Source organism: Vibrio sp. St2 (genome assembly GCF_947311885.1).
Taxonomy (GTDB): domain Bacteria; phylum Pseudomonadota; class Gammaproteobacteria; order Enterobacterales; family Vibrionaceae; genus Vibrio; species Vibrio coralliilyticus.
Genome location: NZ_CAMZNA010000006.1, coordinates 230,686 through 285,031, shown reverse-complemented (window position 1 = coordinate 285,031; position 54,346 = coordinate 230,686). Strand labels below are relative to the sequence as shown.

Sequence of the window (54,346 nt, the reverse complement as noted above, 5' to 3'; positions counted from 1 at the left end):
AAGTAATGTTTGAATTGACTGTGCTGAATCCGAAGATTCAATGGTCACTTCGTTTCATTGAAACCTAATTTGAAACCGAAGTTTCTAATTGGATTATCATCAACGAGTGCCCACACAGATTGATAGGTTTATATTGTTAAAGAGCGTTCTTCTTTGTGACTCACATCACTTCGGAAGAGGCGGCCATTCTAGCGAGATAAACTGAAGTGTCAAACACTTTTTTAAAATTTATTTCATTTTCTTTTTGGCCTATCGATTTGGCTTAGAACCTTTGTGAACCCTTGCCCTGTCGACAAGGAGGCATTATAGAGATCGGCATCACATTGGCAAGCGATATTTTGAAAAAACTGCAAAAACAACGCTTAACCGTCCAATATTCATCCAAAGCTTTATTTATCCCTATTTACTCATAATATGCTCATAGCTTCACCACAGAGTTATCCACATAACATAATCTAAGGCGCATAAAAAAGACCGCCAAAGCGGTCTTTCTGCACTAATGCTTCAAAATGAAGCTAAATACCTGAGCCATCTTGCTCGCTGTCATCCTCATGGAGCCCACATTCTCGTTTAAGACCAAAGAACCGAGTTTCTTCTTCACTCATTCCAGGTTCCCATTTCTTGGTTGTATGAGTGTCACCAATCGACAAGTATCCTTCATCACGCAATGGATGGTAAGGCAAACCATGTTGCTCTAGGTAATAGTGTACGTCTTTGTTTGTCCAATCGATGATAGGTAAAAACTTAAACACGCCATTTTGAATCGTCAGGATTGGCAGGTTTGCTCGAGACTTAGATTGCTCACGGCGCAGCCCTGAAAACCAAGTACCTACTCTAAGTTCATCCAAAGCACGGCGCATAGGTTCCACTTTGTTTAAGCGATTGTACTTTTCAATTCCCTCTATACCTTTATCCCACAGCTTTCCAAAACTGGCTTCCTGCCATGCTGCACTCTGTTTCGCACGATAGACTTGCAGGTTAAGGTTAAGCTTTTCCGTGAGGTCATCAATAAACTGGTAAGTTTCAGGGAAAAGATAGCCGGTATCTGTCAATATAATCGGGATATCAGACTTAACCTGCGTGACTAAATGCAACATTACCGCAGCCTGAATGCCAAAGCTTGAGGAAACAGCGTGTGTTCCTTCCAGATTTTCTATCGCCCAGGAGACTCTTTCCTGAGCCGTTAGCTTTTCGAGCTCTATGTTAATTTCCGCAAGACGGAGAATTTGCTCCGTCTTCGTTGCCGTTAAGAGCTCTGCTAACTTCGGTTTTGAAGCCACAGAGTTAAGCATAAAAGTCCCTCTTGGAAACAAACACTTCATCGATAATGCCAGCTCTGATCGTGAAGTCACCAAAGCACTCACCGTCGTTACGCTCTTTGGCCCATCGACCGACTAGCTGATCAATCTCTTCTAGAATCTGTTTATCTGTGATGTTTTCTTTATACATCTTAGGTACGCGTGTACCGCCACGGTTACCACCTAGGTGCAAGTTGTAACGGCCAGGCGCTTTACCTACCAAACCAATTTCCGCCAACATCGCACGACCACAGCCATTCGGACAGCCTGTCACACGTAAGATAATGTTGTCTTCTTCTGGCAAGCCGTGTTTTTTGAGTATGCCTTCAACGTCTGTAACAAACTCTGGCAAGAATCGTTCGGCTTCAGCCATTGCCAACGGACAGGTTGGGAACGCAACACACGCCATTGAATTCTTACGCTGCTCACTAACGGTTTCATCCATCAAACCATGTTCAACAGCGATTTTCTCAATCTTCGCTTTGTTGCTCTTGGAGACTCCAGCAACAATCAGGTTCTGGTTCGCCGTCATGCGGAAATCCCCTTTGTGGATTTTCGCTATCTCAGCCACACCTGTTTTAAGAGGCTTACCCGGATAATCCAGCAAGCGACCGTTTTCAATGAATAGAGTCAGGTGATGCTTTCCGTCGATCCCTTCAACCCAGCCGACTCGATCGCCACGTTCAGTAAATTCATACGGACGGCTTTCTTCAAATGCCACTCCAGCACGTTTTTCCACTTCCGCTTTAAAAACATCGCTGCCCACTCGATCGAGCGTGTATTTGGTTTTGGCATTTTTACGATTTGAGCGGTTCCCCCAATCACGCTGGGTAGTGACGACTGCTGCTGCAACATCTAGCGTTTTCTCCAGAGGGATAAATCCGAAATCATCGGCACGTCTTGGGTAAGTAGATGTATCACCATGAGTCATGGCTAAACCACCGCCGACCAATACGTTAAAGCCCACCAACTTGCCATCTTCAGCAATCGCAACAAAGTTAAGGTCATTCGCGTGTACATCGACATCATTTTGTGGCGGTATCACAACGGTAGTTTTGAACTTACGTGGTAAGTAGTTACTGCCCAGAATTGGTTCGTCATCCTGAGTCGTCTCTACCTTATCGCCATCCAACCAGATTTCTGCGTACGCTTTGGTCTTAGGTAAAAGATGCTCACTGATCTTCTTCGCCCACTCGTAAGCCTCTTGGTGTAGCTCCGATTCAACCGGATTTGTAGTACACAATACATTACGGTTCACGTCACCCGCTGTTGCGATGGAGTCGATACCAATGCTATTAAGCGTTTGATGCATCAATTTGATATTTGGCTTTAACACACCGTGGAACTGAAACGTCTGACGCGTCGTTAGACGAATACTTCCATACAGAGAATGCTCTGTTGCGAACTTATCAATCGCTAACCACTGTTCCGGTTTAATAATACCGCCCGGCATACGTGCACGTAGCATTACGTTATGCAGTGGTTCCAGCTTCTGCTTGGTACGCTCATTGCGGATATCACGATCGTCCTGCTGATACATGCCATGGAAACGAATCAGCTGGAAGTTATCTGCAGTAAAGCCACCGGTGATACGATCTTGCAGGTCTTGCTCAATCGTGCCACGTAGGAAATTACTTTCTCTTTTCAGGCGCTCGTTATCCGCAAGGGGCCCTAACTCTTCGCCCAAGACAACCTGTTTATTATTTTCGGTAGAAGCACTCATTAGTAAACATCCCTTTGATAACGTTTCGCTTTGCGGAGTTCGTTGATAAATTCTTCGGCATCATCACGTGATAGTTTGCCGTGCTGCTCTACGACATGAATCAGCGCTTCATGGACATCTTTCGCCATGCGTGTCGCATCACCACAGACATAGATGTACGCTCCTTCCTGAATCCATTGCCATACTTGTTCAGCGTTTTCCAGAATACGATGTTGCACGTAAACTTTTTCTGCTTGGTCGCGGCTGAAGGCCACATCAAGACGATTGAGCAAGCCTGACTTTAGGTGCTTCTGCCATTCAACCTGATAGAGGAAATCTTGGGTAAAGGTGCGATCACCGAAGAATAGCCAGTTCTTACCATCTGCTCCTCGATCATCACGCTCTTGAATAAAGCTTCTGAACGGGGCAATACCAGTACCTGGGCCAATCATGATGACAGGGGTATTGTCATCTTGCGGTAGTTTGAAGTTATTGTTGTGCTCAACGAACACTTTCACTTCTCCGCCTTCTTCTAAACGATGAGAAAGGAAGCTAGACGCGCCACCAAAACGCTTTTCATCTCCCTTGTCATACTCAACAAGGCCAACCGTTAGATGGACTTCTTCGTCCACTTCACTCTGACTAGAAGCAATAGAATAGAGGCGAGGAGTCAATCGGCGCAGCAGACCAACCAGTTCTTCAGCGGATAGTTTGGTTTTCTTCTCTGCCAGAACATCGACCACTTGGGTGTTGGTCGCGTATTCGCGTAGCTTGTCTTTGTCTTCCACCAACTTGAGGAGTTTCTTACTACCCGATAGTTCTGCAAATTTGCTGACAAGCTGAGGGTTTGCTGACGTTATCTCGAACTTACTTACCAGTGCACTGTGGATGGAAATGCTCTCACCATCAACATCAATACTTTCCACACCTGACAACCCTGCTTTGGCTAAGATCGCATTCGCAAGGTCTGAGCTGTTCTCGAACCACACACCAAGTGCATCACCCGGCTGATATGTCAGACCTGAGCCATCCAAATCGATCTCGACATGGCGGACATCTTTACCTGAATCCCGACCAGTAATCTTCTGGCTCGTGAGCAAGGTTGCTGTGTAAGGGTTTTGCTTATTGTATGGCGAATGGCCCGGTGCCGCTTGACCGACTGGTAGTTGAACAACTTCAGCTTCATTACCTGACGCTAACGCTTCTTTGACTTTATCCAGTGCGTTTTGACGCCACTCACTCGCTGGCGCTTCGTAATCAACATCACAGTCAATACGTTCAATAAATGAGGTCGCGCCAAGTTTAGATAGGTAAGAATCGAAATCTTTACCTGTCTGACAGAAGAATTCATAACTCGAGTCACCCAGACCAATCACACCGTATTTCAGGTTTGGTAATTTAGGCGCCTTCTTAGACTGAAGGAATTCATGCAGCTCAATCGCATTATCTGGTGCTTCACCTTCACCGTTGGTAGAGGCAACAATAATGACGTGCGTTTCCTTGGCGAGGTTCTTTCCTTTGTAATCGCTGGCATCAAACAGCTCAACAGCGATTCCTTGGGCCTTGGCTTCTTGCTCCAGAGCTTCAGCAACGCCTTTCGCGTTACCCGTCTGAGAAGCAAAGATAATAGAAAGCTTGCCTGCCGGTTTTGCGGCAACAGCCGCAGCTGCCTGACTAATAGGTGCAGCAGCACCAGTCGTTTGAGGCTGAGCTTGAGATAGCCCCCAAAAATAACCGCTGACCCACGCTAACTGTTGAGATGACAGTTCTGAGACTGTTTGTTGTAGCGTATTCAGTTGTTGATCATTTAAAGGAGCTGCGATTGACGGTAGTTCTTGTGGTGTGTTTCCTTGAGAGGACACGTTCTTGTTCAAAGACATGGTCTCGACATCCCTATTCATTGCGTGATGATAGATTAACCACTCCCTTTAATAACAAGAAAGAATAGAAATGAATGTTTTATAACTTTTGGAATTAAAGAAAGCCGAAAGTTTAAGCAAGTTTGGCTACTTAGCCTCGACACGTACCTGCCTGAAGCCAACAGCCATCGCGGACTTTGAGGCCAAATCCAGATCCAGATAGTGGCACTCTTCCCCATGAGAATCAGTTAATAGCACAAAACCACCACGAGCATGGCGAAACTCAACAATCCAACTCCCTTCCTGAGCAGAAGGTTCAATGATGGCTTCAACTAACTGATTTTCTCTATAAAGATTTCTAAGTTCATTGATAGTCATGAGAATCCTTTCTCTGAAGTTATTGATAAGAACCCTTAATAAGCATGGTCGAAAGACAAAAAACTGCTAAAAGAAAAATGAAGATATAACGAATAGGCATAAAAAAACGCCGCGATATTACGCAGCGTTTTTTGGAAAGACTCTTGCAGTTTAGAAACTGTATTCAGCACCAAGGAAGAAACCGTTCGCCATAATAAAAGGCTTGCCTAGCGTGCTGTCTTCAAGGGTTGGCTTAAATTCATCAGACTCAAGATCAATCACTCGGTAGCCCCCGCGGAAAGTGATTGTGGAATTATTCAGTGGCATTCTATATTGCATACCTGCCATCAGGTCGGTGCTCTTAATACCACTGCTATCACCAAAGTTCATTTCACCGATGATATCAAAGTTCGTGTCTGGCACTGTGATTTCAGCGTAACCATAGAATGCCCACAGCAGCTCGTTAAAATCTTTAGTTTGGCCAGTTTCTGCATTCTTGTACTTTGTATTACTCATATCGCTAAAGGTAATACCCGCATCAAAGTGCAATAGATCGTGTTCCATCACTTGGTAGTAGAGCGTCAGATCCAGCTTATCAAATGCCATGAACTCGTTATCAACGCTGGCTGTTCTGATACGTGCATTCGGCACATACTTAATATCGTGCTCGATCGCCGCATAAATACTTGGAGTAACTTCTTTATCACGGCGGATTTCATTAACTTCTGTGTCCACCCACCATGCTTCAGCACCTACTTTTGCAACTACAGAATCTTCTGCCATTGCTGCTGAACTTGCCATCGACATCGCAGCTGCAGTCATAACCGCCAGTGCTGATTTGTTCATCTAATTTAGCTCCTGAGCTCATTGAGGTTCGAGATGTTGGAGCGATAGTATCACATTCTGCACAGCGGTTAATGTCAAATTCCTGCTCGGATTAACGGTGGCTATACACGTAGTTTTTGAAAAACCAAATACCCACAGCAATAACAATCAACCACGGGATAAGTTTAATCACCGCCCCGACCATACCGAGTAAAACCATCACCATCAAAGCAAAACCCGCCGCAGCAAACACCGTGAACATAGTAAGACCCGTCACCAGCAGCGTTGCAATAAAGACCAATACAAAGATGAGTTCAAACATATCTTTCTCCTTAGTTACCTTTCGCTTTGCAGAAAGTAAGCCAAGTTAAAGAAAAAATATAAGCATCTGATTTTAATAAAATAAAAAAGAGACACTTTATAAAGCGTCTCTTTTATTGATTATCTTAGTTGGTTAAATTCACCAACCAAATACTATTAGGTGGTGAAATTTACACATTCAGCTCTTTAGGAATTTTACTCAGCGCCGTCTCTACCACTTCTATACCAGAACCAGGCTTGTGAGCATTCTCACTAATGTAACGACGCCATTGACGCGCCCCCGGCATATTCTGGAACAAGCCCAACATATGACGAGTAATGTGACCGAGATACGCCCCTTTCTCCAGCTGGCTTTCAATGTACGGATACATCTCTTCCACAACTTGAGTACGCTTCTTAACAGGCTTATCTAATCCAAAGATCTGTTGATCAACCTCCGCCAGAATATAAGGATTCTGATAGGCTTCACGGCCAACCATAACGCCATCAAGGTGCGTCAAATGTTCTTTGGTGTCATCAAGTGTCTTAACGCCACCATTAATAGCAATATTAAGGTGCGCAAAATCTTTCTTCAGCTGGTATGCACGCGGGTAATCGAGAGGTGGAATCTCACGGTTCTCTTTCGGGCTTAAACCCGAAAGCCAAGCTTTGCGCGCGTGAATAGTAAATTGGTCACAGCCGCCCTTCTCGGAAACAATCGATACAAAGTCGGTCAGAAACTCATAAGAGTCTTGGTCATCAATACCGATACGGGTCTTCACCGTAACTGGCACATCCACCACGTCGCGCATTGCAGCGACACATTCTGCCACCAGCTGTGGTTCAGCCATCAGACATGCACCAAAGCGACCGTTTTGCACACGGTCAGATGGGCAACCAACGTTTAGGTTGATTTCATCGTAGCCACGCTCTTGCGCCAATTTCGCACACGTCGCCAAATCCTGAGGGTTTGAGCCACCTAACTGAAGTGCCACCGGGTGCTCTTCTTGGTTATACGCAAGAAAATCACCTTTACCGTGAATAATCGCACCCGTCGTCACCATTTCGGTATAGAGCAAAGTTTCGCTCGTCAGCAGTCGATGGAAGTAACGACAATGTCTGTCAGTCCAGTCGAGCATGGGTGCTATGGAAAAGCGGTTGGCCGCATATTTACTAGTATTGTCAGGTTTCATAAGGTGTTACTCGAAATCTTACTACCACAGCTATATATGAATATTCACGCCCACAGATCATAGTAATCTTGCGCTAATGCGATACTCAGCATGGAGTGGTCAAAAATAATCCGGCGATTATACACAGAGAATCAAAAACATTCAGGAAAAAAGAACTCGCTAGAACCTACGGAAATAGAAGGGTTAGAGAGTTCGTACACCCGAACTCACACCAAAACAATCCGCAGCAAGATACTTACTTCTCGATAGATTTATTGGAGAGACTGATCTTTGGGAAAAAACAATCAGCACATCGTTAGACTGTTTTTGGCTGCGGCGCTGCCAAAGTCGAAAGTTACCATCTAAGAACGAGTAACCTAGTCAAACACTGTTAGACAAAAAAAAGCTGGCCCAAAAGTGAGTTGGAGGCCAGCACCGTTCCATGAAGCAAATGAAATGATTGACAAATTACCCATAGGGACTTTTATCGTAGATGAATAAAATATGAAATCAATTTCATATTTTATTTTTCCTGTACACATCGCAAGCTTTTGCGTGCCGCCCCTAGGTTTAGAGTAATTAGCCCACACTCACCACTTTCGATATGTGATCTGGTTCAATCCAAACTATGTTTAAAATTCACGCAAAAAAAAGCTGGCCCTTGGAGTTGGCAGCCAGCGTAAATGTTTGAATTGAAAATGAAAGATACATGAATGTTACAGTTTCATATCGTCCCGGTTAAGGACAGATGCAACCATACGGTAAGGAAAATACTAACTCAAGCGCATATAGGGGTATATATGGCTCAGAAACGATGTTTTTGCCGTTTTCACTACTCACCACACAATTAGATAGCATTTAACTGATTGAAAACATTAGACTAATAAAAACAAACTTATCTATTAAGGTTTTGAGAAACAACCACTTTTGAGCTGTTCTCTACGCATTTCGTAAGATCGAAAATGGAGAGTGTACTGATAGGGTAATTTTCCAAATTCTGAGCAAGAGTTTATCGGCAAACTTGTACGTACATCACTGTTCAATCATTAGACTCATCTGATTAGCTGATTAACGCTGCAACTATTTATAAATATTCACTATTCTATCTGTTGAAGCATATTAAGAGCGCATAGTAGAAGGATTTACTCGTATGGCCTCTGATCCATTAGACAAACCAAGCATACTGGTGGTCGATGATATCCCAGACAATATCCATACTTTGTCTGGCATTCTTTCCGATGAATTTAAAATCAAAGCAGCCACTAGCGGTGCGAAAGCTCTCAAGATTGCCAACAGCTCTCCTCGGCCTCATTTGATCTTGCTCGATATCATGATGCCGGAAATGGACGGCTACGAAGTGTGCTCGATTCTAAAGTCCAACCCTTTAACTTCCGATATTCCCGTGATCTTTGTAACAGCCAAGGCAGAAGTGGTCGATGAGCAGAAAGGCTTCGAGATGGGAGCAGTCGACTACATTACCAAACCTGTCAGCCCACCAATCGTTAAGGCTCGGGTGAAAACACACATCGCACTGTACGATCAAAATTTGGCGTTATCAGTTCAAGTAAAACAAAGAACCGAACAATTGGAGCGCAGCCGCCTCGAAATCATTCAACGCTTAGGCCGAGCTGCTGAATATAAAGACAATGAGACAGGCATGCACGTTGTTCGCATGAGTCATTATTCACGTATTCTTGCTGAGCAGTTGGATGTCAGTAAACGCTGGGTCGAACTTGTCTTCCAAGCATCTCCCATGCATGACATCGGAAAAATCGGTATCCCCGATAACATTTTAGGCAAGCCCGGTAAGCTAGATGGTGATGAATGGACGGTGATGCAAAAACACGTCAACTTCGGCGCAGACATTATCGGAGAAAGTGATTCACTCCTGTTGCAAATGGCGAAAGAGATTGCTCTTTATCACCATGAAAAGTGGGATGGCAGTGGCTACCCTCATGGTACTCAAGGAGAAGCGATCCCTTTAAGTGCTCGCATTGTAGCCATAGCGGACGTGTTCGATGCCCTAACCAGTGAACGCCCATACAAAAAAGCGTGGCCAGTTGAAGATGCCGTGGCACTGCTTAAAGAAGGTGCAGGCGCGCATTTTGACCCCAACTTAGTTCCTATTTTCATCAGTCAGCTAGATGAAATCCTCAAAATCAAAGAATCCTTTAAAGACGAATTTTAAGTGCTTCGGCTAAGGTAGAGAATGAATCAAGTACAGAACTATGCGCTCGACTCTAAGCGCATTCTTACCGGCTTTGTTATTGCTTCTGTGATGTTACTGATTGCCGGTAGCATTGGCTGGATGAGCCTTAACCAGCGCTTTAATACAGTCGATCAGTACGCGAGTAATGCCCAGCTATTATCGACCTTAGACAGCGTTAAGATGCTCGAGCAAAGCTATATTCGTCTGCCTCAGGATGAGGTCTCTGATGACATTTATCGCCAGATAGATATAGCTCAGACGTTATCAGACGTTGTTATCGCCAATGGTATTGATGCACAGATTACCGACTTGCTTGCGGATTATCGTCAGGACTTTACCCAGTACATAGCGCTCAGTCAGAGTGAAACCACGACGCGTGAAGAAATGACCATCATTGCCGAGGAGGCTGCCGATACCATTGATGTCATTCAGCAGTTGCATGAAGACTTCGTTGAAAACGGTATCATGAGTATTGAGGAGCTTAGAGAGCAAGTAGATGAAGATTCTGATAACGCGATTCGTGCTCACTGGCTTGTGGGATTAATTGCAAACTCACAAAACCACCAGAAATCATACGTGCTTAGTAAAGACCAACAGGAGCTTAACCAAGCACAGTTTGAACTGAAGAAAATCGACCAACTCATCACCTTACTCGATGGCAAGCTGACCGAGCAAACCAGTGTGAATAAACTGATTCTGGTCAACAATGCTAAAAATCGTTATCTCACCTCACTCGTCCAGCTAAGAAGCTGGTCTAATATTGGTGAAAAGCTCCAGCAAAGCATTCTCAATCAAGTAAACCGTTCTGGGGACGAGCTGGCACGCTCAGCCACCGACTTACGTAACCATCTTCAGGATATTCTCCGAGCATCGCAGCAAGCCGTTTCCAGTACTCAAATCGCTATTAGTGAGCGTCTGGCTGTCAGCTCTAATCTACTTGTTCTTCAATCTTCGATCAGTGAAGCACAACAACTCGATCGCGACTATTCACTGTCACTTTCACCAACGCGCCAGCAGGCGATTGCTGACCAAGTAAATGATTATCTAGAATATTCACTGCGTCTTCTCGATAGCCTGTCAGCTCAAGTACCAACCGATGAAGAAAAGATCAATGTCGACAAAATACAAACACTGACTAACAGCTACTACACGCTGTTCAATCAATTAACTTCAGCACGCAGTATTACCTCACAGCAGATCGCCCAGTTGGAAACAACATACGAGCAGCTACAGTCGTTCATTCAGCCCGTTTACCAAGAACAGCTCAATACGGTAGAAAATTCCGGTGCGATTGCCAGCTATCTGGCGATTGGTGGCGGTATCTTTGTGGTGACTTTACTGCTGCTGGGTTTACTCGCAAATAAATCTCACGCAGCACTAGAGCGTTTTGCAGATAAGCTGGCATTAGCAAGAGATGACGCAGATGCAGCAAACAAAGCAAAGTCAGACTTCTTGGCTAACATGAGCCACGAGATCCGCACACCAATGAATGCCATTATCGGCATGAGCTATCTTGCACTCAAAACGGACCTTTCCAAGGCTCAACGTAATTACATTCAGAAAGTGAAGCTTTCCGCCGATTCCCTGCTCGGTTTGATCAACGATATCTTAGACTTCTCAAAGATCGAAGCGGGCAAACTGGATATCGAAAACGTCGACTTCCACCTAGAGAATGTTCTCGACAATATTTCCAATCTCGTTGGTTTACGCGCATCTGAACGCGGGCTGGAATTATTGATCCATATTGATCGCGACGTACCAACTGCGCTAGTTGGCGATCCTCTCCGCCTGGGGCAGATCCTAATTAACCTAGCCAACAACGCGGTGAAATTTACTGAACAAGGTGAGATCAAAGTTAGCATTGCTCTGGAAAAGAAAGACGGTAACGATATCACCCTCAAATTCTCGGTGACTGATAGCGGTATTGGCATGACACCAGAGCAGTGTAATAAGCTATTCAACAAGTTTACTCAGGCCGATAGTTCAACCACACGCAAATATGGCGGTACCGGACTTGGGTTGGCGATCAGCAAAGAGCTTTGTCAGTTGATGGGCGGTGACATTGGTGTCACAAGCGAACAAGGTAAAGGATCGACGTTCAGCTTCACCGTTCAATTAGGTGTCAGCCATGCCTTGAAACAAGAACAATTGTTGGTCCCGAAAGAACTCGGTCAACTGAAAATTCTGGTGGTCGATGATAATGCCAGCGCAAGGCTGATTGTGGAAGATATTCTCGAATCCCTACAGTTTGAAACCATCAGCGTTACCAATGTTGATAGTGCGCTTGATGAGTTAGAAGAAGCCATCACCAACAAACAACCTTATGATTTGGTGATTTCTGACTGGCAGATGCCGGTCAAAGACGGCATCGATTTAGCAGAAATCATGTGGGACAGGCTGGCTGAGCGTGAGCAACCAAAACTCTTAATGCTGACGGCTTATGGTCGTGAAGAACTGACCGATGCATTTATCAATCGCCAGTTAACGCCACCATCAATCTTAGATAAGCCAGTCACCTCTTCACATCTGTTCGATGCCATAGTGACACTTTATGGCGTTGAGGGCAGTCGCGTAAGCCGGAGCGATGTCGAAGAGCAGACACAACTTGCCAATGCCCAACAACTGGCTGGCGCTCAGTTGCTGCTGGTCGAAGACAATGAGATTAACCAAGAGCTAGCCACTGAGCTACTTGAGGGCCAACAAGTACATGTCACGATTGCTGAAAATGGTCAGGTAGCGATCGACCTGTATAAGAGCCATGACTTCGATGGCATTTTAATGGACTGTCAGATGCCAGTCATGGATGGCTATGAAGCCACGGAATTTATACGTCAAAAACTGGATGATAAACAAATTCCAATCATCGCTATGACGGCTAACGTCATGGAACGCGATAAAGAAAAAGCGAAGAATGCGGGTATGAATGACATCATCGCTAAACCGATTGATGTCGGTGCGATGTTCAGTACTTTGGCGAAATGGATTACACCTAAACATCCACAACAACTGGTGGCAGGAGCGGAACACTCTACTGAGCAAGTCCCCAACATTGCCGGTCTTGATATTACTTCAGGCCTAACCCGTGCGAGTGGTAATGCCGATTTGTACACCAAACTCATTCTGCGCTTTGCCAGCACTTATGCCGATACCAACGCTGTGGAAACCGCTGTAACCGATGAAGACAGTGCTACACGCAAACGCAATATTCACTCTCTCAAAGGGGTTGCGGGCAATATAGGGGCGACTTCGCTGCACGAGCTTTGCCAAGAGCTGGAACACGACAGCACAAATCAAGACTTACGCCAAAGAATGCTTAAATCACTCACCGCACTGGTCGAGAATATCCACGCCAGCGAACTCCACAGTGAAAAACCTGCGGTATCTTCTGCAAATGGTATTTTCAATCAGGATTTGTTTGATCAGCTCAAACAAGCCATAGATGAAAACGACACTCAGGCACTGTCTATTATGGAAGATATTGCATCAAGCTCTTCGGTTGGGTTGTCTGAATCTGACTTCGCCCAGCTAAATAATGCGTTGGAAGAGTTTGATTTTGACTTAGGGCAGGAGATTTTATCCAACAGAGCGCACAAAGTGAGTAATACCAATGCGCCGTAGCAGTATCGTTTTATTAACAGATAAGGTAACTTATAACACTCAAAGCAGATCCAGTTACCGTAACCGCGATTCGATAGGTTAACTCACTGACTGTATTATCAGAAAATGCCTCTTGATAAACGAAATCCATCAAGAAATGGTATATTATTACTAAAGTCCAATGGTTATGGTGAAAAATTTGGACCACAAGCTAATAAAGCAGATTGAAGAAATGTGTGCAGCGCGGGGAGTAAGACTAACTCCTCAAAGAAAGAGGGTTTTTGAGCTAATTTGTTCCAGCCCTAAAGCATCAAGTGCATACGAATTACTGGAAGAGCTAAAGAAAAGTGAACCGCAAGCGAAGCCACCAACAGTGTATCGCGCACTCGACTTTCTCTTAGAGCAAGGGTTTATCCATCGTGTTGAATCCACCAACAGTTTTATTCAATGCAGCTCTTGCAATGCTCATAAGCACTACTCACATTTACTGATTTGCGACAAGTGCAGCAATGTTATTGAACTTCAAGATGATAGTTTGGTAGCCTTACTGAAGAATAACGCTGAAAAACATGGCTTTACGATCACAAACCACGTGATTGAATCTCATGGAGTTTGTCAGTCATGTTCAAATGAACAGACGGAATAAGAATAGAAGAAGATTATGCGCGCTGAATTTGTAAACCCGTTTTTAGCTTCTCTGATGAACGTTCTAAAAACGATGGCTTCTCTGGAATTGAAGCCACAGAAACCTCGAGTGAAAAAAGATGAGATTGCTCGCGGTGATGTTTCAGGTTTAATTGGGATGGTAGGTCAGCAGACACGCGGTTCTATGTCTATCACATTTGATGAAAATCTGGCTCTGGAAATCATGCAGAACATGTTAGGTGAACGCCCTAACGGTCTAAATGACGAAATTACCGACATGGTGGGTGAAATCACTAACATGGTCGCTGGTGGCGCAAAACGTATCCTTTCTGAAAGCGGCTTCGATTTCGATATGGCAACACCAATCGTAGTATCAGGCAAGGGCCACACTATCCGCCACAAATGTGAAGGCGCGATCATCATCATGCCATTCACATCTCAATGGGGTAACGCGTTTATCGAAATTTGTTTCGAATAAGTCGTACCTTGCAAATAAAGAAAAAGCTTCCCTTGGGAAGCTTTTTTGATTTATGCAATGACGTTTCTCTGCTTAAGCGCGGTTAAGCAATCTTCCACCAGCGCATCAATGGATTTCTCACCCGCAAGTAAGTCAATCTCAGGAGCTAGTGGCGCTTCGTACTCAGAATCAATGCCAGTGAAATTAGCAATCTCTCCCGCGCGAGCTTTTTTGTATAGCCCTTTAGGATCCCGCTGCTCGCACACTTCCAATGATGTATTGACGAAGACTTCGAGAAACTCCCCCTCTGGCAGTAAATCTCTTACCAGTTGACGCTCAGCACGATGCGGTGAAATGAAAGCCGACAAAACAATTAAGCCTGCATCAGCCATCAGTTTGGCTAACTCACCAATACGGCGGATATTCTCACGGCGATCCTGCTCGGAGAAGCCTAGATCACTGCACAAACCATGGCGCACATTGTCACCATCGAGTAGGTAAGTGTGGTAGCCCTGCTCTGCCAGTTTGTTTTCTAAGGCTCCTGCGACCGTCGATTTCCCTGCGCCAGATAAACCTGTGAACCAAAGCACAACCGGTTTTTGTTGCTTTAGTTCGGCTCTGAAAGCCTTATCAATATTATGCTGATGCCAAACAATGTTTTCATCTTTGGTCGGCGTTTCCGTGGTCATAATTCTGTCCTTAAAACGGGAAAAATTGAGGAATCAAAGCCAATACCAGCACCGAGTAAACGATGGAAACTGGAATACCAACTCTGATGTAATCTGCAAGCTTATAGTTACCTACGCTGTAAACGAGTAAGTTGGTTTGATAACCATAAGGTGAAATAAAGCTGGCACTGGCACCAAACAGCACCGCCATAATGAATGGCATTGGGTCGACGCCATACCCCATTGCCATACTGTAGCCAAGCGGAAAGGCCAGTGCTGCAGCAGCATTATTGGTCACCAGCTCGGTCAGTATTAGGGTAAAGAGGTAAGTCGCTACCAAAGCTCCAAATGCCCCCCAACCATTGAATGTTTCCATAAACATCGCACCCAATGTGGCGGACAAGCCAGAGGACATCATCAGTTGGGCGATGGATAAGGCAGAGCCGACAATCACAACGATATCGACAGGAAAACGACGTCTAAGCTCTCCCATCTGGATGACACCAAAAAATAGTGCTGCAAGAAGGAATACCGACAAGCCTTTAATCAGCGGGAAGACATTCAGCAACGCAGCAGCAATTACGCCTGCAAACCCGAGCAGCACTAGACTAGATTTATTCGCATCAAGGCGAGCGCTCGAATCCAAGTCATTCACCAAAACAAACTCTTTGCGGTGCGCCTTGCGCTCCTGCTCAAAGCGTTTACCTGGCACCAAGACTAAGGTATCACCGGCATTGAGTTCTATGTTACCCAATCCACCCTGCAGCCTTTCGTGGCCACGACGAATTGCGACCACAACCGCATCAAAGCGATCACGAAAATGACTGGACTTGAGGGTCTTGTTACAGAAGCTAGCTGAAGAGCTCACCACCACTTCAACAAAGCTCTGACCGTTAAGGTGGTGCTGACCAAACAGCGTTAGTCCCTGAATTTCCTGCAGTGTGGCTACGCTTTCAATATCACCACAGAACAATAAGCGATCTTTGGCCTGCAAAACAAAATCTGGTTCCACCGATGCCATGGTTTTGCCACCACGTATCACTTCAGCTAGAAACAGTTTTCTCAATGCACGCAGGTTGTTTTCGCTGATACTTCGCCCCACCAAAGGTGAGCCTGGCTCCACAATCGCTTCAAGAAAATAAGGCAACTCTTCCTGATTTTGATCTTCATAGTTCGGAAGTAAATAGCTCAGAGGGATCAAGATCAACAGACCTGCTACCAGTACAGACAATCCGATCATAGTTGGAGTAAAAAAGCCAAGACCTGGGAGTCCTGCATCTTCTACAAAGCTATTGATGATCAAGTTGGTTGACGTACCGATCAAGGTCAATGTACCGCCAAGAATCGCCGCATAAGAGAGTGGGATAAGCAGCTTAGAAGGAGCATGGGACTGGTTACGCTTGATGGCGCCGATCAAAGAGACAACCACAGCGGTATTGTTGGTGAACGACGACAGAAATGCCGTCGACAAACCAAGCTTCGCAACAACTGTACCAAGCTTGCCCGTCGATAAAGAACGACTGACCCAGCTGATCAGTCTGGTTTTTTCCAACGCGCTGGAGGCAAGAATCAGCAGCACCAGCGTTAACAGAGAGGAATTAGTAAAGTTAGTGGCAACATCGCCAAGTTCAATCATGCCAGCGAGAAACGCTATGAACGCCGCGCCTGCAAATATAAAACTTGGCTTAATTCGTGTTGTGATCAGGCACGTAACGATACCCAACAACACTGCCAACACGAATCCTTGCTGCCACATCATACTCTACCTGCTCCGCTCGGTTAGATTTTCGCATCCCACTCAGGGAAGTGTTTAAGAATCAGAGCTTTTAACTCAGTTTCAAAAGCACCCATACGCTCCTGAGGAGAACGTTGACGCTCAGCCAGAGCATCACGCACCAAACCCGCACCTACGGTCACGTTAGTCAGGCGATCGATGATAATGAAACCACCGGTATCCTGCACGGCATCGTAGTTGTCGATGGCGACCGACTCATTCAATGTCCACTCACACAAACCAATACCATTCAGTGGTAGCTCTTCCGCCTTGTGCATAGACAGGTTGTTGATGTCGTACTGATGACGAATAGCTTCAACGCGGCCTACAGTCTTCTTGCCCGCAATTTTCACATCGTAATCACGGCCGGCCTGCAATGGCTGTTCTGTCATCCACACCACATCAGCAAGTAGCCGGTTACTTGACTCAACTTGAGCATGTTCAAGTACGATCAAATCACCACGACTGATATCGATCTCATCTTCCAATGTCAGCGTCACCGCAAGGCCTGCTTGAGCTTGTTCTAGGTCGCCATCAAAAGTCACAATACGCGCCACTTTCGAACTCTTACCTGAAGGCAGAGCTTTAATGCGGTCACCCACTTTGACATTGCCTGAGGCAATCGTGCCCGCAAAACCACGGAAGTCGAGGTTTGGACGATTGACATATTGGACAGGGAAACGGAAGTCCCCCTCTTCTTTAATCTGGTCAACATCGACGTTTTCTAGAAGATCGAGTAAAGACGGCCCTTCAAACCAACTCAGGTTATCACTCGCCTCCACCACATTGTCGCCCTCTAGCGCAGACAGTGGAATAATCTGAATATCGGTTTCACCTTGGAGGTTTTCTGAAAACGACAGGTACTCGTCACGGATCTCTTCAAAGCGTTGTTGCGAATACTCCACCAGATCCATCTTGTTCACTGCCACTACAAAGTGCTTAAGGCCAAGCAAGTTTGAGATGAAAGAGTGACGACGAGTTTGATCCAATACTCCTTTACGCGCATCAATCAAAATGACCGCAAGATCACAGGTCGAAGCGCCTGTCGCCATGTTACGCGTGTACTGCTCATGCCCCGGCGTGTCGGCAATGATGAACTTACGCTTCTGGGTAGAGAAATAGCGATACGCAACATCAATCGTAATCCCCTGCTCACGTTCGGCCTGCAAACCATCAACCAACAACGCTAGGTCTGGACGTTCGCCGGTGGTGCCGACGCGCTGACTATCCGAATGAACGGCGGCCAACTGATCTTCATAAATTTGCTTTGAGTCGTGGAGTAGACGACCAATCAATGTACTTTTACCATCATCTACTGAACCACATGTGAGGAATCTAAGTAGCGATTTGTGTTGATGCTGAGTCAGGTAACCTTCGATACCAAGTTCAGCTAATTGAGCTTCAACTGCACTGTTCATAATCTTTCCTTAGATCCTTTAGAAATAACCTTGTCGTTTCTTCAATTCCATCGATCCCGACTGATCGTGGTCGATCGCACGGCCTTGTCGTTCGCTCGATGTCGCAACCAGCATTTCTTCAATAATGCCCGTTAGTGTATTGGCGTCTGATTCAATCGCACCGGTCAGCGGGTAGCACCCTAAAGTACGGAAACGGACGTTTTTCTCTTCAATCACTTCGCCTGGTTGTAGCTTCATTCGCTCATCGTCCACCATGATCAGCATGCCATCACGCTCAACGACTGGGCGCTTATCAGCTAGGTAAAGTGGAACAATTTCGATGTTCTCTAGATAGATGTATTGCCAGATATCCAGCTCAGTCCAGTTGGATAGTGGGAACACACGAATGCTTTCACCTTTGTTGATCTGGCCGTTGTAGGTACGCCATAACTCAGGACGCTGATTCTTCGGATCCCATGTATGATTCTTGTCACGGAAAGAATAGACACGCTCTTTCGCACGAGATTTCTCTTCATCGCGGCGCGCACCACCAAACGCTGCATCAAAACCATACTTATTCAACGCTTGTTTAAGACCTTGAGTTTTCATGATGTCAGTATGCTTGGACGAGCCATGTTCGAATGGGCTGCATCCCATCGCAAGACCTTCTGGGTTCTTATGAACCAAAAGCTCAAAGCCGTATTTTTCTGCAGTTTTGTCGCGGAATTTGATCATCTCCTTAAACTTCCAGTCGGTATCAACGTGAAGTAGAGGAAACGGGATCTTACCTGGGTAAAAAGCCTTACGAGCAAGATGCAGCATGACTGAGGAGTCTTTACCGATGGAGTACATCATCACCGGATTATCAAACTCTGCGGCAACTTCGCGGATAATATGAATACTTTCCGCTTCTAGCTGCTTGAGATGGGTTAAACGTTCTTGGTCCATGTTAGTGCTTCCTTTGCGGCTCACTGGGAGCGTCTGACAAATTCTAAATAAATGGGCATTACGCGAATTGGCGCTGTTGTAATGGTTCTTGCTGTGTTCCAAACCACGTTAATTTTTCTGACAAAGACACCACTTCCCCAATCACAATCAGTGACGGTGATTCAGCATCTTGAGCAAGGGTTGCCAGCTGTGATAACTGACCTTTAAAAACTTTCTGACAGGATTGTGTTCCACGTTCGATGATCGCAATCGGAGTGTCTGGAGAGCGGCCATGTTCAATCAACTGACCTTGAATGTATTCAGACTTCATCAACCCCATATAAATCACCAAAGTCTGATTACCGCGAGCCAGCGTTGACCAATCCATTTGATCACTTTCCGCTTTAAGATGGCCAGTAATAAACATCGCCGTCTGCGCGTAATCGCGATGCGTCAATGGGATACCTGCATAAGCAGTAGCACCAGCTGCGGCGGTAATACCTGGCACAACGTGAAACGAAACGCCCGCATCAGCCAAGACTTCCAGTTCTTCACCACCACGGCCAAAGATAAATGGATCGCCACCTTTGATGCGTACAACACGATGTCCTTGCTGAGCGAAGTCCACCAGTAGCTGATTGGTTTTTTCTTGAGGAACACTATGATGACCAGCACGCTTACCGACACAGACTAAGATCGTATCGCTCGGTACCAGTGCCATGATTTCATCGGAGACTAAATAGTCGTAAAGTACGACATCCGCCTGCTGTAAAAAGCGTAGTGCTTTGATGGTCAGCAATTCAAGATCCCCCGGACCAGCACCAATAAGAGCAACTTCACCTGAGTTCAATACACTCTTACCAATATTCTCAGTAGAAGACTGCGCTTGTGCTGCTCGCGGGTTATGAAGTGGAAATTGAGAAATTGTATCCTTGCTCGCCATCATGTTGTTCCTTTCCTGTCGTTGAAAGCATTATGGCGCTCTATATATATTACCTGAAATTCTAAAATTTCATTTTTTATACCTTTTTCTGATAAGAGTAGAATACAATGTGGTTAATGGTTGAACACAGATGAGATCTACTGAGCAGAACGGCATAAAGTAATTGTTCTAGGTCACAGTTTGTTACTGAGCGAAATATCTGTTGCACGGCGTTTTGCTACATTATGCAACGTCTCAAAATAACGCTATCGGAGCTTACAAAATGAAAGTCGCAGTGAACCCCCTTTCGCTTGCTGTACTGGGTGGCATGCTAACTATGGCAGGCCCAGCAATGGCTGAAACGATCAAATTACGTATCGTAGAAACCACGGATATTCACACTAACGTCATGGACTACGACTACTACAAAGATAAACCGACTCAAAAAACCGGTCTGACACGCACAGCGACGCTGGTTAAGCAAGCTCAGGCCGAGGTAGAGAACAGCGTACTGGTTGACAATGGTGACCTTATCCAAGGTAGCCCTATGGGTGACTACATGGCCGACAAAGGCATCAAGCCAGGTGAAGTACACCCTGTTTACAAAGCAATGAACCAGCTAAACTACGATGTCGGTAACATTGGTAACCACGAGTTTAACTACGGTCTGGAGTTCCTTGCAGAAACCATCAATGACGCTGACTTCCCATACATCAGCGCCAACGTGTTTGATAAGAAAACAGGCAAGCACTACTTCAAACCATACATCATCAAAACTCACACTTTTAAAGATGTTGATGGTGTAGAACATGAAATTAAAGTGGGCTACATCGGTTTCGTGCCACCACAAATCATGGTGTGGGATAAGAAAAACCTAGAAGGTAAAGTGTTTGCCAAGGACATCAAAGAGACAGCAGAAGAGCTTGTTCCGCAGATGAAAAAGGAAGGCGCTGATGTCATCGTTGCCATTCCACACTCTGGCGTAGCATCTGACCCTTACAAAGCAGGCGCAGAAAACTCAACTTACTACTTATCAGAAGTCGAAGGTATTGATGCAATCGCCTTTGGTCACTCACACGCGGTCTTCCCGGGTAAAGGTTTTGACAACATCCAAGGTGTCGATAACCAAAAAGGTACTATTAACGGCGTCGCTTCGGTTATGCCTGGACGCTGGGGCAGCCACGTCGGTGTTATCGACCTAGAATTGAAAGAACAAGATGGCAAGTGGTCAGTTGTGAAAGGTCAGGCAGAAGCCCGTCCTATCTACGATAAAGTGGCTAAGAAATCTCTTGCTAAAGCCGATCCTGACATGGTGAAAGCACTAGAAGCAGACCATAAAGGTACGCGCGATTTCGTTAACCAGCCAATCGGTAAAGCAAACGACGTGATGTACAGCTTCCTTGCTCTAGTACAGGATGATCCAACCGTACAAATCGTTAACCTTGCACAGAAAGATTACGTGGAACGCTTTATTCAAGGCGACCCTGATCTGTCAGATATTCCAGTCCTTTCAGCAGCCGCTCCTTTCAAAGCTGGTGGTCGTAAGAACGATCCAGCAAACTTTACTGAAGTCGAATCCGGCCAGCTGACGTTCCGTAATGCAGCAGATCTTTACCTTTACCCGAACACGCTTGTCGCAATGAAGGTCAAGGGTAAGGAAGTAAAAGAGTGGCTAGAGTGTACTGCTGGTCAATTCCAACAGATTGATGTTAACAGCACTGCACCACAGCAGCTGATCGACTGGGATGGCTTCCGTACTTATAACTTCGACGTCATTGACGGTGTTGAGTACCAGATTGATGTAACTCAGCCAGCAAAATACGATGGTGACTGTAAGCTAGTCAACGAAGGCGCTGAACGTATTGTTGGTTTGACTTACCAAGGTAAGCCAATCGATATGGAACAAGACTTCCTGATCGCGACCAACAACTACCGTGCATACAGCAACAAATTCCCAGGCACTGGTAGTGAGTTTGTGGCGTTTGATTCTCCAGACGAAAACCGCTCTGTTATTGCGTCTTACATCAGCCGAGTAAGTAAAGAAAAAGGCGAAGTAACACCAAGCGCAGACAACAACTGGACATTCGCTCCAATTAAGTCTGACAACAAACTGGACATCCGCTTTGAAACCTCACCAAGTGAGAAAGCTGCGGCCTTCATTGAGAAGAAAGGCCAGTATCCGATGAAACAAGTCGCAACTGACGATGTGGGTTTCGCGGTTTATCAGATCGACCTACAAAAGTAGGCATGTGATATAGTTTTTAAGCCGCGATATTTATCGCGGCTTTTTTTCATCACAAGTTAGCGAATCACACTTGATCGGTTTAGAATTCTAAGCATGTTTTAGTTGATGATAAAAAGTTCATGCAGCCCACCAAACGCTTTATGGAACAGCTCCAAGCCACAGGCTTCAATCACGATGAAATAGCCCAATTGCTTGACTCTGCTCAGCTTATTGAGCTCCCGACCCGACACATATTGCTTCATCAAGGTCAGCTTGCCGAGGAGATATTTTTCCTCATCGAAGGGATTTGCCACTCCGCCTACCTCACTGACAAGGGTAAAGAATTCAGCAAGGAATTTTACTGGGAACACGACTGGATCATCGGCTTTGAAAGTTTAATCAAGCAGCAACCGTCACCCTACCTGCTCGAATCTCTGACCTCTTGTGTGCTCTTCTCACTTCCAGTAGAAACACTTCGTCAGTGGCGCAGTCAAAAACATAGCGTGTATCTCAAGCTGCTCGAAACTCAGTTGATGTACAAAGAGAACAAAGAACGCTTTATGTTGTTGTACACCCCAGAAGAACGTTATGAACTGTTCTGCCAGCATTACCCGCACTTACCTGAAAGGCTAACCGACTATCAGATAGCCGCCTATCTAGGTATTACCCCGATTAGCCTGAGCCGAATTAAAAAGCGAATGCAAAGTTAACATTTGTTAATGCTGCTAGGGTTCATCACTGTTAACTTAGGTCTTCATAAGAACGAAACCGAGCAACGCTATGATCACCTGGCAACTTCTTCCTTTTGACCAATTGTCTACCCCTCAGCTATACCAACTCCTCAAACTGCGTGTTGATGTGTTTGTCGTCGAACAAACCTGCCCCTACCCTGAACTGGATGGCAAGGATAGCTTAGAGAACGTACACCATTTAATGGGCTACAAAGATGACGAACTGGTTGCTTGCGCGCGACTTCTGCCGCAAAACGTCAGCTACCCTTCAGTCAGTATTGGTCGAGTGGCTACCGCGCAAGCCCATCGCGGTGACGGGTTAGGCCATCAGTTGCTTGAACAAGCGCTATTAGAGTGCGACAAGCTGTGGCCGGGACAAGATATTGAGATTGGTGCTCAGGAGCATCTAGAAACGTATTACAACCGCCATGGTTTTCAGCGCACCTCAGAGATGTACCTAGAGGACGATATTCCACACATCGACATGAAGTTTAGTCGGTAGTTATGACCGGGCTCTCTCCTCAAGCCATTGCTCTGTGGTTACTCATTGCAGGTAATCTCACGGCATCACTGTCGGATGTGATGGTCAAATTGCTTGATGGCAGCGTGAGCCCGTTTCAGTACATTTTTATTCGCCAGTTAATCTCAGTCGCGGTGATCTACCCGCTGTGGAGAAAAGAAACACAGGCCACACGCCAACTGCGCTCACCCGGCCTCAATATCTTTCGCGCTCATCTGGTTTTGATTGGCAGTGGTTGCATGGTGGTTGCCATCACTCATATGACTTTAGCCAGTGCAAATGCTGTGTTCTATGCCGCCCCTTTGTTAATGCTGCCCATTTCAGTTTTGATGATGGGAGAAAAACCCTCTCGTTCCAAAGTACTCGGCACACTATTAGGCTTTGTTGGTGTGCTGATTGTTCTCAGACCTTCACAATTTCATTGGGCTGCTTTTTTTGCACTCGGTACGGCAACCACGCTGGCGTTGTTTAATGTTTCAGCACGTAAACTGCCCGAGCAACAATCCATGATCAGTACCTTGTTTTGGACTTCACTGCTATCACTTCCCGTTGCGGGCATTCTGGCCGCTTGGTCGTGGCAACCAATCAACGCCTCCCAATTGGGACTAATCGCTGCCGGAGCACTTCTGATTCTTGTTTATAATGGTCTGGCTGTACTGGCTTACCGAAAAGCGCCAGCTGGGGAGATAGGTTTAGCGGAGTATTCTGGATTAGTGTTTGTCACTCTGTTTGGAATCTGGTGGTTTAACGAAATTCCGGATTGGATTACTGCCATGGGTATCATGCTGATCATCGCCCCTTTATTACCAATCAGACGACGATTTCGACAGCGTGTCGTCAGTAGTTAACTACTTACTGCGTCCAAATCCACCATCCGATAGACGAAAGAACATAACAGATTTGGCGCTTTTCTCGAGCTGAAGTATATCTAAGCTGCCGTCATCCGCGAGTTTGAAACGAACCAGCTGGCCAGCCTTAATATAGCTAAGCGGCTTGTCACTACCTTCAACGCGCACTAACGCATTCAAATCAGCCATTGCCAGATTATTGTTGCGGAAGACTTGCGCCAAGGTGTCACCTCTCTTCACTGTATATTCCTGCCAGACCTCCGACTTTAAACTTTCCTGTTGCTGAGAAGGCTGCTCACTCAATCCAGTAGTATTGATATTAACTTGAACGCGCTGTTTTGCTGTTTGAGGGGACGAAGGCTGTTCGACTGTCGGCTCTGGTGTTGGGATAACCAATAAAAGCAAAACGACTGGCACGAGTACCATCAATCCACGCTGATGCAACTTAGGCAGATGAGCCCAAGCCTGCTTTGCTTGATCGGCGATGCCCTTCCAATCTACCTGCGAAAACTTCTGCTGTACCAGTTCTGCATAATCTACCTGTTTTACTTTTTTCTTTCTGCGATTCATTACGCGAGGTCTCCCAGGGTCCACGACTACAAGTATAAAAACGAAGCGCACTGTAGTATAGGAGTTTTCAATGTGTTAAGTGATGTGCAGGTCAAATTTGTCAATCTCAGCTTAAAAGTAAGACGTAAATCTCACATTGCAACACTTGTTGTTGCTTCCAAGCGGGACCATTTCATCCCAGCACTAATACTGGTATCCTGTGCCACCTGAATACATCAAAAATAGAGAGACATCATGTCTGAAGTTAAATTTGAAACTGTAGAACAAAAAGCAAGCTACGGCATTGGTCTACAGATGGGTCAGCAACTGGCTGGTTCTGGTCTAGAAGGCCTGAGCGTTGATGCAATTGCAGCGGGTATCGCGACTGCTCTAGTAGGCGACATGCCAGCGATTGAAATCGACGAAATCAACTCTGCACTTCAAGACCTACACCAACGTGCAGAGTCTGCACGTCAAGAGTCAGCTAAAGCAGCTGCAGCTGACGGTGAAGCGTTCCTAAAAGACAATGCCCTTCGCCCAGAAGTAACGGTTCTTGAGTCCGGCCTACAGTACGAAGTTATCACAGAAGGTACTGGTGAAATCCCTACGTCAGACAAGCAAGTACGTGTTCACTACCACGGTGAACTGACTGACGGCACTGTATTCGACAGCTCGGTATCTCGCGGTCAACCAGCAGAGTTCCCTGTAACTGGCGTAATCAAAGGCTGGGTTGAAGCACTTCAACTAATGCCTGTTGGTTCTAAGTGGAAACTATACATTCCTCAAGACCTAGCATACGGCGAGCGCGGCGCAGGTGCAGCGATTCCTCCGTTCGCAGCACTTGTATTCGAAGTAGAACTACTAGACATTCTGTAATTCGAAACGAACCCATAATTCTTAATAAAGCGACGCATTGCGTCGCTTTTTTTGTCTACACTGGTAGTGTTTCGCTTTGCCCTTAAGGAATCACTATGACTAAAGCCCTACTACTGCTCCCCCTTCTCCTCTCAACAAGTTTCTCAAGTTACGCGTTTCTCAATCTAGGAAAGGAGAACCCCGACTCGAGCGCGTTAACTAGCGTCATCAGCGAAAAGTTATCGAACACACAAAGCCAATCACCGCTGACTGACGCATTAACCAGCAACCTATCGATCAGCGGAGAACAAGCCGCAACAGGCTCGGCAGCGCTGCTATCTATGGCTCAAAATCAACTACCTGTAAATCAAAGCGAAGAATTAACAGGTGCTATACCAGGTTTATCGAGTCTATCCTCACTGGGTGGGATAGCGGGTCAAGTAGATTCAATGAGTGCAGTGAATGATGTTTTCGCGAAGATAGGGCTAGATTCATCCATGATCAGCCAGTTTACTCCAATCATACTAGAGTACTTATCGGGACAAGGAGCCAGCTCGGGACTAATGGCATCTCTTGAAGAGCTGTGGAAAGAATAATAAGAATTGAATAAATAACAGATACAAAAAAGCCGAGCTAATGCTCGGCTTTTTCGTTCGTACGAACCTGATTACTCAGCAGCTTCTTCAGCCGCTGGGCGATCTACAAGCTCAATGTAAGCCATTGGAGCTTTATCGCCAGCACGGAAACCAGCTTTTAGGATACGAGTGTAACCGCCCTGACGAGCAGCAAAACGTGGACCTAGTTCGTTAAATAGTTTTGCAACTACTTCGTTGTCACGAGTACGTGCAAATGCTAGACGACGGTTAGCAACGCTGTCAGTCTTAGCTAGTGTAATCAAAGGCTCAACTACGCGACGTAGCTCTTTAGCTTTTGGCAAAGTAGTCTTGATAACTTCATGACGTACTAGAGAGCTAGCCATGTTGCTGAACATCGCTTTGCGATGTGAGCTATTGCGGTTGAGTTGACGACCACTCTTACGATGGCGCATGACCTAATCCTTCTAACTAGTATCGATTAATCTTCAGCGATAGACGCTGGTGGCCAGTTTTCTAGGCGCATGCCCAGAGACAGACCACGTGATGCAAGTACGTCTTTAATCTCAGTAAGAGATTTTTTACCAAGGTTAGGCGTTTTAAGTAGCTCAACCTCAGTACGCTGTACAAGATCACCGATGTAGTGAATCGCTTCTGCTTTCAAACAGTTAGCAGAGCGAACTGTTAGTTCAAGATCGTCTACAGGACGCAGTAGGATCGGATCGAATTCTGGCTTCTCTTCCTTCTCCTCAGGTACACGTACATCACGAAGATCTACGAACGCATCCAATTGCTCAGCTAGAATAGTAGCTGCGCGACGGATTGCTTCCTCAGGGTCTAGAGTACCGTTCGTTTCCATGTCGATAACAAGCTTGTCTAAGTCTGTACGCTGCTCTACACGAGCTGCTTCAACAGAATAAGCAATCTTATCTACTGGGCTGTACGTAGCGTCAACCAGTAGGCGACCGATTGGACGCTCATCTTCTTCAGTATGGATACGAGCTGAAGCTGGAACGTAACCACGACCACGTTCAACTTTGATACGCATTGCGATCTCAGCGTTGTCATCTGTTAGATGACAAATAACGTGTTCTGGGTTAGCGATCTCTACATCACCATCATGGGTGATGTCACCTGCAACCACAGGGCCCGAGCCTGATTTGTTAAGCGTAATAAACACTTCATCTTTGCCTTCGGCAACGCGCACAGCCAAACCTTTAAGGTTTAGAAGAATTTCAAGAATATCTTCTTGAACACCTTCTTTAGTGCTGTATTCGTGTAGAACGCCTTCAATTTCTACTTCTGTAACTGCGCAACCTGGCATAGAAGATAGAAGAATACGGCGAAGTGCATTACCTAGAGTGTGACCAAAGCCACGCTCTAATGGCTCAAGAGTTACTTTTGCGTGTGTCGTGCTAACTTGTTCGATGTCAACAAGACGTGGCTTAAGAAATTCTGTTACAGAACCCTGCATTGTGTCCTCTCTTTAGTTTAAACCTTACTTAGAGTAAAGCTCGACGATCAGTTGTTCGTTGATGTCAGCAGATAGATCTGAACGCTCAGGCAAACGCTTGAACGTACCTTCCATCTTACCACCATCTACTTCAATCCAAGTTGGTTTTTCGCGTTGTTCAGCAACTTCTAGAGCCGCTTTAATGCGAGATTGCTGTTTAGCTTTCTCACGGATAGAAACAACGTCGTTAGCCGCAACTTTGAAAGAAGGAACGTTTACAACTTTACCGTTAACTAGGATAGCTTTGTGGCTAACTAGCTGACGTGCTTCTGCGCGAGTTGCGCCAAAGCCCATGCGGTAAACTACGTTATCAAGACGACCTTCAAGAAGCTGAAGTAGGTTTTCACCAGTGTTGCCTTTTAGGCGAGCAGCTTCTTTGTAGTAGTTACGGAATTGTTTTTCTAGAACGCCGTACATACGACGAACTTTTTGCTTCTCACGAAGCTGAACGCCATACTCAGATAGACGACCGCGACGAGCGCCGTGTACACCTGGTGCGTTATCAATTTTACACTTGGTATCGATCGCGCGTACACCAGACTTAAGGAATAAGTCAGTACCTTCGCGACGGCTAAGCTTCAGCTTAGGACCCAAATATCTTGCCATGATCTTTCTCCAGTAATCTAAAAAACGTTATACGCGACGTTTCTTAGGTGGACGACAACCGTTATGAGGGATTGGTGTAGCATCAACAATGTTTGTGATGCGGAAACCAGCAGCGTTCAGTGCGCGAACAGTAGATTCACGACCTGGACCTGGACCCTTAACCATAACTTCCAAGTTCTTTAGACCGTACTCTTTAGCCATTTCAGCACAACGCTCAGCAGCAACCTGTGCAGCGAACGGAGTAGACTTACGAGAACCACGGAAACCTGAACCACCGGCAGTAGCCCATGCAAGAGCGTTACCTTGACGGTCAGTGATGGTTACGATTGTGTTATTGAAAGATGCATGGATGTGCGCAACGCCATCTGCAACTTGCTTGCGTACGCGCTTACGAGCGCGAGTTGGTTGTTTAGCCATTGTACTCTACCTTCCCGATTATTTCTTGATCGGCTTACGCGGACCCTTACGGGTGCGAGCATTGGTTTTAGTACGCTGTCCACGTAGTGGTAGACTGCGACGATGACGAAGACCACGGTAACAGCCAAGGTCCATAAGACGCTTGATGTTCATAGATACTTCACGACGTAGATCACCTTCTACAGTGTACTTAGCTACACCATCACGCAGTTGATCGATCTGCTCTTCAGTTAGTTCACTGATCTTAACATCTTCAGCAATACCCACTTCAGCTAGGATAGCTTGAGAGCGAGTTTTACCGATACCGTAGATCGCAGTAAGTGCGATTACAGCATGTTTTTGATCAGGAATGTTAATGCCTGCAATACGGGCCATTATTCACTCCTAGTGTTTCATAAAAGAATTAGCCGCAGCAAAGCCCGTTATGGATACGCTGCGGAATACTACTTCTTTTGCACGCAAAAGGTAGGCCGAGGAATATACTCGACGCTACCTTATATTTCAAGTAAAAATTTCTGCTAATTAGCCTTGGCGTTGCTTGTGCTTTGGCTCACTGCAAATCACGCGAACGACACCGTTACGCTTGATAACTTTACAGTTACGGCAGATTTTTTTAACGGAAGCACGAACTTTCATTGCTAAACTCCGTAAATGAAACCTGAATTAACGGCCGTAGCCTTTCAGGTTTGCCTTTTTCAACACAGAATCATACTGTTGAGACATCAGATGAGTCTGTACCTGTGCCATAAAGTCCATAATTACAACAACTACGATAAGTAGTGATGTACCGCCGAAGTAGAAACGTACGTTCCACGCGACCATCATGAACTCCGGAATCAGACAGATAAAGGTAATGTAAAGCGCACCGGCTAGGGTTAAACGCGTCATTACTTTATCAATATATTTCGCTGTCTGCTCACCTGGGCGGATGCCGGGTACGAATGCACCAGACTTCTTCAGGTTATCTGCTGTTTCACGCGGGTTGAAAACCAACGCCGTGTAAAAGAAACAGAAGAAAATAATCGCTGCAGCATAAAGCATTACATACAAAGGTTGACCTGGGCTAAGAGCCAATGACACGTCAGTTAACCAACCGAACGTGCTGCTCTCACCATTCTGGCCAAACCATTGCGCCAGTGTTCCTGGGAACAGGATAATACTTGATGCAAAGATTGCTGGAATAACACCTGCCATATTAATTTTAAGTGGCAAGTGAGTGCTTTGTGCAGCAAATACCTTACGACCTTGTTGACGCTTCGCGTAGTTGACAACGATTCGACGCTGACCACGCTCCATGAAAACAACGAAGTAGATAACTGCAAAAGCAAGTACAACAATCAACAGCAGAAGAAGTACATGCAATTCACCTTGACGCGCTTGCTCGATTGTTTGACCGATTGCAGAAGGCAATCCAGCAACAATACCTGCAAAGATTAGTAACGAAATACCGTTACCAATTCCACGCTCTGTAATTTGTTCACCTAACCACATCAGGAACATGGTGCCGGTTACTAAACTTACGGTAGCAATAAGCGTAAACATGGTTTGGTTGATAACAACCAGATTGTCGACCATGTTTGGTAAGCCCGTTGCAATACCAATAGCTTGGAATGTTGCAAGTACAAGCGTGCCGTAGCGTGTATATTGGCTGATCTTACGACGGCCTGCTTCACCCTCTTTTTTGAGTTCAGCTAACGCTGGATGAACTACAGTTAGCAGTTGGACAACAATCGATGCCGAAATATACGGCATGATGCCCAACGCTAATATAGATGCACGCTCAAGAGCACCACCGGAGAACATGTTAAACATTTCTACGATGGTACCTTTTTGCTGTTCGAACAAATCGGCAAGTACAGCAGCGTCAATACCAGGAATCGGCACAAAAGAGCCTGCTCGGAATACTAAAAGTGCACCAATTACGAATAACAAGCGCGACTTTAGTTCACTTAAGCCGCTCTGAGCACTACGAAAATCTTGTCCTGGTTTCTTAGCCATCTGTACCTCGTTCCTCGAGATTATTCCTCGATTTTACCGCCTGCAGCTTCGATTGCAGCTTTAGCGCCTTTAGTCACACGTAGACCTTTAACAGTCACTGCTTTGTTAATTTCACCAGATAGAACAACTTTAACAAATTCGATGTTCTTAGTGATAACGTTAGCAGCTTTAAGGCTGTTTAGATCAACCACGTCACCAGTAACTTTCGCTAGCTCAGCTAGACGAACTTCAGCAGACACTAGGCTCTTACGAGAAGTGAAACCGAATTTTGGTAGACGTTGTTTCAGAGGCATTTGACCGCCTTCAAAACCTGGACGAACTGAACCGCCAGAACGTGACTTTTGACCTTTGTGGCCACGGCCACCGGTTTTACCAAGGCCAGAACCGATACCACGACCTACGCGCTTCGCAGAAGGCTTAGAACCCGCAGCCGGTGATAGAGTATTCAAACGCATTCTGATTACTCCTCAACTTTAACCATGTAGAAAACCTTGTTGATCATGCCGCGTACACACGGAGTATCTTCAAGTTCTACAGTATGGTTGATTTTACGAAGGCCCAAACCCTTTAGACAAGCTTTGTGCTTAGGTAGGCGACCGATTGAGCTTTTAGTTTGAGTAACTTTAATAGTTGCCATGGTGTTCTTACTCCGAAATAGATTCAACAGTTAGACCACGTTTAGCAGCAACCATTTCTGGCGACTTCATGCTACCTAGTGCATCGATCGTAGCACGAACGATGTTGATAGGGTTCGTAGAACCGTATGCTTTAGATAGTACGTTGTGTACACCTGCTACTTCTAGTACTGCACGCATCGCACCACCTGCGATAACACCCGTACCTTCTGCAGCTGGCTGCATGTAAACTTTAGAGCCCGAGTGGCGACCTTTAACCGGGTGGAAAAGAGTGCCTTCGTTAAGCGCGATAGTAGTCATGTTACGACGCGCTTTTTCCATTGCTTTTTGAATCGCTGCAGGTACTTCACGAGCTTTGCCGTAACCGAAACCTACGCGACCGTTACCGTCACCAACTACTGTTAGTGCAGTAAAGCTCATGATTCGACCACCTTTAACCGTCTTAGAAACACGGTTAACTGCGATTAGCTTTTCTTGCAAATCATTCGCTTGAACTTGTTGTTCTTTAGCCATCTTCCAACCCTACCTTAGAATTTCAGACCAGCTTCGCGAGCAGATTCTGCTAGCGCCGCCACTCGACCGTGGTATTGGAAACCAGAACGATCAAATGCAACTGAATCTACGCCTTTTTCAATAGCGCGTTCTGCAACAGCTTTACCTACTGCTTTAGCTGCATCGATGTTACCAGTGTTCTTAACTTGCTCACGGATCGCTTTTTCTACAGTAGAAGCTGCTGCGATAACCTCAGAGCCGTTTGATGCGATAACCTGAGCGTACACGTGACGAGGAGTACGGTGTACTACTAGGCGAGTTGCACCCAGTTCTGCAATCTTACGACGTGCGCGTGTAGCACGACGGATGCGAGATGCTTTCTTATCCATAGTGTTACCTTACTTCTTCTTAGCTTCTTTAGTACGCACATTTTCATCTGCGTAACGAACACCTTTACCTTTATAAGGCTCAGGCTCACGGTAAGAACGAATGTCAGCCGCAACCTGACCAACTAATTGCTTGTCACAACCAGTGATCACGATTTCAGTTTGGCTTGGACACTCAGCTTTAATACCCGCTGGCAATTCATGCTCAACTGGGTGAGAGAAGCCAAGAGTTAGGCCTACAGCGTTGCCTTTGATAGCAGCACGGTAACCAACACCCTTAAGAGTTAGCTTCTTAGTAAAGCCTTCAGTAACGCCAACAACCATGTTGTTAACTAGAGCGCGAGCAGTACCTGCTTGTGCCCATGCGTTAGCAACACCTTCGCGAGGACCGAAAGTAAGATTGTTTTCTTCCTGAGCAACAACTACCGCAGCGTTAAGAACGCGAGATAGTTCGCCTTTAGCACCTTTTACAGTGATTTCTTGGCCGTTTAGTTTCACCTCTACGCCAGCTGGAATAGCGACAGGTGCTTTAGCAACACGAGACATAGTCTACTCCTATTAAGCTACGTAACAGATGATTTCACCACCAAGACCTGCTTTACGTGCAGCGCGGTCTGACATAAGACCCTTGGAAGTTGAAACGATTGCAACACCAAGACCACCCATTACAGAAGGAAGTTGATCTTTCTTCTTGTAAACACGTAGACCTGGACGAGAAACACGTTTAAGTTGCTCGATTACTGGTTTAGCTTGGAAGTACTTAAGAGTAACTTCTAGCTCAGGTTTTGCTTCGCCTTCAACAGCGAAGTCAGTGATGTAACCTTCAGCTTTTAGTAGTGCAGCAATTGCAACTTTAAGCTTTGAAGAAGGCATTTTAACAGCAACTTTGTTTGCTGCCTGACCGTTACGAACGCGGGTCAGCATATCCGAAATCGGATCTTGCATGCTCATATGATTTACTCCAAATGATTAAGTGGCAATTACCAGCTAGCCTTACGAAGTCCTGGAATCTCGCCTTTCATGCAAGCTTCACGAACTTTGATACGGCTTAGACCGAACTTACGTAGGTAACCGTGTGGACGACCAGTTTGGTTACAACGGTTGCGCTGACGTGATGCACTTGAATCACGCGGAAGAGATTGCAATTTAAGAACTGCGTTCCAACGATCTTCTTCAGATGCGTTTACATCGCTGATGATAGCTTTAAGCGCAGCACGCTTTTCAGCGAACTTAGCTACTAGCTTCGCACGTTTTGCTTCACGTGCTTTCATTGAATTTTTAGCCATAACAGTAACCCTTCACCTTACTTACGGAATGGGAAGTTAAAGGCAGCCAGCAGAGCACGGCCTTCCTCATCAGTACCAGCAGACGTCGTAATAGTGATGTCTAGACCGCGTACTCGATCAACTTTATCAAAGTCGATTTCCGGGAAGATGATTTGCTCGCGAACGCCCATGCTGTAGTTACCGCGTCCGTCAAAAGACTTAGCGCTAACGCCACGGAAGTCACGTACACGTGGAAGAGCGATGTTAATTAAACGCTCAAGAAAATCCCACATACGTTCGCCACGCAAGGTTACTTTACAACCGATAGGGTAGCCTTCGCGGATTTTGAAACCTGCAACAGATTTACGCGCTTTAGTGATAAGTGGCTTTTGACCAGAGATCGTTGCCATATCAGCAGCTGCGTTTTCTAGCAGTTTCTTATCGTTGATTGCTTCACCAACACCCATGTTTAGGGTGATTTTCTCGATTCTAGGGACTTGCATGACGCTTGTGTAGCTAAACTGTTTGGTCAGTTCAGCGACTACAGACGACTTGTAGTAATCATGCAGTTTCGCCATAGTAGAACTCCAAATTACTTCTATTAGTTAGAAACGATTTCGTTGTTAGATTTAAAGAAACGAACTTTCTTACCATCTTCAAAACGGAAACCGATACGGTCAGCTTTACCAGTAGCTGCGTTAAAGATTGCAACGTTAGAAGCATCAATAGCTGCTTCTTGTTCAACGATGCCACCTTGTTGACCTAGAGCCGGAACCGGCTTTTGGTGCTTCTTAACAAGGTTGATACCTTCAACGATAACTTTACCAGTTGCTAGAACCTTAGTTACTTTACCTTTCTTGCCTTTATCTTTACCAGCAAGAACGATTACTTCGTCGTTACGACGGATTTTAGCTGCCATTTCTACGTGCTCCTTACAGAACTTCTGGAGCCAGTGAAACGATCTTCATGAACTTATCGCCACGAAGTTCACGTGTCACAGGGCCAAAGATACGTGTACCGATTGGTTGCTCAGTGTTGTCGTTCAACAATACGCAAGCATTACGGTCGAAGCGAATGACAGAACCGTCTGGACGACGAACGCCTTTGCGAGTGCGCACGACAACCGCCTTCAGAACATCACCTTTCTTAACTTTACCGCGAGGAATTGCTTCCTTAACAGTAACTTTGATGACGTCACCGATATGTGCATAACGGCGGTGTGAGCCACCCAGGACCTTAATACACATTACCTTGCGCGCGCCAGAGTTATCAGCTGCGTCAAGTGTACTTTGCATTTGGATCATTGTTAGTGCTCCGCTAAATATTAATAACTAGACCCATCACGGGTCGGGCTGCCTCTTTAAAAGGGACGCGAATTGTACCACCCTTTTTTGTGATTGGGTAGTCAAAAAATAAACGGCCCCAAAATAATTTTGGAGCCGTTTAACATCATAGAATTAGCTAAGGATTAGCCTTTTGCTTTTTCTACAACTTTTACCAGTGTCCAAGACTTAGTCTTAGACAGTGGACGACATTCACGAATCTCAACAGTATCGCCTAGGCCACACTCGTTGTTCTCGTCATGTGCGTGAACTTTAGTCGTGCGCTTTACGAACTTGCCGTAAATTGGGTGTTTAACCATGCGCTCGATAGCAACAGTGATAGACTTGTCAGCCTTGTTGCTAACTACACGACCAAATGAAGTACGAATTTTGTCGCTCATTATGCGCCTGCCTTCTCAGTCAATACGGTTTTCACACGTGCGATATCACGACGTACAGCTTTCAGAGTATGAGTTTGCTGTAGCTGACCAGTTGCAGCTTGCATGCGCAAGTTGAACTGTTCGCGTAGCAAATTCAATAGCTCAGCGTTAAGCTCTTCAACGCTTTTTTCGCGTAGATCTTGTGCTTTCATCACATCACCTGCTTAGTTACAAACGTAGTTTTGAATGGCAGTTTACGCGCCGCTAGACGGAACGCTTCACGAGCCAATTCTTCAGGTACACCACCCATTTCGTACATAACCTTACCAGGTTGGATTTGGGCTACCCAGTACTCAACGTTACCTTTACCCTTACCTTGACGAACTTCAAGTGGTTTTTCTGTGATAGGTTTGTCTGGGAACACACGGATCCAGATTTTACCTTGACGCTTAACGTGACGTGTCATTGCACGACGTGCCGCTTCGATTTGACGAGCAGTTAGACGACCACGGCCAGTTGCTTTAAGACCGAATTCGCCGAAGCTTACATCAGTACCTTTAGCTAGACCACGGTTACGACCAGTCTGAACCTTACGGAACTTAGTACGTTTAGGTTGTAGCATCTGTCGACTCCTTACTTACGGCCTTTGCGCTGCTTCTTAGGCTTGTCGCCTTTAGGCTCTACAGCGTTAGCTGCTGGCATGCCGCCTAGGATCTCACCTTTGAAGATCCAAACTTTAATGCCGATTACACCGTATTGAGTGTGAGCCGAAGAAGTTGCGTAATCAATGTCAGCACGTAGAGTGTGTAGAGGTACACGACCTTCACGGTACCACTCTGAACGTGCGATTTCAGCGCCGCCTAGACGACCACTTACTTCTACTTTGATACCTTTAGCACCTAGACGCATAGCGTTTTGTACCGCGCGCTTCATAGCACGACGGAACATCACACGACGCTCTAGCTGAGACGCGATGCTGTCACCAACAAGTTGCGCATCTAGTTCAGGCTTACGTACTTCAGCGATGTTAATTTGCGCTGGTACACCTGCAATTTTAGCTACTGCTGCGCGTAGCTTCTCAACGTCTTCACCTTTCTTACCGATAACAACGCCTGGACGAGCAGTGTGAATAGTCACACGGATGCTCTTAGCAGGACGCTCGATAACGATGCGTGATAGAGACGCTTTTTTCAGTTCACTTGTAAGGAACTGACGTACCTTGAAGTCGCCGTCTAGGTTGTCAGCGAAATCTTTGGTGTTAGCAAACCATGTAGCATTCCAAGGCTTAACGATGCCAAGACGAATACCATTTGGATGTACTTTCTGACCCATTGCTTACTCTCCTAGTCTCTTAGCGATCTGCTACAACAACAGTGATGTGGCTTGAACGCTTCAAGATACGATCCGCACGACCTTTAGCACGAGGCATAATACGCTTCATGATAGGGCCTTCATCTACGAAGATCTTTGCGACACTTAGATCGTCAATATCTGCACCTTCGTTGTGCTCCGCGTTCGCGATAGCTGACTCAAGAACTTTCTTAACTAGGTCAGCAGCTTTTTTGTTGCTGAAAGTTAGGATTTCTAGAGCTTGGTCAACTGATTTACCACGGATTTGATCCGCAACTAAGCGAGCTTTCTGAGGCGAAATGCGAGCAAAGTTATGTTTAGCTAGTGCTTCCATCATCTACTCCTTAACGCTTCTTAGCTTTCTTATCCACGACGTGGCCGCGGTAAGTACGAGTTGGTGCAAATTCACCCAGTTTGTGACCGATCATTTCTTCGGTAACGAAAACTGGTACGTGCTGACGACCATTATGGACAGCGATGGTCAAACCGATCATCGTAGGGATGATCATTGAACGACGGGACCAAGTCTTAATAGGCTTTTTGTCTCCGCTTTCCACCGCTTTCTCTACCTTCTTCAGCAAGTGTAGGTCAATAAATGGACCTTTCTTGAGAGAACGTGGCATGGCGATTCCTCTTTATATAGATTACTTGTTACGACGACGTACGATGTACTTGTCGGTGCGTTTGTTCTTACGAGTCTTGAAGCCTTTAGTTGGCTGACCCCATGGTGAAACTGGGTGACGACCACCAGAAGTACGGCCTTCACCACCACCGTGTGGGTGGTCTACTGGGTTCATCACAACACCACGAACGGTTGGACGAACACCACGCCAGCGGCTAGCACCAGCTTTACCAAGTTCACGTAGCATGTGCTCAGAGTTACCAACTTCACCGATTGTTGCACGGCCTTCAGAAAGTACTTTGCGCATTTCGCCAGAACGTAGACGGATAGTTACGTATGCACCGTCGCGAGCAACGATTTGAGCATATGCACCAGCCGAACGAGCTAGCTGACCACCTTTACCAGGCTTAAGTTCAACGTTGTGTACAGTTGAACCTACTGGGATGTTACGCATTGGAAGTGCGTTACCAGCTTTGATTGGTGCGTCTGCACCAGACTGGATAGCATCACCAGCTTGAACACCTTTAGGTGCTAGGATGTAACGACGCTCACCGTCTGCGTACAGAACTAGAGCGATGTTAGCGCTACGGTTTGGATCGTATTCTAGACGCTCAACTTTCGCTGGGATACCGTCTTTAGTACGCTTAAAGTCAATTACACGGTAGTGGTGCTTGTGACCACCGCCGATGTGACGTACTGTAATACGACCGTTGTTGTTACGACCACCGTTCTTAGAGTTTTTCTCTAGAAGAGGTGCGTATGGCTTGCCCTTGTGTAGGTCAGCGTTAACAACTTTAACAACGTGACGACGACCAGGGGAAGTCGGCTTACATTTAACAATAGCCATTTCTCAACTACTCCTGTTATTCCGCGCCGCCAACGAAGTCAAGATCTTGACCTTCTTTCAAAGTAACGTACGCTTTCTTAACGTCGCTGCGGCGACCTTGGCGTAGACCTTGACGTTTGGTCTTACCCTTAGTGATAAGAGTATTTACAGACTTAACTTCAACTTCAAATAGCTTTTCTACAGCTGCTTTGATCTCTTTTTTAGTAGCATCTTTAGCTACTTTGAAAACGATAGTGTTCGCTTTCTCAGCTGCCATAGTTGCTTTTTCAGAGATGTGCGGAGCACGTAGAACTTTTAGGATACGCTCTTCAGTGATCATGCTAGCATCTCCTCAACTTGCTTAACTGCTTCAGCAGTAATTACAACCTTGTCGAACGCGATTAGCGATACTGGGTCGATACCAGCAACGTCACGTGCGTCAACTTTGTATAGGTTACGAGCAGCTAGGAATAGATTCTCATCTACTTCGCTAGTCACGATAAGCGCGTCAGTTAGCTCAAGCTCTTTAAGCTTAGCTACAAGCTCTTTAGTCTTTGGTGCTTCTACTGAGAAGTTATCAACAACGATTAGACGCTCTTGACGAACAAGCTCAGAAAGAATGCTCTTCATAGCACCACGGTACATTTTTTTGTTTACTTTTTGGCTGTGATCTTGTGGTTTCGCAGCAAAAGTAACACCACCTGTACGCCAGATTGGGCTACGGATTGTACCAGCACGTGCACGGCCAGTACCTTTTTGACGCCATGGCTTAGCGCCACCGCCAGCAACTTCTGAACGTGTTTTTTGAGCACGAGTACCTTGACGAGCACCTGCTGCATACGCAACAACTACTTGGTGTACAAGAGCTTCGTTAAACTCACGTCCGAAAGTAGTTTCGGAAACAGTTAGTGCATCAGCACCTTTAACCATTAGTTCCATTACTTACTCCTGAGACGTTATGCTTTAACAGCTGGTTTAACGATCACGTTACCGCCAGTTGCGCCAGGGACTGCACCTTTAATAAGAAGCAGGTTGCGCTCAGCGTCAACACGTACGATCTCTAGGTTTTGAGTCGTTACACGCTCAGCACCCATGTGACCTGCCATTTTCTTGCCTTTAAATACGCGACCTGGAGTCTGACATTGACCGATAGAACCAGGAGCACGGTGAGACAATGAGTTACCGTGAGTCATATCTTGAGTAGAGAAGTTCCAACGCTTAACAGCGCCTTGGAAACCTTTACCTTTAGATGTACCAGTAACGTCTACTTTCTTAGTTTCGTTGAACAGTTCAACAGTTAGTTCAGCACCAACTTCAAACTCTTCACCGTTTTCCAAACGGAATTCCCAAAGACCGCGACCAGCTTCAACACCTGCTTTCGCAAAGTGGCCAGCTTCTGGCTTAGAAACACGGTTAGCTTTCTTAGCACCAGTAGTTACCTGGATTGCTGCGTAGCCGTCAGTTTCAAGTGTACGAACTTGAGAAACACGGTTAGCTTCAACCTCAACAACTGTTACTGGGATAGAAACGCCTTCTTCAGTAAATACGCGGGTCATACCCACTTTACGACCGATTAGACCAATCATTCTTCTAATCTCCCTTAACCTAGGCTAATTTGTACGTCAACGCCCGCAGCAAGGTCTAGACGCATCAGAGCATCAACAGTTTTGTCTGTTGGCTCAACGATGTCGATTAGACGTTTGTGAGTACGGATTTCGTACTGATCACGAGCATCTTTGTTAACGTGTGGAGAGATAAGAACTGTGAAACGCTCTTTACGAGTAGGTAGTGGGATTGGACCACGAACCTGTGCGCCAGTGCGCTTAGCTGTTTCAACGATTTCCGCTGTAGAAGCATCGATTAGTTTGTAATCGAAAGCTTTTAGGCGGATACGGATACGTTGGTTCTGCATGAGACAGAGCTCCAATATTAAAAATTACACAAACAATATCGCCACTCACACTCGCAAAAGCGAGAGAATGCCGATTGATTTATGTGAAACCGTAACTTCCAAGATTAGGAAGTATTGTCAGTTAATTTTCGATTAACTACCCCTACATACCAGAATCACGTCTGGGGATAGTTATTCCGAAGAATAAGTAGCTAATTGTATTAACCGCGAACATAAGCTGAGTCTACATTACCTGAAATATCAAAGAGATAAATCAGCTCCTCTTCGCTCATTGGTTCACAACTGGCTTAACCAGTGCGCTGCATTATACAGATCACAGTTTGACATGCAAGGGCTGTGTGAAAAATAAACGAAGAGAGCTCAAGCTTACTCATTTGTCATGCTGTGGCTTTCTGCCAAATTAAAAAGCGCAGGCTGAACAAACAGCCTGCGCTTCATGTCAATCAAACCAAATGACTAACTAAGCCAGTCTCTGGCGAACGGCCTCAAACAGACACACACCTGATGCGACGGACACATTCAAGCTCGAAACACTACCTGCCATTGGGATCTTAATTAGATCATCACAAGTTTCACGTGTCAGGCGACGCATGCCATCACCTTCAGCTCCCATGACGATTGCAAGAGGCCCAGTTAACTTAGCTTGGTAGATGTCATGTGTAGCTTCCCCGGCCGTCCCGACAAACCAGATCCCCTGCTCTTGCAACGCACGCATAGTGCGAGCAAGGTTGGTTACACGAACCAAAGGCACCGTTTCTGCTGCGCCACATGCGACTTTGCTTACCGTAGCCGTAATGTTCGCAGATTTATCCTTAGGAACAATCACCGCAGCCACACCCGCGGCATCGGCATTACGTAGACACGCACCTAAGTTATGCGGATCGGTGACTCCATCCAATACCAGCAATAATGGTGCGGAATGTTGGGCAATGATGTCATCGAGGTCATTTTCATTCAGCTGCTTGGCAGGCTTCACCTTGGCCATAATACCTTGGTGGTTAGCGCCACGAGCTTTATCATCCAGAGTCTTACGTGTCATTTGCTGAATCGACACGCCACACATCTGGAGTTCATTTAGGATTGGCATTAAACGGTCATCTTGACGACCCTTTAATACAAAGGCTTCAACAAAGCGCTCAGGCTCTTTTGCCAGTACCGCTTTTACTGCGTGAATGCCGTAAATAAATTCATTACTCATTAATTTATCCGATTACTGTTTTTTACCACGAGCTTTCTTCACTTTATTGCGTGGTTTTTTCTTACGCGCTTTATCTGAAGGTTTCTTCGAGGCTTTACTGCCTTTACCTTCTTCCTGGCTGCCATCCGGGCGTTTAGTTGGTTCGACCATAGGCTTAGCTTTGTCTACTGAACGTCGACCATTCGCTGCCGCGTTTTTTTTCGCCTTAGCTTTTTTCTGTGCCTCGGCTGCGCGTTTTTTGGCTGTTTTTCCTTTGCCGCGTAGCTTACGACTAGTTTCGACTAATTCAAAGTCAATTTGTCGATCATCTAGATTTACAGACAGTACTTTCACTTTCACTGCATCACCTAGACGATAGATAGCACCGAAGCTTTCACCGATCAACCGCTGTCCAATCGGGTCGAACTGGTAGTAGTCGTTTGCCAGTGTAGAAATATGTACCAGCCCATCAATATGCAGTTCTGTTAGTCGGACAAAGAAGCCAAAGCCAGTCACATTAGCAATCACACCTTCCAGCTCTTCACCAACGTGATCTTGCATGTACTCACATTTGAGCCAATCAGACACTTCCCGCGTCGCATCGTCGGCACGACGTTCCGTCATCGAACACTGTTCACCGTAGAAATCCATATCATCAAAGGAATAGTGGAAGCCGCCCGTAGGTGTCCAACGGTCTTTCAGCGTACCATTCTCTTTTGCGATTAAATATTTGATCGCACGATGAAGCAAAAGGTCCGGGTAGCGACGAATAGGTGAAGTAAAGTGCGCATAGCGTTTCAATGCTAGACCGAAGTGACCACAGTTATCGGCGTTGTACACCGCCTGCTTCATTGAGCGAAGCAGCATAGTCTGGATCAATTCTTTATCTTGGCGTTGGCCAATCTGTCTAACTAAATCGGCGTAATCTGTTGGTGATGGCTCCAAGCCTCCTTTCAGGTCTAACCCAAGCTCACTGAGAAAATCACGGAACCCTGTCAAGCGCTGTTCGCCTGGAGATTCGTGAATTCGATATAGTGCCGGCTCTTTGGCTTTTTCAACCAAAGACGCTGACGCGATGTTAGCCAGAATCATACACTCTTCAATGATCTTATGAGCGTCATTGCGAATCACTGGTTCAATACTGTCGATCTTACGCTCTGCATTGAAGATGAATTTGGTTTCAACAGTTTCAAACTCAATGGCGCCACGGTTGTCCCGCGCATGCTTAAGCACTTTGTACATCTTGTGCAGTTCTTCAAGATGAGGAACCAAAGGTTGGTATCGCTGACGCAGTTCTTCGTCACCTTCAAGAATATGGTGCACTTTGTTGTAGGTCAGACGCGCATGCGAGTTCATCACTGCTTCGTAATGCTTGTATCCGGAGAGCTTACCTGACTCAGAAATGGTCATTTCACATACCATACACAGGCGGTCAACTTGTGGGTTTAGAGAACACAAGCCGTTAGACAGCACTTCCGGTAACATTGGCACCACTTGTGATGGGAAATACACCGAGTTACCGCGATTGATAGCTTCCTTATCCAACGCAGAATCTGGGCGGACGTAGTAACTCACATCGGCAATCGCAACCCAAAGGCGCCAGCCGCCGCTTTTCTTCGCTTCACAATAAACCGCATCATCAAAGTCACGCGCATCTTCACCATCAATAGTGACAAGCGGAAGTTCACGCAAATCGACACGACCTTGCTTGGCCTCTTCTGGCACTTCTTCACCGAGCCCTTCGATTTGCTTATCCACTTCTTCAGGCCACTCGTGAGGAATTTGGTGAGTGCGAATCGCGATCTGTGTTTCCATTCCCGGCGCCATATTCTCGCCCAGAACTTCGATCACTTTGCCCATCATGCCACGCGAACGAGAACCGCGCTCGGTGATTTCAATCACGACGACATTGCCCATTCGAGCACCTGCACGCAGCTCATTGGGGATGAGAATATCTTGGCTGATACGAGAATCATCTGGCACAACGTAGGAATAGCCATACTCCATAAAGAAGCGACCCACGATTTGTGTCTGACGCTCCTCGAGTACCCGCACTAAACGACCTTCTTTTCTTCCTCGCTTCGAGTTCTGTGTAGGCTGGACTAAAACATAGTCGCCATGCAGAACACTTTTCATCTGATGGTGAGGCAGTACCACATCGTTATCTTTGCCCACACTCCCTTCAGGTCGCACCCAGCCATGACCATCTTTGTGTCCGATAACGTAACCTTTCACCATTTCGAGTTTTTCTGGCAAGGCATAACACTGACGACGTGTGAACACCAATTGACCGTCACGCTCCATCGCTCTTAATCTGCGGCGTAAACCTTCATACTGCTCTTCACCTTCTAGATGTAGAGCTTCAAACAGATCATTGCGATTCAAAGGAACACCAGCTTGTTCAAGAAATTCAAGAATGAACTCTCGACTTGGAACAGGGTTTTCGTAGTTCTCTGATTCGCGAGCTGCAAATGGATCGTTTGGGGTGCTTTCTGACATAGGCGCGCCTAATTAAACAAGGAAGGTAATTAAAGCTAGTATATCCGACTCACTTACTAAGCTACAGGAGAGTTAGATTAAAAAGCCAAATTCTAGCTCTATTTTCATAACTTACCATCTATGGTCACAATCTCTTACAACGTACGTTAAAGATCACACATTAGTGAAAATGACAAAGCAAACGATTGCAATGGTAAAGTTTAACTTTATTATTCAGTCAAATTTTACTGTCCATATTTAGGTTTCGTTATGAGTATTAAACGTTCTTTACTCGCTGCCACAATCGCGGGGTTATGTTCTTTTTCTGTTTCTGCGGCTGAAAAAGCCGATTTAATGATCACAGATGCCATGGTTCTGACTATGAACCAGGATAAACAAGTGTTCGAGAAAGGCACGGTTGTCATCAAAGGTAACCAGATCCTAGCCGTTGGTGACCAGTCGCTTGAAAAGCAGTACCAAGCAGAGAAAACGCTTGATGTGGATGGCGACATTGTGATGCCGGGGTTAATCAACACCCATACCCATGTTTCGATGACGGTGTTCCGCTCACTCGCGGATGATGTACCTGATCGCCTGCACCGTTATATCTTCCCGCTGGAGGCTAAGCTTGTCTCTCGCGATATGGTACGCATTGGTGCCAACCTCGGTAACGTCGAAATGGTCAAAGGAGGCGTAACAACTTATGCCGACATGTACTATTTTGAGGATGAAGTGGCTAAGACTGTCGATAAAATCGGTATGCGAGCCATTCTTGGTGAAACAGTGATTAAATTCCCGGTTGCTGATGCGGCTAATGCAGAAGAAGGGATTCAATACGCACTCAACTTTATTGAAGAATACAAAGACCACCCACGTATTACACCCGCTTTCGCACCGCATGCCCCTTACACCAATACGACTGAAACTCTGCAGAAGATTGCCAAGCTGTCATTGGAAAAGGATGTGCCGGTCATGATTCACCTTGCAGAATCGCATCGTGAAGAACAAAAAATTGCAGAGCGAGCTGAAGGCATGTCTCCCGTTGAGTATATGGATAGCATTGGTGCTCTCAACAAGAACTTGGTTGGCGCACATATGATTCTGGTCGATGACAAAGACATTGAACTGGTTAAGCAATCGGATATGGGCGTTGCCCATAACATGAGTGCCAACATCAAGTCAGCAAAAGGCGTATCACCAGCGCTTAAGATGTACGATGAAAATGTTCGTATCGGTCTAGGTACTGACGGCCCAATGTCAGGCAACACTCTAAGCACGATTGATGAGTTCAACCAAGTTGCTAAGGTTCACAAGTTGGTCAACAAAGACCGTGCAGCAATGCCACCGATTAAAGTTATCGATATGGCGACCATGGGCGCCGCAAAAGCACTGCATATGGAAGATAAGATTGGTTCTCTAGAAGCGGGCAAGCTGGCAGATATCATCGTTGTCGATACCAAAGCACCGAATATGGTTCCAGTCTACAACCCATACTCTGCCTTGGTTTATTCAGCGAACTCAGGCAACGTTCGTCACACCATCGTTGACGGGAAAATCCTGATGAAAGACCGCGACATGCTCACAGTCGATGAAGACGCGATTCGCAAAGAAGCGCTGGAGTTTACCAAAGTCGTACGTGAAACCGTGATTGAATCAGGTGAAGTGGTTCAATAATCACCTGCTCTAAAAATAACAACGCCCAGCATATGCTGGGCGTTGTTGTATAACCTGAGTGCAGTCAGATTATCGCTTTACCAGAAAGTATCGCGTTTTTTGGCTCTGGCGATAATATTCTGTGGCATTCTCCGCTCTAAGCCTTGCCGCAGAATTGAAATTCGTTTGTGCGTGCGCTGATCCGCCGTCACGGAGTTATACAGCCAGCGATACGCATCTTCATAATCCAACGGACTGCCATAATCACGTAGTAGCAGTTCTGCCAAATGAATGCGAGCATTCAGGTTGCCCATTGCAGCCGCTTCGCGTAGGTAAGGGATCGCACGCTCTTTGTCCTGCTGAACTAAAGTTCCGCGCGAGTAATAGCGACCAAGCTGCTCCAACGCAGCAGGTAACCCCTGGTGCGCCGCATTTTCCATATAGTACAAGCCCAGTTCGACATCCTGCTCGACACAGACCCCCCACGCCAGCATGTCACCATACAAAAACTCGTAGGATGGCAGGCTGATCCGGGTCGCTCGAGCGACGATATCTTCAACTAATTGGCAACTGTCTGCTTTAACTTGTTCTAAATGTTTGTTTTCGTTGATCAGTTTTATCAGTTCAGCTTCGGTATATATGGGAATAGGCTCACCGATCTCAGCAAGCTCATTGGCATTAGCCACAGAAGCCCCAAACAAAAATACCATCGAAGCAGCTAACTTTCTTAGCTTCATTGTCTGCACTCTTTGACTTCGATAATGTCTCCACCTGTCTACTCACCAAGACAGGTTATACAAGCTGGGTTCTTAGCAACCTGTATCTTTAGGATTAACCGCATAAACGGCAATCTTGATACCTGTATCGGCAATGGCTGCTAACTCTTTAATCAAAATTGCCGACGACTGGCAAAAACTTGCCACTGTCAGTATAGATAATGCATGAAAATTGAGCATAAAAAAACCAGCGCTGATGCGCTGGTTTTTACAATCATTGATAACAATCAGAATTAAGCTTCGTAAGGGTGAACCTTGATGATTGTTTCGTTACGGTCTGGACCAGTAGAGATAATATCCACAGGAACACCCGTTAGCTCTTCGATACGCTTGATGTAGTCTAGAGCTGCTTGTGGAAGCGCGTCGATAGACTTAGCACCAAATGTTGTCTCAGACCAACCTGGCATTGTTTCGTAGATTGGCGTTGCTTCTTCGAATGACTCAGCTGCCATTGGAGAAACTTCTAGGATAGCGCCATCTTTCATCTTGTAACCAGTACAGATCTTGATCTCTTTCAGACCATCAAGAACGTCAAGTTTAGTCAGACACATGCCTGTTAGTGAGTTGATTTGGATTGCACGGCGCATTGCCACTGCATCAAACCAACCAGTACGACGTAGACGACCAGTTGTTGCGCCAAACTCGTGGCCAACATCACCTAGGTGTTTACCAACAGGATCTTGCTTGTCTTGACCATCGTAAAGCTCTGTTGGGAAAGGACCTGAACCAACACGAGTACAGTACGCTTTAGTGATACCAAGGATGTAGCCAATGTGACGAGGGCCAAAACCAGAACCTGCAGCAACACCACCAGCCGTCGTGTTAGAAGACGTTACGTATGGGTAAGTACCGTGGTCAATATCAAGTAGTGTACCTTGAGCACCTTCGAACATGATCTTGTCGCCGCGCTTACGTGCTGCATCTAGTTCGTCAGTTACGTCCATTACCATTGAAGTAAGAAGGTCTGCGTAACCCATACACTGCTCAAGTACTTCTTCGTAGCTTACTGTTTCTGCTTTGTAGAAGTGCTCTAGCTGGAAGTTATGGAATTCCATCACTTCTTTTAGTTTCTCAGCGAACATTTCTTTATCGAAAAGATCACCAACGCGTAGACCGCGACGAGCCACTTTATCTTCGTAAGCTGGACCGATACCACGACCCGTTGTACCGATAGCTTTCGCGCCACGAGCGATTTCACGCGCGTTGTCGATAGCGATGTGGTACGGAAGAATTAGAGGACAAGCTTCAGAAACGAAAAGACGCTCGCGTACTGGAATACCGCGCTCTTCAAGAGGCTTCATTTCTTTAAGGAGAGCTTCAGGCGATAGTACTACGCCATTACCGATAACACATTTTACGTTATCGCGAAGAATACCTGATGGAATTAAGTGAAGAACGGTTTTTTCACCGTCAATGACTAGAGTGTGACCTGCGTTGTGACCGCCTTGGTAGCGAACCACGTATTTTGCATCTTCAGTTAAAAGGTCTACGATTTTACCTTTACCTTCGTCACCCCATTGGGTGCCCAGAACGACTACGTTATTTCCCATCTTTCCAAGTCTGATTGCTAGTTAAAAATGGATTCTAGCACTGAATCACACTTCTTGCAGTCATTTTTTAATCATAGAAGTGTAATGAAGCACTAACCCTTTGTTAGTGCTACTATTAGGGGTCGTTTTGACCCTACTCATCCGCATAAATCTTCACTAGCAAGCTGCCATCCGTATCCATGCTCGCTCGGTACATACCGCTGCTGTTCATCGCAAAGTGAACATGTCCATCACCATCAATGGCGATCAGGCCACCTTCGCCTCCCATAGCTTTCAACTCGCCTTGAATCACAGTCTCGCAGGCCGTATGCACATCTTCCTTGAGATAACGAATCCGTGCTGCCACATCACTCGCGACAGTCTTGCGAATAAAGTATTCCCCCATTCCGGTGGTCGATACCGCCACGTTACCATTTTCGGCAAACGTACCCGCGCCAATGATGGAAGAATCCCCCACTCGACCGTACTTTTTGTTGGTCACACCGCCAGTACTAGTGGCTGCCGCTAAATTGCCTTGCTTGTCTAGAGCAACAGCGCCGACTGTGCCGTATTTCTTGTCATCCGGGTATTTCGACTCGGATAAGGCAAATAAGCCTTTCTCTTTCATCGACAGCAGTTGGTCATAGCGTCGGTCAGTGAAGAAGTAATCTTGTTCGGTGTATTGATGGCCCTGCTCAAAGGCAAACTCTTCGGCCCCTTCTCCGATCAATAGCACATGGTTACTGTCTGTCATCACATCACGTGCCAGCTCAATCGGGTTACGAATGTGGCGCACGCCTGCCACTGCGCCTGCATTTGCGTCTTTACCGTGCATGACAGAGGCGTCCATCTCAACAATTTCCTTGTGCGTTAACACTGAGCCTCGACCAGCGTTAAAGTTGACCGAATCCTCCAGCACCTTCACTGCGGCAACGACGGCATCCAAAGCATCACCGCCACGAGCAAGAACCTCATGACCAGCACGAACGGACTTTTCTAAATCGTTGAGAATGTCCGCCTTTAACTCGTCACTCATCTGTTCACGTAAAATTGTCCCCGCGCCGCCATGAATCGCGATTGAAAATGGTTTGCTCACGTCCTACTCCTTTGCAGTGTGCTTTGCTCTCATCACACCTTAGATAAACAAAAAGCGCAAGCTAATCACTTAGCTTGCGCTTTAAAATCAACACCTGAGCACAGTACTCAGGCGGTCTTTTCTCTGTTAGTGAGAACCGCAGCTACCGCCACCACAGCAGCCATCTTTCTTCTCTTCAGCGTGGTCATGGTCACCGCCACAACAACCACCTTCGTGATCGTGTGCACCCGCTTGGTGAACATGGCCATGTTCGATTTCGTCTGCTGTCGCTTCACGTGTTGCAACAACTTCAACGTCAAATGTCAGCGTTTGGCCTGCAAGCATGTGGTTGCCGTCAACCACAACTTCATCACCGTCAACTTCTGTCACTTCTACTGGGATTGGACCTTGGTCTGTATCCGCTAGGAAACGCATGCCCACTTCAATCTGGTCAACACCCTGGAAAACATTCGCTGGTACACGTTGAACAAGCGCGTCGTTATGATCGCCGTACGCTTCTTCTGGAGACACTGTTACTGAAAACTGAGCGCCCGCTTCTTTACCTTCCAGTGCAGTTTCAAGACCTGTGATCAGGTTGTTGTTGCCGTGTAGGTAATCCAGTGGTGCTTCTGCTGTTGACTGATCAACCACTGCGCCATCTTCCAGTTTCACCTGGTAAGCAAGGCTTACTACTACGTTCTTTTCAATTTTCATAATGACTCCAAGGAGATAAAGAAACGGAGCAATTGAATTGCTCCGAATAACAATTTTCTATGTAGGGTATTATGGGGATCAAATAAAGAAACTCAATCAATCCGGCTTAAAAATACCGATCATCTCTTGTTGCGAGTGTTCAGTTTTCTCCACAGATTGCGGTTTACGCTGATCCTGATATTCACACTCAACACACTCGACTAACTCAATATTGTTTTCTATCCACCAGCGTAAGGTGTCTTGCTGAGAACACTTCGGGCAGCTCACTCCAGCGATAAATCTTTTTTTCATTATTTCATTCCACAACGTAAACCTTCACCAGCATGGGATGTTCATCCTGCACTGGGAAGGTTTGGATTTAATCCCAGAAGTTCTTTGATTGCTGATCTTTTTCCATCTCGCGACCAAAGATTTCTTCGAGTTCTTTTCGGGCTTCTTTGGCTCTCATGGCCAATTGCTTGTCTTCGTGATGCTGAGGCAATAGTTCTTTCAACATCGCGTTATCTAATTTTCTAAAGTGCGCTTCGGCTCGCTTGGCCTGATATGGGTGCATACCGAGCTCGGTTAACGCTTGACGGCCTAGGTCCAACGCCCCAAGGAAAGTTTCCCTTGAGTAGTTATCTACCCCGTGGCTCAGAAGCTGATAGGCTTCAACCCGACTTCGTGCCCGCGCCAGTAATTTAAGATGCGGGAAATGGTACTGACACAAATCGACGATCTTCATGATCTCATCCGGCGAGTCGGTACAGATCACCATAGCTTCCGCTTTATCCGCTCCAGCAGCGCGCAGTAAGTCTAGCTGCGTGGCATCACCATAAAATACCTTGTAACCATACTTCCTAAGTAATTGGATTTGACTGGCGTCACTTTCAAGTACCGTCACGCGAATTTTGTTGGCGTACATCAGTCGGCCAACAATCTGACCAAAACGACCAAATCCGGCAATAATCACTCTTGGTTCACGGTTAACCACATCAGTGCGTAACGCTCCTGATTCATCAAAGTTCAAACCACGGGCATACCACTTACTTTGCGCCATCAATAACAGCGGAGTGGTGACCATAGATAAACTCACCACAACCAGTAGGAAAGCGGTTTGTTCCTGTGCCAATAAACCTTCCGCGCTTGCGGCGGTAAAAATTACAAAGGCAAACTCACCACCCTGACTAAGAATGGCCGCCATCTTACTACGAGCTTTGGGTTTACTACCTGCCAAGCGGGCTAAGAAATATAGAATGACCGCCTTGACAGCCACTAGCCCGAACACCGCCATCAATACATTCCATGGCTCCAGTGCTAGCAAGCCTAAGTTCACCGCCATACCGACCGCAATAAAGAATAAACCTAACAGTAGCCCTTTGAACGGCTCGATGGCAATTTCCAGCTCATGACGATACTCACTCTCTGCAAGAAGGACACCAGCAAGGAAAGTACCCAGTGCCATAGACAGGCCGAGTTGCTGCATCAGCAGTGCAATTCCGATAACTAACAGCAGTGCTGCAACGGTAAATAGTTCACGAACTCCACTCAGTACCACATAGCGGAATAAGGGGCGAAGTAAGAAGTGACCGCCGACCAGAAGGCCGATGACACCGCCGAGCATCCACATCGCATCGAGCCAGTCGCCTGCGGTGTTTCCTGCCAGAACGGGGAGAATTGCCAACATGGGGATGACCGCAATATCTTGAAACAGCAGAACGGCAAACCCTGACTGCCCCGCTTCACTGCCTGCCAAGCCCTGCTCTTCAATCACTTTCAGAGCAATAGCAGTCGACGACAGAGCCAGCCCCATACCAATCACTAAACTGGTTTGCCAATTGACTCCTGCTAGATTGGTTACGCTCGCCAATACCGCGGTGGTAATCACAACTTGCGCACCGCCGAGCCCAAGAATCGGCCCTTTCATCTGCAATAATTTTTTAGGGTTCAGTTCTAAACCGATCAAAAACAGTAGTAGAACGACACCAAATTCCGCAAAGTGAAGAATCGCTTCAACATCGCTAATAAGGCCTAGCCCCCATGGGCCGATAATAATGCCTGCCAGCAAATAACCCAGTACTGAGCCGAGACCTAAGCGTTGGGCTAATGGCACTGCAACGACTGCTGCGGTAAGAAAGATCACGCTGCTCTGAAGAAAATCATTTTCAAGTGCCATGAATTTCTCCTGAGGTTGAAGTCATAGTCGGGTTGAGCAGCCACTGGCGATACTTCTCTGCGTGCTGATAACGATCCATATCAGAAACATTGCGGGCCCAGTAGAGTACCAGCGGCTCAATCCACGTCATCTGACACAAGGCTGCAGTCAACTCAAACGGTTGTAAAATCTCTGACAGTGGATACTTGTTGTAGCCCTCACTGCCAAAAGCTTCTTCATTACCGCCCGTAGTAATCACACTGCGCCAATATTTACCCTTCAATGCTTCGCCCTTCCCATAAGCGAACCCCTTACCCAACACGCGGTCCATCCACTCTTTAAGCAGCGCTGGGCAAGAATACATATATAAAGGATGCTGAAAAACGATCACATCATGATCAAGTAGACGCTGCTGCTCGGCATCCACATCAATAAAAAAGTCTGGGTAATAAGCATAGAGATCATGCACAGTGACGTGATCAAGCGCAGTTATCTTCTTAATCATCACTTGGTTCGCGACAGAGCTTTGCGATTCAGGGTGAGCATAAATCACAAGCACTTTCGGTTTTTCAGGCGACTCAGTATTTAAATCGTTTACAGCCATTCCGTAAGCAGCCATCCTTTTGTTTTCAATACCTAAGTAGGCGTTAGGTACAATTTTATCGTTATCGGTTTGTTATACGTTGTTGTTAAGCATAACGCAATGATCGACATTTTATCTCATTCCCCCTACTATTCGACGCGATACGAGCAAGAATAAAGCGCAAGATTATGATTACCTTTTCTGACATCCAGCTGTTGCGTGGCGGTAAGCCACTACTGGATCAAACCTCAGCAACCATTCAACCGGGCGACAAAGTCGGTTTAGTGGGAAAAAACGGCTGCGGTAAATCTACCCTATTCGCATTAATTAAAGACGAATTGTCGATTGATGCCGGTAACTTCAGTAAGCCTTCGCATTGGGAGATGGCCTGGGTAGCACAGGAAACACCAGCACTGGAACGTCCGGCGCTGGAATACGTCATTGATGGTGATCGTGAATATCGAGCACTGGAAGCGCAGCTCCTCCAAGCAGAGCAAGCCGATAACGGTACACTGGTTGCCGAATTACACGGCAAGATTGAAACTATTGGGGGCTACAGCATTCGCGCTCGCGCAGCTGAATTACTTGATGGTTTAGGCTTTAGCCAAGAACAGATGAATTGGAATCTGACTCAGTTCTCAGGTGGTTGGCGTATGCGCCTCAACCTTGCCCAAGCCCTGTTATGTCGCTCAGACTTATTGCTGCTCGATGAGCCAACCAACCACTTAGATCTTGATGCCGTGATGTGGTTAGAGCGCTGGCTGCAAAACTACCCGGGGACACTCGTCCTGATTTCGCACGACCGAGACTTCCTCGATCCTATCGTTGGCCGCATTATTCATATCGAAAATGAGCAGATGAATGAGTACACCGGCAACTACTCCTCGTTTGAAGACCAACGTGCCCAGAAACTGCTCCTGCAACAAGCGCAATTTCAGAAACAGCAGAAGCAAATGGCGCATATGCAAAAGTATATCGACCGTTTCCGTTATAAAGCCTCCAAAGCTCGCCAAGCACAAAGCCGCATAAAGGCACTGGAGAAAATGGAGAAGGTTCTCCCTGCGCAATTTGATAACCCGTTCAGCTTTGAGTTCCGTGACCCTGATGCGTTGCCCAACCCTATCATTATGATGGATGAGGTCTCAGCGGGTTATGGTGACAACCTGATCTTAGAGAAAATCCGCCTCAATCTGGTTCCTGGCAGTCGCATAGGCCTACTCGGACGTAACGGCGCGGGTAAATCAACTCTGATCAAACTGCTTTCTCGTGAGTTGAACCCGCAAGGTGGCGACCTGACTTACTCTCAAGGAGTAAAGATTGGTTACTTTGCTCAGCACCAGCTAGAAACCTTACACCCAGAAGAAACACCCCTCCAGCATATGATGCAAATTGCGCCAGACAAGAACGAACTTGAGCTGCGCAACTATCTGGGTAGCTTTGGATTCCAAGGTGACAAAGCGCTGGAAAAAGTGGCTCCTTTCTCCGGGGGTGAGAAAGCTCGCCTCGTGTTGGCATTGATCGTCTGGCAAAAGCCAAACTTATTACTGCTTGATGAACCGACCAACCACTTGGACTTGGACATGCGCCAAGCCCTGACGCTGGCGCTACAAACATTCGAAGGCGCAATGGTGATTGTCTCGCACGACCGTTACTTGCTGCGTGCGACCACTGATGACCTCTATTTGGTGCATGATCGTCAGGTCGCACCGTTTGATGGCGATCTCAATGATTACTACAAATGGCTGACAGAGCAGCAGAAAGCTGAACGCCGCGAAGCACAATCTGTGCAACCAGACAAGAGCACTACCAACAGTGCTGCCGCCAAGAAAGAGCAGAAGCGTCGTGAAGCAGAATTCCGTAAACAGACTGCTCCTGTTCGCAAAACACTCACCAAGCTTGAAGCTAAGATGGAGACCCTAGGTCATCAATTAGCGGAAGCAGAAACGCAATTATCTGATAACTCACTGTATGAAGCGGAAAATAAAGCTAAACTTAATCAGGTATTAACTGCTCAGAGTCAGGCTAAAGCCGAACTGGAAGACGTCGAAATGGAATGGATGGCACTGCAGGAGGA

The 54,346-nt window shown here is 46.2% G+C and carries 63 protein-coding genes (1 of these 63 cut by a window edge); 12 read left to right on the top strand and 51 right to left on the bottom strand.

Annotated elements, in window-relative coordinates; all coding sequences use genetic code 11:
- Nucleotides 1–515 precede the first annotated feature (515 nt).
- From QMA41_RS18220 to dusA, 7 genes are all read right to left on the bottom strand, one after another.
- Complete coding sequence (locus QMA41_RS18220) at nt 516–1,292, bottom strand: phosphoadenylyl-sulfate reductase (RefSeq protein ID WP_038513669.1); 777 nt, start codon at nt 1,290–1,292, stop codon at nt 516–518.
- Complete coding sequence (cysI, locus tag QMA41_RS18215) at nt 1,285–3,021, bottom strand: assimilatory sulfite reductase (NADPH) hemoprotein subunit (protein WP_038513670.1); 1,737 nt, start codon at nt 3,019–3,021, stop codon at nt 1,285–1,287. Before cysI ends, QMA41_RS18220 begins: the two co-directional genes overlap by 8 nt.
- Nucleotides 3,021–4,880: an assimilatory sulfite reductase (NADPH) flavoprotein subunit gene (locus QMA41_RS18210; RefSeq protein ID WP_281630353.1), complete on the bottom strand. Its 1,860-nt coding sequence runs from the start codon at nt 4,878–4,880 to the stop codon at nt 3,021–3,023. Before QMA41_RS18210 ends, cysI begins: the two co-directional genes overlap by 1 nt.
- A 126-nt stretch (nt 4,881–5,006) precedes the next feature.
- The gene (locus QMA41_RS18205; RefSeq protein ID WP_006963181.1) at nt 5,007–5,237 is read right to left on the bottom strand and encodes a hypothetical protein; all 231 of its coding nucleotides are present in this window, start codon (nt 5,235–5,237) and stop codon (nt 5,007–5,009) included.
- Nucleotides 5,238–5,387: 150 nt separating this feature from the next.
- Complete coding sequence (locus QMA41_RS18200; RefSeq protein WP_281630352.1) at nt 5,388–6,062, bottom strand: TIGR04219 family outer membrane beta-barrel protein; 675 nt, start codon at nt 6,060–6,062, stop codon at nt 5,388–5,390.
- Nucleotides 6,063–6,153: 91 nt separating this feature from the next.
- Nucleotides 6,154–6,363 (bottom strand): envelope stress response protein PspG, encoded by a 210-nt coding sequence (gene pspG / locus QMA41_RS18195; protein ID WP_006963183.1) that lies wholly within the window; start codon nt 6,361–6,363, stop codon nt 6,154–6,156.
- Between the two features lie 169 nt (nt 6,364–6,532).
- Nucleotides 6,533–7,534 carry a tRNA dihydrouridine(20/20a) synthase DusA gene (dusA, locus tag QMA41_RS18190; protein ID WP_171750077.1) on the bottom strand — a complete coding sequence of 334 codons (1,002 nt, stop codon included), beginning with the start codon at nt 7,532–7,534 and terminating at the stop codon, nt 6,533–6,535.
- A 1,129-nt stretch (nt 7,535–8,663) separates the two neighbouring features.
- Here dusA and QMA41_RS18185 point away from each other — a divergent pair.
- The 4 genes from QMA41_RS18185 (at nt 8,664) to QMA41_RS18170 (ending at nt 14,442) form a co-directional block, all read left to right on the top strand.
- Nucleotides 8,664–9,701 carry a two-component system response regulator gene (locus tag QMA41_RS18185; RefSeq protein ID WP_281630351.1) on the top strand — a complete coding sequence of 346 codons (1,038 nt, stop codon included), beginning with the start codon at nt 8,664–8,666 and terminating at the stop codon, nt 9,699–9,701.
- A 21-nt stretch (nt 9,702–9,722) separates the two neighbouring features.
- On the top strand, nt 9,723–13,340 hold the full coding sequence (locus QMA41_RS18180; protein WP_281630350.1) for a response regulator: 3,618 nt from the start codon (nt 9,723–9,725) through the stop codon (nt 13,338–13,340).
- A 166-nt stretch (nt 13,341–13,506) separates the two neighbouring features.
- Nucleotides 13,507–13,965, top strand: coding sequence for a zinc uptake transcriptional repressor Zur (gene zur, locus QMA41_RS18175; RefSeq protein ID WP_029236218.1), 459 nt, complete (start codon nt 13,507–13,509; stop codon nt 13,963–13,965).
- 15 nt (nt 13,966–13,980) lie between these two features.
- Entirely contained in the window at nt 13,981–14,442 is a 462-nt protein-coding gene (locus QMA41_RS18170; protein WP_006963190.1) for a chemotaxis protein CheX, read from the top strand.
- Nucleotides 14,443–14,492: 50 nt separating this feature from the next.
- On the opposite strand, the gene cysC is transcribed toward QMA41_RS18170, so the two are convergent.
- Genes cysC through cobA form a run of 5 tightly spaced genes read right to left on the bottom strand, consistent with a single transcriptional unit; the run spans nt 14,493 to nt 20,130 of the window.
- Nucleotides 14,493–15,110, bottom strand: coding sequence for an adenylyl-sulfate kinase (cysC, locus tag QMA41_RS18165; protein WP_281630349.1), 618 nt, complete (start codon nt 15,108–15,110; stop codon nt 14,493–14,495).
- Between the two features lie 10 nt (nt 15,111–15,120).
- On the bottom strand, nt 15,121–16,845 hold the full coding sequence (locus QMA41_RS18160) for an SLC13 family permease (RefSeq protein WP_281630357.1): 1,725 nt from the start codon (nt 16,843–16,845) through the stop codon (nt 15,121–15,123).
- Nucleotides 16,846–16,868: 23 nt separating this feature from the next.
- Entirely contained in the window at nt 16,869–18,281 is a 1,413-nt protein-coding gene (gene cysN, locus QMA41_RS18155; protein WP_172850953.1) for a sulfate adenylyltransferase subunit CysN, read from the bottom strand.
- An 18-nt stretch (nt 18,282–18,299) separates the two neighbouring features.
- Nucleotides 18,300–19,232 carry a sulfate adenylyltransferase subunit CysD gene (gene cysD / locus QMA41_RS18150; RefSeq protein WP_227495665.1) on the bottom strand — a complete coding sequence of 311 codons (933 nt, stop codon included), beginning with the start codon at nt 19,230–19,232 and terminating at the stop codon, nt 18,300–18,302.
- Nucleotides 19,233–19,266: 34 nt separating this feature from the next.
- A complete protein-coding gene (gene cobA / locus QMA41_RS18145) occupies nt 19,267–20,130 on the bottom strand; it encodes a uroporphyrinogen-III C-methyltransferase (protein WP_038164363.1) in 864 nt (287 codons plus the stop codon).
- A gap of 262 nt (nt 20,131–20,392) precedes the next feature.
- On the opposite strand from cobA, the gene cpdB reads away from it, so the two are divergent.
- The 4 genes from cpdB (at nt 20,393) to QMA41_RS18125 (ending at nt 24,432) form a co-directional block, all read left to right on the top strand.
- Nucleotides 20,393–22,354 (top strand): 2',3'-cyclic-nucleotide 2'-phosphodiesterase, encoded by a 1,962-nt coding sequence (gene cpdB / locus QMA41_RS18140; RefSeq protein ID WP_281630348.1) that lies wholly within the window; start codon nt 20,393–20,395, stop codon nt 22,352–22,354.
- A 140-nt stretch (nt 22,355–22,494) separates the two neighbouring features.
- On the top strand, nt 22,495–23,043 hold the full coding sequence (locus tag QMA41_RS18135) for a Crp/Fnr family transcriptional regulator (protein ID WP_227495664.1): 549 nt from the start codon (nt 22,495–22,497) through the stop codon (nt 23,041–23,043).
- A gap of 70 nt (nt 23,044–23,113) precedes the next feature.
- Complete coding sequence (locus QMA41_RS18130; RefSeq protein WP_021455195.1) at nt 23,114–23,566, top strand: GNAT family N-acetyltransferase; 453 nt, start codon at nt 23,114–23,116, stop codon at nt 23,564–23,566.
- A gap of 2 nt (nt 23,567–23,568) precedes the next feature.
- Nucleotides 23,569–24,432: a DMT family transporter gene (locus tag QMA41_RS18125; RefSeq protein WP_281630347.1), complete on the top strand. Its 864-nt coding sequence runs from the start codon at nt 23,569–23,571 to the stop codon at nt 24,430–24,432.
- Here QMA41_RS18125 and QMA41_RS18120 read toward each other — a convergent pair whose 3' ends face one another.
- The gene (locus QMA41_RS18120; RefSeq protein ID WP_172845238.1) at nt 24,433–25,002 is read right to left on the bottom strand and encodes a LysM-like peptidoglycan-binding domain-containing protein; all 570 of its coding nucleotides are present in this window, start codon (nt 25,000–25,002) and stop codon (nt 24,433–24,435) included. It lies immediately after the preceding gene.
- Between the two features lie 234 nt (nt 25,003–25,236).
- Here QMA41_RS18120 and QMA41_RS18115 point away from each other — a divergent pair, with 234 nt between their 5' ends.
- Together QMA41_RS18115 and QMA41_RS18110 are read left to right on the top strand one after the other, a co-directional pair.
- Nucleotides 25,237–25,857: an FKBP-type peptidyl-prolyl cis-trans isomerase gene (locus QMA41_RS18115; RefSeq protein ID WP_006963202.1), complete on the top strand. Its 621-nt coding sequence runs from the start codon at nt 25,237–25,239 to the stop codon at nt 25,855–25,857.
- Between the two features lie 95 nt (nt 25,858–25,952).
- Nucleotides 25,953–26,432 (top strand): DUF2780 domain-containing protein, encoded by a 480-nt coding sequence (locus QMA41_RS18110; protein ID WP_281630346.1) that lies wholly within the window; start codon nt 25,953–25,955, stop codon nt 26,430–26,432.
- 71 nt (nt 26,433–26,503) lie between these two features.
- Here the strand turns inward: QMA41_RS18110 and rplQ are convergent, their stop codons facing one another.
- The 30 genes from rplQ to rnr form a co-directional block, all read right to left on the bottom strand.
- A complete protein-coding gene (gene rplQ, locus QMA41_RS18105) occupies nt 26,504–26,884 on the bottom strand; it encodes a 50S ribosomal protein L17 (protein ID WP_005383141.1) in 381 nt (126 codons plus the stop codon).
- Between the two features lie 26 nt (nt 26,885–26,910).
- Entirely contained in the window at nt 26,911–27,903 is a 993-nt protein-coding gene (gene rpoA, locus QMA41_RS18100; protein ID WP_004410407.1) for a DNA-directed RNA polymerase subunit alpha, read from the bottom strand.
- Between the two features lie 24 nt (nt 27,904–27,927).
- Nucleotides 27,928–28,548 carry a 30S ribosomal protein S4 gene (rpsD, locus tag QMA41_RS18095; protein ID WP_006963204.1) on the bottom strand — a complete coding sequence of 207 codons (621 nt, stop codon included), beginning with the start codon at nt 28,546–28,548 and terminating at the stop codon, nt 27,928–27,930.
- A gap of 27 nt (nt 28,549–28,575) precedes the next feature.
- Complete coding sequence (rpsK, locus tag QMA41_RS18090; protein WP_001118870.1) at nt 28,576–28,965, bottom strand: 30S ribosomal protein S11; 390 nt, start codon at nt 28,963–28,965, stop codon at nt 28,576–28,578.
- 18 nt (nt 28,966–28,983) lie between these two features.
- The gene (gene rpsM, locus QMA41_RS18085; protein WP_005450559.1) at nt 28,984–29,340 is read right to left on the bottom strand and encodes a 30S ribosomal protein S13; all 357 of its coding nucleotides are present in this window, start codon (nt 29,338–29,340) and stop codon (nt 28,984–28,986) included.
- Between the two features lie 147 nt (nt 29,341–29,487).
- The gene (gene rpmJ, locus QMA41_RS18080; RefSeq protein WP_000868186.1) at nt 29,488–29,601 is read right to left on the bottom strand and encodes a 50S ribosomal protein L36; all 114 of its coding nucleotides are present in this window, start codon (nt 29,599–29,601) and stop codon (nt 29,488–29,490) included.
- Nucleotides 29,602–29,628: 27 nt separating this feature from the next.
- Nucleotides 29,629–30,963 carry a preprotein translocase subunit SecY gene (gene secY / locus QMA41_RS18075; protein ID WP_006963205.1) on the bottom strand — a complete coding sequence of 445 codons (1,335 nt, stop codon included), beginning with the start codon at nt 30,961–30,963 and terminating at the stop codon, nt 29,629–29,631.
- Nucleotides 30,964–30,983: 20 nt separating this feature from the next.
- Entirely contained in the window at nt 30,984–31,418 is a 435-nt protein-coding gene (gene rplO / locus QMA41_RS18070; protein WP_006963206.1) for a 50S ribosomal protein L15, read from the bottom strand.
- 5 nt (nt 31,419–31,423) lie between these two features.
- On the bottom strand, nt 31,424–31,600 hold the full coding sequence (gene rpmD / locus QMA41_RS18065) for a 50S ribosomal protein L30 (RefSeq protein ID WP_006963207.1): 177 nt from the start codon (nt 31,598–31,600) through the stop codon (nt 31,424–31,426).
- Between the two features lie 7 nt (nt 31,601–31,607).
- Entirely contained in the window at nt 31,608–32,111 is a 504-nt protein-coding gene (gene rpsE / locus QMA41_RS18060; protein WP_006963208.1) for a 30S ribosomal protein S5, read from the bottom strand.
- Nucleotides 32,112–32,125: 14 nt separating this feature from the next.
- Nucleotides 32,126–32,479 carry a 50S ribosomal protein L18 gene (gene rplR / locus QMA41_RS18055; RefSeq protein ID WP_006963209.1) on the bottom strand — a complete coding sequence of 118 codons (354 nt, stop codon included), beginning with the start codon at nt 32,477–32,479 and terminating at the stop codon, nt 32,126–32,128.
- Nucleotides 32,480–32,488: 9 nt separating this feature from the next.
- Nucleotides 32,489–33,022 carry a 50S ribosomal protein L6 gene (gene rplF, locus QMA41_RS18050; RefSeq protein WP_004745892.1) on the bottom strand — a complete coding sequence of 178 codons (534 nt, stop codon included), beginning with the start codon at nt 33,020–33,022 and terminating at the stop codon, nt 32,489–32,491.
- 12 nt (nt 33,023–33,034) lie between these two features.
- On the bottom strand, nt 33,035–33,427 hold the full coding sequence (gene rpsH / locus QMA41_RS18045; RefSeq protein ID WP_004745890.1) for a 30S ribosomal protein S8: 393 nt from the start codon (nt 33,425–33,427) through the stop codon (nt 33,035–33,037).
- Nucleotides 33,428–33,456: 29 nt separating this feature from the next.
- Nucleotides 33,457–33,762, bottom strand: coding sequence for a 30S ribosomal protein S14 (rpsN, locus tag QMA41_RS18040; protein ID WP_006963211.1), 306 nt, complete (start codon nt 33,760–33,762; stop codon nt 33,457–33,459).
- A gap of 17 nt (nt 33,763–33,779) precedes the next feature.
- A complete protein-coding gene (rplE, locus tag QMA41_RS18035) occupies nt 33,780–34,319 on the bottom strand; it encodes a 50S ribosomal protein L5 (RefSeq protein WP_004745887.1) in 540 nt (179 codons plus the stop codon).
- A gap of 23 nt (nt 34,320–34,342) precedes the next feature.
- Nucleotides 34,343–34,660, bottom strand: a complete 318-nt coding sequence (gene rplX / locus QMA41_RS18030) for a 50S ribosomal protein L24 (RefSeq protein ID WP_004745885.1) — start codon at nt 34,658–34,660, stop codon at nt 34,343–34,345.
- Between the two features lie 13 nt (nt 34,661–34,673).
- Nucleotides 34,674–35,045 carry a 50S ribosomal protein L14 gene (gene rplN / locus QMA41_RS18025; protein ID WP_004745883.1) on the bottom strand — a complete coding sequence of 124 codons (372 nt, stop codon included), beginning with the start codon at nt 35,043–35,045 and terminating at the stop codon, nt 34,674–34,676.
- Between the two features lie 164 nt (nt 35,046–35,209).
- The gene (rpsQ, locus tag QMA41_RS18020) at nt 35,210–35,464 is read right to left on the bottom strand and encodes a 30S ribosomal protein S17 (protein ID WP_006963213.1); all 255 of its coding nucleotides are present in this window, start codon (nt 35,462–35,464) and stop codon (nt 35,210–35,212) included.
- Nucleotides 35,464–35,655: a 50S ribosomal protein L29 gene (gene rpmC / locus QMA41_RS18015; protein ID WP_004410456.1), complete on the bottom strand. Its 192-nt coding sequence runs from the start codon at nt 35,653–35,655 to the stop codon at nt 35,464–35,466. The genes rpsQ and rpmC overlap by 1 nt, the downstream gene beginning before the upstream one ends.
- The gene (gene rplP / locus QMA41_RS18010; protein WP_004410459.1) at nt 35,655–36,065 is read right to left on the bottom strand and encodes a 50S ribosomal protein L16; all 411 of its coding nucleotides are present in this window, start codon (nt 36,063–36,065) and stop codon (nt 35,655–35,657) included. The genes rpmC and rplP overlap by 1 nt, the downstream gene beginning before the upstream one ends.
- 11 nt (nt 36,066–36,076) lie before the next feature.
- Complete coding sequence (rpsC, locus tag QMA41_RS18005; RefSeq protein ID WP_005471060.1) at nt 36,077–36,775, bottom strand: 30S ribosomal protein S3; 699 nt, start codon at nt 36,773–36,775, stop codon at nt 36,077–36,079.
- A gap of 19 nt (nt 36,776–36,794) precedes the next feature.
- The gene (gene rplV, locus QMA41_RS18000) at nt 36,795–37,127 is read right to left on the bottom strand and encodes a 50S ribosomal protein L22 (RefSeq protein ID WP_006963216.1); all 333 of its coding nucleotides are present in this window, start codon (nt 37,125–37,127) and stop codon (nt 36,795–36,797) included.
- A 10-nt stretch (nt 37,128–37,137) separates the two neighbouring features.
- Complete coding sequence (gene rpsS, locus QMA41_RS17995) at nt 37,138–37,416, bottom strand: 30S ribosomal protein S19 (RefSeq protein ID WP_004745876.1); 279 nt, start codon at nt 37,414–37,416, stop codon at nt 37,138–37,140.
- A 21-nt stretch (nt 37,417–37,437) separates the two neighbouring features.
- Nucleotides 37,438–38,262: a 50S ribosomal protein L2 gene (gene rplB, locus QMA41_RS17990; protein WP_006963217.1), complete on the bottom strand. Its 825-nt coding sequence runs from the start codon at nt 38,260–38,262 to the stop codon at nt 37,438–37,440.
- A 16-nt stretch (nt 38,263–38,278) separates the two neighbouring features.
- The gene (gene rplW / locus QMA41_RS17985; RefSeq protein WP_004398471.1) at nt 38,279–38,581 is read right to left on the bottom strand and encodes a 50S ribosomal protein L23; all 303 of its coding nucleotides are present in this window, start codon (nt 38,579–38,581) and stop codon (nt 38,279–38,281) included.
- Nucleotides 38,578–39,180, bottom strand: coding sequence for a 50S ribosomal protein L4 (gene rplD / locus QMA41_RS17980; RefSeq protein WP_006963218.1), 603 nt, complete (start codon nt 39,178–39,180; stop codon nt 38,578–38,580). The genes rplW and rplD overlap by 4 nt, the downstream gene beginning before the upstream one ends.
- A gap of 17 nt (nt 39,181–39,197) precedes the next feature.
- The gene (rplC, locus tag QMA41_RS17975) at nt 39,198–39,827 is read right to left on the bottom strand and encodes a 50S ribosomal protein L3 (protein WP_006963219.1); all 630 of its coding nucleotides are present in this window, start codon (nt 39,825–39,827) and stop codon (nt 39,198–39,200) included.
- A gap of 14 nt (nt 39,828–39,841) precedes the next feature.
- A complete protein-coding gene (gene rpsJ, locus QMA41_RS17970) occupies nt 39,842–40,153 on the bottom strand; it encodes a 30S ribosomal protein S10 (protein ID WP_001181007.1) in 312 nt (103 codons plus the stop codon).
- Nucleotides 40,154–40,613: 460 nt separating this feature from the next.
- Complete coding sequence (gene rlmB / locus QMA41_RS17965) at nt 40,614–41,351, bottom strand: 23S rRNA (guanosine(2251)-2'-O)-methyltransferase RlmB (protein WP_281630345.1); 738 nt, start codon at nt 41,349–41,351, stop codon at nt 40,614–40,616.
- A gap of 12 nt (nt 41,352–41,363) precedes the next feature.
- Nucleotides 41,364–43,829 (bottom strand): ribonuclease R, encoded by a 2,466-nt coding sequence (gene rnr / locus QMA41_RS17960; RefSeq protein WP_006963221.1) that lies wholly within the window; start codon nt 43,827–43,829, stop codon nt 41,364–41,366.
- A gap of 249 nt (nt 43,830–44,078) precedes the next feature.
- On the opposite strand from rnr, the gene QMA41_RS17955 reads away from it, so the two are divergent.
- Nucleotides 44,079–45,482, top strand: a complete 1,404-nt coding sequence (locus QMA41_RS17955; RefSeq protein ID WP_281630344.1) for an amidohydrolase — start codon at nt 44,079–44,081, stop codon at nt 45,480–45,482.
- A 77-nt stretch (nt 45,483–45,559) separates the two neighbouring features.
- On the opposite strand, the gene QMA41_RS17950 is transcribed toward QMA41_RS17955, so the two are convergent.
- The 8 genes from QMA41_RS17950 to kefG form a co-directional block, all read right to left on the bottom strand.
- Nucleotides 45,560–46,198: a tetratricopeptide repeat protein gene (locus tag QMA41_RS17950; protein WP_006963223.1), complete on the bottom strand. Its 639-nt coding sequence runs from the start codon at nt 46,196–46,198 to the stop codon at nt 45,560–45,562.
- A 72-nt stretch (nt 46,199–46,270) separates the two neighbouring features.
- On the bottom strand, nt 46,271–46,417 hold the full coding sequence (locus QMA41_RS17945) for a hypothetical protein (protein WP_172854627.1): 147 nt from the start codon (nt 46,415–46,417) through the stop codon (nt 46,271–46,273).
- Nucleotides 46,418–46,470: 53 nt separating this feature from the next.
- Nucleotides 46,471–47,787 (bottom strand): adenylosuccinate synthase, encoded by a 1,317-nt coding sequence (locus QMA41_RS17940; RefSeq protein WP_006963225.1) that lies wholly within the window; start codon nt 47,785–47,787, stop codon nt 46,471–46,473.
- A gap of 133 nt (nt 47,788–47,920) precedes the next feature.
- Nucleotides 47,921–48,862, bottom strand: coding sequence for an isoaspartyl peptidase/L-asparaginase (locus tag QMA41_RS17935; protein WP_281630343.1), 942 nt, complete (start codon nt 48,860–48,862; stop codon nt 47,921–47,923).
- A gap of 126 nt (nt 48,863–48,988) precedes the next feature.
- Nucleotides 48,989–49,555, bottom strand: a complete 567-nt coding sequence (slyD, locus tag QMA41_RS17930) for a peptidylprolyl isomerase (RefSeq protein WP_006963227.1) — start codon at nt 49,553–49,555, stop codon at nt 48,989–48,991.
- A gap of 96 nt (nt 49,556–49,651) precedes the next feature.
- Entirely contained in the window at nt 49,652–49,846 is a 195-nt protein-coding gene (locus QMA41_RS17925; RefSeq protein ID WP_281630342.1) for a YheV family putative zinc ribbon protein, read from the bottom strand.
- Between the two features lie 67 nt (nt 49,847–49,913).
- Entirely contained in the window at nt 49,914–51,710 is a 1,797-nt protein-coding gene (kefB, locus tag QMA41_RS17920; protein WP_019276782.1) for a glutathione-regulated potassium-efflux system protein KefB, read from the bottom strand.
- Complete coding sequence (kefG, locus tag QMA41_RS17915; RefSeq protein ID WP_281630341.1) at nt 51,700–52,293, bottom strand: glutathione-regulated potassium-efflux system ancillary protein KefG; 594 nt, start codon at nt 52,291–52,293, stop codon at nt 51,700–51,702. The genes kefB and kefG overlap by 11 nt, the downstream gene beginning before the upstream one ends.
- Nucleotides 52,294–52,460: 167 nt before the next feature.
- On the opposite strand from kefG, the gene QMA41_RS17910 reads away from it, so the two are divergent.
- Nucleotides 52,461–54,346, top strand: the 5' portion of a protein-coding gene (locus QMA41_RS17910) for an ABC transporter ATP-binding protein (RefSeq protein ID WP_021455206.1). The gene runs 37 nt beyond the window's last position; 1,886 of the gene's 1,923 nt are visible here — the first part of the coding sequence; it begins with the start codon at nt 52,461–52,463; the stop codon falls past the right edge of the window.

Coding starts and splice junctions, on each gene's coding strand:
- rplO (WP_006963206.1), bottom strand. CDS start 31,418: ATGCGTTTGAATACTCTATCACCGGCTGCGGGTTCTAAGCCTTCTGCG.
- QMA41_RS18125 (WP_281630347.1), top strand. CDS start 23,569: ATGACCGGGCTCTCTCCTCAAGCCATTGCTCTGTGGTTACTCATTGCA.
- QMA41_RS18170 (WP_006963190.1), top strand. CDS start 13,981: ATGCGCGCTGAATTTGTAAACCCGTTTTTAGCTTCTCTGATGAACGTT.
- pspG (WP_006963183.1), bottom strand. CDS start 6,363: ATGTTTGAACTCATCTTTGTATTGGTCTTTATTGCAACGCTGCTGGTG.
- QMA41_RS17925 (WP_281630342.1), bottom strand. CDS start 49,846: ATGAAAAAAAGATTTATCGCTGGAGTGAGCTGCCCGAAGTGTTCTCAG.
- QMA41_RS18120 (WP_172845238.1), bottom strand. CDS start 25,002: ATGAATCGCAGAAAGAAAAAAGTAAAACAGGTAGATTATGCAGAACTG.
- rpmC (WP_004410456.1), bottom strand. CDS start 35,655: ATGAAAGCACAAGATCTACGCGAAAAAAGCGTTGAAGAGCTTAACGCT.
- QMA41_RS18160 (WP_281630357.1), bottom strand. CDS start 16,845: ATGTGGCAGCAAGGATTCGTGTTGGCAGTGTTGTTGGGTATCGTTACG.
- rplN (WP_004745883.1), bottom strand. CDS start 35,045: ATGATCCAAATGCAAAGTACACTTGACGCAGCTGATAACTCTGGCGCG.
- QMA41_RS17950 (WP_006963223.1), bottom strand. CDS start 46,198: ATGAAGCTAAGAAAGTTAGCTGCTTCGATGGTATTTTTGTTTGGGGCT.
- kefG (WP_281630341.1), bottom strand. CDS start 52,293: ATGGCTGTAAACGATTTAAATACTGAGTCGCCTGAAAAACCGAAAGTG.
- QMA41_RS17940 (WP_006963225.1), bottom strand. CDS start 47,787: ATGGGAAATAACGTAGTCGTTCTGGGCACCCAATGGGGTGACGAAGGT.
- rpsN (WP_006963211.1), bottom strand. CDS start 33,762: ATGGCTAAAAATTCAATGAAAGCACGTGAAGCAAAACGTGCGAAGCTA.
- QMA41_RS18185 (WP_281630351.1), top strand. CDS start 8,664: ATGGCCTCTGATCCATTAGACAAACCAAGCATACTGGTGGTCGATGAT.
- QMA41_RS18220 (WP_038513669.1), bottom strand. CDS start 1,292: ATGCTTAACTCTGTGGCTTCAAAACCGAAGTTAGCAGAGCTCTTAACG.
- rplP (WP_004410459.1), bottom strand. CDS start 36,065: ATGCTACAACCTAAACGTACTAAGTTCCGTAAGGTTCAGACTGGTCGT.
- rplX (WP_004745885.1), bottom strand. CDS start 34,660: ATGGCAGCTAAAATCCGTCGTAACGACGAAGTAATCGTTCTTGCTGGT.
- rpsE (WP_006963208.1), bottom strand. CDS start 32,111: ATGGCTAAAGAACAACAAGTTCAAGCGAATGATTTGCAAGAAAAGCTA.
- QMA41_RS18115 (WP_006963202.1), top strand. CDS start 25,237: ATGTCTGAAGTTAAATTTGAAACTGTAGAACAAAAAGCAAGCTACGGC.
- rplD (WP_006963218.1), bottom strand. CDS start 39,180: ATGGAACTAATGGTTAAAGGTGCTGATGCACTAACTGTTTCCGAAACT.
- rpsC (WP_005471060.1), bottom strand. CDS start 36,775: ATGGGTCAGAAAGTACATCCAAATGGTATTCGTCTTGGCATCGTTAAG.
- rpsK (WP_001118870.1), bottom strand. CDS start 28,965: ATGGCTAAACAACCAACTCGCGCTCGTAAGCGCGTACGCAAGCAAGTT.
- rnr (WP_006963221.1), bottom strand. CDS start 43,829: ATGTCAGAAAGCACCCCAAACGATCCATTTGCAGCTCGCGAATCAGAG.
- slyD (WP_006963227.1), bottom strand. CDS start 49,555: ATGAAAATTGAAAAGAACGTAGTAGTAAGCCTTGCTTACCAGGTGAAA.
- rplQ (WP_005383141.1), bottom strand. CDS start 26,884: ATGCGCCATCGTAAGAGTGGTCGTCAACTCAACCGCAATAGCTCACAT.
- rpsS (WP_004745876.1), bottom strand. CDS start 37,416: ATGCCACGTTCTCTCAAGAAAGGTCCATTTATTGACCTACACTTGCTG.
- rplW (WP_004398471.1), bottom strand. CDS start 38,581: ATGATCACTGAAGAGCGTATCCTAAAAGTTCTACGTGCTCCGCACATC.
- rplC (WP_006963219.1), bottom strand. CDS start 39,827: ATGATTGGTCTAATCGGTCGTAAAGTGGGTATGACCCGCGTATTTACT.
- rlmB (WP_281630345.1), bottom strand. CDS start 41,351: ATGAGTAATGAATTTATTTACGGCATTCACGCAGTAAAAGCGGTACTG.
- QMA41_RS18110 (WP_281630346.1), top strand. CDS start 25,953: ATGACTAAAGCCCTACTACTGCTCCCCCTTCTCCTCTCAACAAGTTTC.
- rplB (WP_006963217.1), bottom strand. CDS start 38,262: ATGGCTATTGTTAAATGTAAGCCGACTTCCCCTGGTCGTCGTCACGTT.
- rpsM (WP_005450559.1), bottom strand. CDS start 29,340: ATGGCCCGTATTGCAGGCATTAACATTCCTGATCAAAAACATGCTGTA.
- secY (WP_006963205.1), bottom strand. CDS start 30,963: ATGGCTAAGAAACCAGGACAAGATTTTCGTAGTGCTCAGAGCGGCTTA.
- rplE (WP_004745887.1), bottom strand. CDS start 34,319: ATGGCGAAACTGCATGATTACTACAAGTCGTCTGTAGTCGCTGAACTG.
- QMA41_RS18210 (WP_281630353.1), bottom strand. CDS start 4,880: ATGTCTTTGAACAAGAACGTGTCCTCTCAAGGAAACACACCACAAGAA.
- rpsJ (WP_001181007.1), bottom strand. CDS start 40,153: ATGCAGAACCAACGTATCCGTATCCGCCTAAAAGCTTTCGATTACAAA.
- dusA (WP_171750077.1), bottom strand. CDS start 7,534: ATGAAACCTGACAATACTAGTAAATATGCGGCCAACCGCTTTTCCATA.
- cysN (WP_172850953.1), bottom strand. CDS start 18,281: ATGAACAGTGCAGTTGAAGCTCAATTAGCTGAACTTGGTATCGAAGGT.
- rplR (WP_006963209.1), bottom strand. CDS start 32,479: ATGGATAAGAAAGCATCTCGCATCCGTCGTGCTACACGCGCACGTCGT.
- QMA41_RS18180 (WP_281630350.1), top strand. CDS start 9,723: ATGAATCAAGTACAGAACTATGCGCTCGACTCTAAGCGCATTCTTACC.
- rplF (WP_004745892.1), bottom strand. CDS start 33,022: ATGTCTCGTGTTGCTAAAGCACCTGTCGCTATTCCAGCTGGCGTAGAG.
- cpdB (WP_281630348.1), top strand. CDS start 20,393: ATGAAAGTCGCAGTGAACCCCCTTTCGCTTGCTGTACTGGGTGGCATG.
- rpoA (WP_004410407.1), bottom strand. CDS start 27,903: ATGCAGGGTTCTGTAACAGAATTTCTTAAGCCACGTCTTGTTGACATC.
- QMA41_RS18200 (WP_281630352.1), bottom strand. CDS start 6,062: ATGAACAAATCAGCACTGGCGGTTATGACTGCAGCTGCGATGTCGATG.
- rpsD (WP_006963204.1), bottom strand. CDS start 28,548: ATGGCAAGATATTTGGGTCCTAAGCTGAAGCTTAGCCGTCGCGAAGGT.
- cobA (WP_038164363.1), bottom strand. CDS start 20,130: ATGGCGAGCAAGGATACAATTTCTCAATTTCCACTTCATAACCCGCGA.
- cysI (WP_038513670.1), bottom strand. CDS start 3,021: ATGAGTGCTTCTACCGAAAATAATAAACAGGTTGTCTTGGGCGAAGAG.
- rpsQ (WP_006963213.1), bottom strand. CDS start 35,464: ATGAGCGACAAAATTCGTACTTCATTTGGTCGTGTAGTTAGCAACAAG.
- QMA41_RS18130 (WP_021455195.1), top strand. CDS start 23,114: ATGATCACCTGGCAACTTCTTCCTTTTGACCAATTGTCTACCCCTCAG.
- rpmJ (WP_000868186.1), bottom strand. CDS start 29,601: ATGAAAGTTCGTGCTTCCGTTAAAAAAATCTGCCGTAACTGTAAAGTT.
- rpsH (WP_004745890.1), bottom strand. CDS start 33,427: ATGAGCATGCAAGATCCGATTTCGGATATGCTGACCCGCGTTCGTAAC.
- QMA41_RS18135 (WP_227495664.1), top strand. CDS start 22,495: ATGGAACAGCTCCAAGCCACAGGCTTCAATCACGATGAAATAGCCCAA.
- QMA41_RS17955 (WP_281630344.1), top strand. CDS start 44,079: ATGAGTATTAAACGTTCTTTACTCGCTGCCACAATCGCGGGGTTATGT.
- kefB (WP_019276782.1), bottom strand. CDS start 51,710: ATGGCACTTGAAAATGATTTTCTTCAGAGCAGCGTGATCTTTCTTACC.
- zur (WP_029236218.1), top strand. CDS start 13,507: ATGGTGAAAAATTTGGACCACAAGCTAATAAAGCAGATTGAAGAAATG.
- QMA41_RS17945 (WP_172854627.1), bottom strand. CDS start 46,417: ATGCTCAATTTTCATGCATTATCTATACTGACAGTGGCAAGTTTTTGC.
- cysC (WP_281630349.1), bottom strand. CDS start 15,110: ATGACCACGGAAACGCCGACCAAAGATGAAAACATTGTTTGGCATCAG.
- rpmD (WP_006963207.1), bottom strand. CDS start 31,600: ATGGCAACTATTAAAGTTACTCAAACTAAAAGCTCAATCGGTCGCCTA.
- QMA41_RS18205 (WP_006963181.1), bottom strand. CDS start 5,237: ATGACTATCAATGAACTTAGAAATCTTTATAGAGAAAATCAGTTAGTT.
- rplV (WP_006963216.1), bottom strand. CDS start 37,127: ATGGAAGCACTAGCTAAACATAACTTTGCTCGCATTTCGCCTCAGAAA.